General features: G+C 32.1%; 57 protein-coding genes (2 of these 57 running past the window's edge). 31 read left to right on the top strand and 26 right to left on the bottom strand.

Annotated elements, in window-relative coordinates; all coding sequences use genetic code 11:
* Together C8N27_RS06180 and C8N27_RS06175 are read right to left on the bottom strand one after the other, a co-directional pair.
* Nucleotides 1-990 carry the 5' portion of an amidophosphoribosyltransferase gene (locus tag C8N27_RS06180; RefSeq protein ID WP_121146662.1) on the bottom strand. 909 nt of this gene lie to the left of the window's left edge, so the window shows 990 of its 1,899 coding nt (coding positions 1-990); the start codon lies at nucleotides 988-990; its stop codon lies beyond the left edge, outside the window.
* A gap of 79 nt (nucleotides 991-1,069) precedes the next feature.
* Nucleotides 1,070-1,996, bottom strand: a complete 927-nt coding sequence (locus C8N27_RS06175) for a PfkB family carbohydrate kinase (protein ID WP_047788295.1) — start codon at nucleotides 1,994-1,996, stop codon at nucleotides 1,070-1,072.
* A gap of 192 nt (nucleotides 1,997-2,188) precedes the next feature.
* On the opposite strand from C8N27_RS06175, the gene C8N27_RS06170 reads away from it, so the two are divergent.
* The 7 genes from C8N27_RS06170 to C8N27_RS06140 all read left to right on the top strand — a co-directional run bounded on the left by C8N27_RS06170 (nucleotide 2,189) and on the right by C8N27_RS06140 (nucleotide 7,472).
* Entirely contained in the window at nucleotides 2,189-2,614 is a 426-nt protein-coding gene (locus C8N27_RS06170; RefSeq protein ID WP_099215206.1) for a SufE family protein, read from the top strand.
* A gap of 15 nt (nucleotides 2,615-2,629) precedes the next feature.
* Entirely contained in the window at nucleotides 2,630-2,950 is a 321-nt protein-coding gene (locus C8N27_RS06165; RefSeq protein ID WP_115899355.1) for a DUF59 domain-containing protein, read from the top strand.
* A 71-nt stretch (nucleotides 2,951-3,021) separates the two neighbouring features.
* Nucleotides 3,022-3,810, top strand: a complete 789-nt coding sequence (locus C8N27_RS06160) for a hypothetical protein (RefSeq protein ID WP_121146661.1) — start codon at nucleotides 3,022-3,024, stop codon at nucleotides 3,808-3,810.
* Between the two features lie 88 nt (nucleotides 3,811-3,898).
* Entirely contained in the window at nucleotides 3,899-4,408 is a 510-nt protein-coding gene (locus C8N27_RS06155) for a DUF2480 family protein (protein ID WP_121146683.1), read from the top strand.
* A 33-nt stretch (nucleotides 4,409-4,441) separates the two neighbouring features.
* Nucleotides 4,442-5,392, top strand: coding sequence for a DUF3078 domain-containing protein (locus tag C8N27_RS06150; protein ID WP_121146660.1), 951 nt, complete (start codon nucleotides 4,442-4,444; stop codon nucleotides 5,390-5,392).
* 79 nt (nucleotides 5,393-5,471) lie between these two features.
* The gene (locus tag C8N27_RS06145; RefSeq protein WP_099215203.1) at nucleotides 5,472-6,311 is read left to right on the top strand and encodes a DUF3078 domain-containing protein; all 840 of its coding nucleotides are present in this window, start codon (nucleotides 5,472-5,474) and stop codon (nucleotides 6,309-6,311) included.
* Nucleotides 6,312-6,395: 84 nt separating this feature from the next.
* A complete protein-coding gene (locus C8N27_RS06140) occupies nucleotides 6,396-7,472 on the top strand; it encodes a CNNM domain-containing protein (protein ID WP_121146659.1) in 1,077 nt (358 codons plus the stop codon).
* 79 nt (nucleotides 7,473-7,551) lie between these two features.
* Here C8N27_RS06140 and C8N27_RS06135 read toward each other — a convergent pair whose 3' ends face one another.
* From C8N27_RS06135 to C8N27_RS06105, 7 genes are all read right to left on the bottom strand, one after another.
* Complete coding sequence (locus C8N27_RS06135; protein ID WP_121146658.1) at nucleotides 7,552-10,281, bottom strand: TonB-dependent receptor; 2,730 nt, start codon at nucleotides 10,279-10,281, stop codon at nucleotides 7,552-7,554.
* Nucleotides 10,282-10,325: 44 nt separating this feature from the next.
* Nucleotides 10,326-11,060: an energy transducer TonB gene (locus C8N27_RS06130; RefSeq protein WP_099215200.1), complete on the bottom strand. Its 735-nt coding sequence runs from the start codon at nucleotides 11,058-11,060 to the stop codon at nucleotides 10,326-10,328.
* Nucleotides 11,061-11,170: 110 nt separating this feature from the next.
* Nucleotides 11,171-11,878: an energy transducer TonB gene (locus C8N27_RS06125; RefSeq protein WP_121146657.1), complete on the bottom strand. Its 708-nt coding sequence runs from the start codon at nucleotides 11,876-11,878 to the stop codon at nucleotides 11,171-11,173.
* 365 nt (nucleotides 11,879-12,243) lie between these two features.
* Nucleotides 12,244-13,443, bottom strand: a complete 1,200-nt coding sequence (gene hflX, locus C8N27_RS06120; protein WP_099215198.1) for a GTPase HflX — start codon at nucleotides 13,441-13,443, stop codon at nucleotides 12,244-12,246.
* Nucleotides 13,444-13,504: 61 nt separating this feature from the next.
* Complete coding sequence (locus C8N27_RS06115; protein WP_099215197.1) at nucleotides 13,505-14,068, bottom strand: uracil-DNA glycosylase family protein; 564 nt, start codon at nucleotides 14,066-14,068, stop codon at nucleotides 13,505-13,507.
* 346 nt (nucleotides 14,069-14,414) lie between these two features.
* A complete protein-coding gene (locus C8N27_RS06110; RefSeq protein WP_099215196.1) occupies nucleotides 14,415-14,777 on the bottom strand; it encodes a DUF8840 domain-containing protein in 363 nt (120 codons plus the stop codon).
* Nucleotides 14,777-16,135 carry a DEAD/DEAH box helicase gene (locus tag C8N27_RS06105; protein WP_099215195.1) on the bottom strand — a complete coding sequence of 453 codons (1,359 nt, stop codon included), beginning with the start codon at nucleotides 16,133-16,135 and terminating at the stop codon, nucleotides 14,777-14,779. The genes C8N27_RS06110 and C8N27_RS06105 overlap by 1 nt, the downstream gene beginning before the upstream one ends.
* Before the next feature lie 68 nt (nucleotides 16,136-16,203).
* On the opposite strand from C8N27_RS06105, the gene C8N27_RS06100 reads away from it, so the two are divergent.
* A complete protein-coding gene (locus C8N27_RS06100) occupies nucleotides 16,204-16,665 on the top strand; it encodes a Na(+)-translocating NADH-quinone reductase subunit F (protein ID WP_121146656.1) in 462 nt (153 codons plus the stop codon).
* 120 nt (nucleotides 16,666-16,785) lie between these two features.
* Here C8N27_RS06100 and nqrF read toward each other — a convergent pair whose 3' ends face one another.
* From nqrF to C8N27_RS06070, 6 genes are read right to left on the bottom strand one after another with little or no spacing between them, the layout of a single operon-like run.
* Nucleotides 16,786-18,102 (bottom strand): NADH:ubiquinone reductase (Na(+)-transporting) subunit F, encoded by a 1,317-nt coding sequence (gene nqrF / locus C8N27_RS06095; protein ID WP_121146655.1) that lies wholly within the window; start codon nucleotides 18,100-18,102, stop codon nucleotides 16,786-16,788.
* Nucleotides 18,102-18,860 (bottom strand): NADH:ubiquinone reductase (Na(+)-transporting) subunit E, encoded by a 759-nt coding sequence (gene nqrE / locus C8N27_RS06090; RefSeq protein WP_099215192.1) that lies wholly within the window; start codon nucleotides 18,858-18,860, stop codon nucleotides 18,102-18,104. Before nqrE ends, nqrF begins: the two co-directional genes overlap by 1 nt.
* Nucleotides 18,861-18,891: 31 nt before the next feature.
* Nucleotides 18,892-19,536 carry an NADH:ubiquinone reductase (Na(+)-transporting) subunit D gene (locus tag C8N27_RS06085; protein WP_099215191.1) on the bottom strand — a complete coding sequence of 215 codons (645 nt, stop codon included), beginning with the start codon at nucleotides 19,534-19,536 and terminating at the stop codon, nucleotides 18,892-18,894.
* Between the two features lie 2 nt (nucleotides 19,537-19,538).
* Nucleotides 19,539-20,279: a Na(+)-translocating NADH-quinone reductase subunit C gene (locus C8N27_RS06080; protein WP_099215190.1), complete on the bottom strand. Its 741-nt coding sequence runs from the start codon at nucleotides 20,277-20,279 to the stop codon at nucleotides 19,539-19,541.
* Between the two features lie 2 nt (nucleotides 20,280-20,281).
* Nucleotides 20,282-21,487: an NADH:ubiquinone reductase (Na(+)-transporting) subunit B gene (locus C8N27_RS06075; RefSeq protein ID WP_121146654.1), complete on the bottom strand. Its 1,206-nt coding sequence runs from the start codon at nucleotides 21,485-21,487 to the stop codon at nucleotides 20,282-20,284.
* 3 nt (nucleotides 21,488-21,490) lie between these two features.
* Nucleotides 21,491-22,843 (bottom strand): Na(+)-translocating NADH-quinone reductase subunit A, encoded by a 1,353-nt coding sequence (locus C8N27_RS06070; RefSeq protein ID WP_099215188.1) that lies wholly within the window; start codon nucleotides 22,841-22,843, stop codon nucleotides 21,491-21,493.
* A 162-nt stretch (nucleotides 22,844-23,005) separates the two neighbouring features.
* Between C8N27_RS06070 and C8N27_RS06065 the strand changes: the two genes are divergently transcribed.
* From C8N27_RS06065 to C8N27_RS06055, 3 genes are read left to right on the top strand one after another with little or no spacing between them, the layout of a single operon-like run.
* Nucleotides 23,006-24,238 carry a type IX secretion system plug protein gene (locus C8N27_RS06065; RefSeq protein WP_121146653.1) on the top strand — a complete coding sequence of 411 codons (1,233 nt, stop codon included), beginning with the start codon at nucleotides 23,006-23,008 and terminating at the stop codon, nucleotides 24,236-24,238.
* 51 nt (nucleotides 24,239-24,289) lie between these two features.
* Nucleotides 24,290-24,676 carry a Co2+/Mg2+ efflux facilitator ApaG/CorD gene (apaG, locus tag C8N27_RS06060; protein WP_121146652.1) on the top strand — a complete coding sequence of 129 codons (387 nt, stop codon included), beginning with the start codon at nucleotides 24,290-24,292 and terminating at the stop codon, nucleotides 24,674-24,676.
* Nucleotides 24,676-25,788, top strand: coding sequence for a DUF3667 domain-containing protein (locus tag C8N27_RS06055; RefSeq protein WP_121146651.1), 1,113 nt, complete (start codon nucleotides 24,676-24,678; stop codon nucleotides 25,786-25,788). The genes apaG and C8N27_RS06055 overlap by 1 nt, the downstream gene beginning before the upstream one ends.
* Here C8N27_RS06055 and C8N27_RS06050 read toward each other — a convergent pair.
* From C8N27_RS06050 to C8N27_RS06035, 4 genes are read right to left on the bottom strand one after another with little or no spacing between them, the layout of a single operon-like run.
* On the bottom strand, nucleotides 25,785-27,116 hold the full coding sequence (locus C8N27_RS06050) for a hypothetical protein (RefSeq protein ID WP_121146650.1): 1,332 nt from the start codon (nucleotides 27,114-27,116) through the stop codon (nucleotides 25,785-25,787). The genes C8N27_RS06055 and C8N27_RS06050 overlap by 4 nt on opposite strands.
* Nucleotides 27,117-27,121: 5 nt before the next feature.
* The gene (locus C8N27_RS06045) at nucleotides 27,122-28,903 is read right to left on the bottom strand and encodes a hypothetical protein (RefSeq protein WP_121146649.1); all 1,782 of its coding nucleotides are present in this window, start codon (nucleotides 28,901-28,903) and stop codon (nucleotides 27,122-27,124) included.
* A gap of 7 nt (nucleotides 28,904-28,910) precedes the next feature.
* Nucleotides 28,911-29,582 carry a hypothetical protein gene (locus tag C8N27_RS06040; RefSeq protein WP_121146648.1) on the bottom strand — a complete coding sequence of 224 codons (672 nt, stop codon included), beginning with the start codon at nucleotides 29,580-29,582 and terminating at the stop codon, nucleotides 28,911-28,913.
* A gap of 32 nt (nucleotides 29,583-29,614) precedes the next feature.
* Entirely contained in the window at nucleotides 29,615-30,334 is a 720-nt protein-coding gene (locus C8N27_RS06035; protein WP_121146647.1) for an NRDE family protein, read from the bottom strand.
* 141 nt (nucleotides 30,335-30,475) lie between these two features.
* On the opposite strand from C8N27_RS06035, the gene pruA reads away from it, so the two are divergent.
* Complete coding sequence (pruA, locus tag C8N27_RS06030; RefSeq protein ID WP_121146646.1) at nucleotides 30,476-32,101, top strand: L-glutamate gamma-semialdehyde dehydrogenase; 1,626 nt, start codon at nucleotides 30,476-30,478, stop codon at nucleotides 32,099-32,101.
* 91 nt (nucleotides 32,102-32,192) lie between these two features.
* Here the strand turns inward: pruA and C8N27_RS06025 are convergent, their stop codons facing one another.
* A complete protein-coding gene (locus tag C8N27_RS06025) occupies nucleotides 32,193-32,579 on the bottom strand; it encodes a hypothetical protein (protein ID WP_099215179.1) in 387 nt (128 codons plus the stop codon).
* A 328-nt stretch (nucleotides 32,580-32,907) separates the two neighbouring features.
* Here C8N27_RS06025 and C8N27_RS06020 point away from each other — a divergent pair, with 328 nt between their 5' ends.
* Both C8N27_RS06020 and C8N27_RS06015 read left to right on the top strand, forming a co-directional pair.
* Entirely contained in the window at nucleotides 32,908-33,819 is a 912-nt protein-coding gene (locus C8N27_RS06020; protein ID WP_121146645.1) for a glutaminase, read from the top strand.
* Between the two features lie 100 nt (nucleotides 33,820-33,919).
* Nucleotides 33,920-34,573, top strand: coding sequence for a hypothetical protein (locus tag C8N27_RS06015; protein ID WP_121146644.1), 654 nt, complete (start codon nucleotides 33,920-33,922; stop codon nucleotides 34,571-34,573).
* A gap of 85 nt (nucleotides 34,574-34,658) precedes the next feature.
* Here the strand turns inward: C8N27_RS06015 and C8N27_RS06010 are convergent, their stop codons facing one another.
* Complete coding sequence (locus C8N27_RS06010; protein WP_167444726.1) at nucleotides 34,659-35,294, bottom strand: YceI family protein; 636 nt, start codon at nucleotides 35,292-35,294, stop codon at nucleotides 34,659-34,661.
* Between the two features lie 155 nt (nucleotides 35,295-35,449).
* On the opposite strand from C8N27_RS06010, the gene chrA reads away from it, so the two are divergent.
* The 6 genes from chrA (at nucleotide 35,450) to C8N27_RS05980 (ending at nucleotide 39,847) form a co-directional block, all read left to right on the top strand.
* Nucleotides 35,450-36,571: a chromate efflux transporter gene (gene chrA / locus C8N27_RS06005; protein WP_121146642.1), complete on the top strand. Its 1,122-nt coding sequence runs from the start codon at nucleotides 35,450-35,452 to the stop codon at nucleotides 36,569-36,571.
* A gap of 23 nt (nucleotides 36,572-36,594) precedes the next feature.
* A complete protein-coding gene (locus C8N27_RS06000) occupies nucleotides 36,595-37,002 on the top strand; it encodes a hypothetical protein (protein WP_121146641.1) in 408 nt (135 codons plus the stop codon).
* Between the two features lie 59 nt (nucleotides 37,003-37,061).
* Complete coding sequence (locus tag C8N27_RS05995; RefSeq protein WP_099215174.1) at nucleotides 37,062-38,294, top strand: DEAD/DEAH box helicase; 1,233 nt, start codon at nucleotides 37,062-37,064, stop codon at nucleotides 38,292-38,294.
* 79 nt (nucleotides 38,295-38,373) lie between these two features.
* Nucleotides 38,374-38,703 carry an ArsR/SmtB family transcription factor gene (locus tag C8N27_RS05990; protein WP_121146640.1) on the top strand — a complete coding sequence of 110 codons (330 nt, stop codon included), beginning with the start codon at nucleotides 38,374-38,376 and terminating at the stop codon, nucleotides 38,701-38,703.
* A 48-nt stretch (nucleotides 38,704-38,751) separates the two neighbouring features.
* The gene (locus tag C8N27_RS05985) at nucleotides 38,752-39,219 is read left to right on the top strand and encodes a DUF6428 family protein (protein ID WP_121146639.1); all 468 of its coding nucleotides are present in this window, start codon (nucleotides 38,752-38,754) and stop codon (nucleotides 39,217-39,219) included.
* Between the two features lies 1 nt (nucleotide 39,220).
* Nucleotides 39,221-39,847 carry a low molecular weight phosphatase family protein gene (locus C8N27_RS05980; protein WP_121146638.1) on the top strand — a complete coding sequence of 209 codons (627 nt, stop codon included), beginning with the start codon at nucleotides 39,221-39,223 and terminating at the stop codon, nucleotides 39,845-39,847.
* Here the strand turns inward: C8N27_RS05980 and rsmG are convergent.
* A complete protein-coding gene (gene rsmG, locus C8N27_RS05975) occupies nucleotides 39,844-40,473 on the bottom strand; it encodes a 16S rRNA (guanine(527)-N(7))-methyltransferase RsmG (protein ID WP_099215171.1) in 630 nt (209 codons plus the stop codon). The two genes, C8N27_RS05980 and rsmG, sit on opposite strands and share 4 nt — an antisense overlap.
* Nucleotides 40,474-40,618: 145 nt before the next feature.
* Between rsmG and C8N27_RS05970 the strand changes: the two genes are divergently transcribed.
* Both C8N27_RS05970 and C8N27_RS05965 read left to right on the top strand, forming a co-directional pair.
* Nucleotides 40,619-41,710, top strand: coding sequence for a fatty acid desaturase family protein (locus C8N27_RS05970; RefSeq protein WP_099215170.1), 1,092 nt, complete (start codon nucleotides 40,619-40,621; stop codon nucleotides 41,708-41,710).
* Between the two features lie 24 nt (nucleotides 41,711-41,734).
* The gene (locus C8N27_RS05965) at nucleotides 41,735-42,922 is read left to right on the top strand and encodes a pyridoxal phosphate-dependent aminotransferase (RefSeq protein WP_208639305.1); all 1,188 of its coding nucleotides are present in this window, start codon (nucleotides 41,735-41,737) and stop codon (nucleotides 42,920-42,922) included.
* Between the two features lie 61 nt (nucleotides 42,923-42,983).
* Here the strand turns inward: C8N27_RS05965 and C8N27_RS05960 are convergent, their stop codons facing one another.
* Nucleotides 42,984-43,463 carry a retropepsin-like aspartic protease gene (locus C8N27_RS05960; RefSeq protein ID WP_121146637.1) on the bottom strand — a complete coding sequence of 160 codons (480 nt, stop codon included), beginning with the start codon at nucleotides 43,461-43,463 and terminating at the stop codon, nucleotides 42,984-42,986.
* Between the two features lie 36 nt (nucleotides 43,464-43,499).
* Between C8N27_RS05960 and C8N27_RS05955 the strand changes: the two genes are divergently transcribed.
* The 3 genes from C8N27_RS05955 to C8N27_RS05945 are packed head-to-tail and all read left to right on the top strand — an operon-like array spanning nucleotide 43,500 to nucleotide 45,367.
* Nucleotides 43,500-44,264 (top strand): TatD family hydrolase, encoded by a 765-nt coding sequence (locus tag C8N27_RS05955; protein ID WP_121146636.1) that lies wholly within the window; start codon nucleotides 43,500-43,502, stop codon nucleotides 44,262-44,264.
* Nucleotides 44,257-44,874 carry a hypothetical protein gene (locus C8N27_RS05950; protein WP_121146635.1) on the top strand — a complete coding sequence of 206 codons (618 nt, stop codon included), beginning with the start codon at nucleotides 44,257-44,259 and terminating at the stop codon, nucleotides 44,872-44,874. Before C8N27_RS05955 ends, C8N27_RS05950 begins: the two co-directional genes overlap by 8 nt.
* 1 nt (nucleotide 44,875) lies before the next feature.
* Nucleotides 44,876-45,367, top strand: a complete 492-nt coding sequence (locus C8N27_RS05945; RefSeq protein WP_121146634.1) for a methylated-DNA--[protein]-cysteine S-methyltransferase — start codon at nucleotides 44,876-44,878, stop codon at nucleotides 45,365-45,367.
* A 43-nt stretch (nucleotides 45,368-45,410) separates the two neighbouring features.
* Here C8N27_RS05945 and C8N27_RS05940 read toward each other — a convergent pair whose 3' ends face one another.
* Nucleotides 45,411-45,860 carry a nucleoside deaminase gene (locus C8N27_RS05940; protein ID WP_121146633.1) on the bottom strand — a complete coding sequence of 150 codons (450 nt, stop codon included), beginning with the start codon at nucleotides 45,858-45,860 and terminating at the stop codon, nucleotides 45,411-45,413.
* A gap of 91 nt (nucleotides 45,861-45,951) precedes the next feature.
* Here C8N27_RS05940 and C8N27_RS05935 point away from each other — a divergent pair, with 91 nt between their 5' ends.
* Complete coding sequence (locus C8N27_RS05935; RefSeq protein ID WP_121146632.1) at nucleotides 45,952-46,719, top strand: UDP-2,3-diacylglucosamine diphosphatase; 768 nt, start codon at nucleotides 45,952-45,954, stop codon at nucleotides 46,717-46,719.
* Between the two features lie 46 nt (nucleotides 46,720-46,765).
* Here C8N27_RS05935 and C8N27_RS05930 read toward each other — a convergent pair whose 3' ends face one another.
* The gene (locus tag C8N27_RS05930; RefSeq protein ID WP_244174716.1) at nucleotides 46,766-49,618 is read right to left on the bottom strand and encodes a TonB-dependent receptor; all 2,853 of its coding nucleotides are present in this window, start codon (nucleotides 49,616-49,618) and stop codon (nucleotides 46,766-46,768) included.
* Nucleotides 49,619-50,064: 446 nt separating this feature from the next.
* Nucleotides 50,065-52,770 (bottom strand): TonB-dependent receptor, encoded by a 2,706-nt coding sequence (locus C8N27_RS05925; RefSeq protein WP_121146630.1) that lies wholly within the window; start codon nucleotides 52,768-52,770, stop codon nucleotides 50,065-50,067.
* Between the two features lie 224 nt (nucleotides 52,771-52,994).
* Here C8N27_RS05925 and C8N27_RS05920 point away from each other — a divergent pair, with 224 nt between their 5' ends.
* The 5 genes from C8N27_RS05920 to C8N27_RS05900 form a co-directional block, all read left to right on the top strand.
* Entirely contained in the window at nucleotides 52,995-53,984 is a 990-nt protein-coding gene (locus C8N27_RS05920; protein ID WP_121146629.1) for an AAA family ATPase, read from the top strand.
* 75 nt (nucleotides 53,985-54,059) lie between these two features.
* On the top strand, nucleotides 54,060-54,926 hold the full coding sequence (locus C8N27_RS05915) for a DUF58 domain-containing protein (protein WP_099215162.1): 867 nt from the start codon (nucleotides 54,060-54,062) through the stop codon (nucleotides 54,924-54,926).
* A 9-nt stretch (nucleotides 54,927-54,935) separates the two neighbouring features.
* Nucleotides 54,936-55,853, top strand: a complete 918-nt coding sequence (locus tag C8N27_RS05910) for a hypothetical protein (protein ID WP_099215161.1) — start codon at nucleotides 54,936-54,938, stop codon at nucleotides 55,851-55,853.
* A complete protein-coding gene (locus tag C8N27_RS05905; RefSeq protein ID WP_121146681.1) occupies nucleotides 55,840-56,847 on the top strand; it encodes a vWA domain-containing protein in 1,008 nt (335 codons plus the stop codon). Before C8N27_RS05910 ends, C8N27_RS05905 begins: the two co-directional genes overlap by 14 nt.
* A gap of 5 nt (nucleotides 56,848-56,852) precedes the next feature.
* Nucleotides 56,853-57,671, top strand: the 5' portion of a protein-coding gene (locus tag C8N27_RS05900; RefSeq protein ID WP_176550561.1) for a VWA domain-containing protein. It continues 219 nt past the right edge of the window; only the first 819 of its 1,038 coding nucleotides appear in the window; it begins with the start codon at nucleotides 56,853-56,855; the stop codon falls past the right edge of the window.

Here is a 57,671-nt window from a genome sequence, read left to right as displayed (position 1 = left end):
TCCTCTTGAAAAATAAATACGCTCAAACGAACATGCCTTTTTTGGTCTTTCTTCTAAAACCGGAGCCATTGTTGTTTGACCATTTTTCTTAATAATTAATGCATGACCTCTATCAATTTCTTTAATAGTATCAATCGGAACATTGAACACTGTTTGAATCACCGGGCGCTCTGAAGCAACCACTACTACTTCGTCATCTTCATAAAAGAACGCTGGACGTATTGCAGAAGGATCTCTCAACACAAATGCATCACCATGACCTAACAATCCTGCCATTGCATAACCTCCGTCCCAGTTTTTGGCTGAGCGTTGTAAAATTCGTTGGATATCTAAGTTTTCTTCTATATATGGTGAAGCATCTTTTTTACTAAAACCTTCTTCTTTAGCCTTTAAGTACAAGTCAGAAACTTCTGACTCTAAAAAATGACCTATTTTCTCCATCACAGTTACTGTGTCAGTAAACTCTTTTGGGTGCTGCCCTAAATCAATTAAATCATTTAATAATTGTTTAGAGTTCGTCATATTAAAGTTTCCTGCAACAATTAAACTTTGGTGTCTCCAATTACTTTGGCGTAAAAAAGGATGAACACTCTCTATAGAGTTTTTACCGAATGTACCGTAACGAACATGTCCTAAAAATAGGTTTCCTATATAAGGTACGTTTTCTTCTTGCCATTTTACATCATCAACCTTATCTGGGTTCTCTTCAAAAACTCCATTGATTCTATGGTTGATTTTTCCGAAAATATCTTGTATTGGTTGTGATTGGTTGGAACGTATTCTACTTATGTACCTTGTTCCAGGCTCTACATTAAATTTTATACTTGCTAATCCAGCACCGTCTTGTCCTCTATTGTGCTGTTTTTCCATTAACAGGTACATTTTATTTACACCATAAAACGCGGTACCATATTTTTCTTTATAGTACTGTAATGGTTTTTTTAAACGAACCATTGCAATTCCGCATTCGTGTTTAATAGCGTCACTCATTTAATTTCAAGTATTTAGTTGTGTTGTAGTTTTGTGTGTTGTATAAAAAAATCCGCAGCAAAAAGCGCGGATTTATAGTTTATGATAATGCTATATCAAATTGTGTTAATTCTTTAAACGCTTTTAAGCGTGCTTGTACCTCCTCGCTAGTTAACGCCTCCATACGCTGTGTTCCGAATTTTTCAACACAGAACGATGCTAAGTTGGATCCGTAGATAATTGCACTCTTCATATTTTCGAATGAAATATCTTCTGTTTTAGCTAAATATCCGCAAAAACCTCCTGCAAATGTATCTCCAGCTCCTGTTGGATCAAACACTTCTGCTAGTGGTAACGCTGGTGCAAAGAACATGTTTCCTTCATTAAACAATAAAGCTCCGTGTTCTCCTTTTTTAATTACAACATATTTTGGCCCCATTTCGTGAATCTTCTTTGCTGCATTTACCAAAGAATACTCCCCGCTTAACTGGCGTGCTTCTTCATCATTAATTGTAATAACATCTACACGTTTTAAAACTTCATGTAAATCGTTTAATGCTATATCCATCCAAAAGTTCATTGTATCTAATACTACTAACTTTGGTCTTTCATTCATTTGATCTAAAACAGATGCTTGTGTTAATGGGTGTAAATTACCTAACATTACAATCGGCGCATCTTTAAAAGATTCTGGAACTACAGGTTGAAAATGCTCTAACACATTCAGTTCAGTTACTAAAGTATCGCGAGAGTTCATATCGTTATGATACTTTCCACTCCAAAAGAAAGTTTTTCCTTCTTTTACAATTTCCACTCCATCAGTATTAATTCCTTTATCATTCATCATATCTAAATATGACTGTGGAAAATCTCCTCCAACTACAGAAACCACTCCTGTTTGTACTCCAAACTGTGAAGCTGCTAATCCAACAAAAGTTCCTGATCCTCCTAAGATTTTATCAGTTTTTCCAAATGGTGTTTCTATAGCGTCAAATGCTACGGTTCCTACTGCTAATAATTTACTCATAACTCTACTTAATATTCCTTTACTTAAGGAAATCTATTTATTTCATCAAGTCTTTATAAATAGCTAAGACTTAAAATTTTACTAATTCTACTCATTAAGGCTTAAACTCTCATGTCAACTGCCTTTTTTGTCGTAATTTTGCGTCTTTAATTAAAAACGGTCTTTTTGACTTTGCAAAAATAGTTTTAAAAAATGACTATCAAAGAAATACAAGAAGAAATTATTGACGAGTTTTCTATGTTTGAAGACTGGATGGAGCGTTATGAGTACATTATAGAGCTAGGTAAATCGCTACCTTTAATAAATGAAGCATACAAATTAGATGAAAACCTAATTAAAGGGTGTCAATCAAAAGTATGGTTGCATTCTGAATTAAAAGGTGACACTATTGAATTTACAGCTGATAGTGATGCTATTTTAACAAAAGGAATTGTAGCTCTATTATTGAGGGTGTTTTCTGACCAAACACCTAAGGCTATTTTAGAAGCCAATACTGATTTTATTGATGAGATTGGTTTAAAAGAGCATTTAAGCCCTACTCGTGCTAACGGATTAGTATCTATGGTAAAGCAAATAAAAATGTATGCAATTGCGCAACAAAGTAAGTTAGCGAATTAAAAGAAGTTTAGAATTATGACTGAAGATAAATTAGAAGAATTAGGAGATAAAATAGTTCGTGTATTAAAAACAATTTTCGACCCTGAAATACCTGTTGACATATATGAACTAGGGTTAATTTACGATGTTTTTATATCAGAAGAGAATGATGCCAAAATATTAATGACATTAACTTCTCCAAATTGTCCTGTTGCTGAAACATTACCTGTTGAAGTAGAAGAAAAAGTAAAAACTTTAAAAGAAATCAATAACTGTGAGGTTGAGATTACTTTTGATCCTACATGGACACAAGACATGATGAGTGAAGAAGCTAAATTAGAATTAGGAATGTTGTAATTAACAATATTTTTTTTATCTATTTTAAATAACTAATTTCGCATGAAATTTTAAAAAAATATAAAAAAATCATGAAAAAAACAGCACTTTTACTTGTCACTTTAATGACAATTGCTTCTTGTACTTCTGACAAAGAAATAATCGAAAAAGAATCTCCTAAGTTATTGAACAAACAAATAAGTGTAGAAAGCTACGATGATGATGGAGACCCAGGTACTCCATATGTAGAATCTACCACAACTAGTACTTATCATTACAATGACAAACATGAATTACTTAAAATAACCCATGAATCCCCTGAAGGAGTAGAAAAAACCTTATTCACTTATACAAACGGGAAAATTACTAAAACAGAAGATATAGACAGTAATGGAAAAACAGACCGTTATAGTGAGTACGAGTATACTGGTGATTTACTTACTAAACAAACAAACTATAATTCTTTAAACGCAATAAACAGCATAAGAGAGTATCAATATAACTCTGATTCTAAACTAGAAAAAACTACAACTGAGCAATTCTTTAATAGTAATACTAATACAGTTGTATCGAGTTACGAGTATTTGTCTGACAATAAAGTTAAAGAAACTACAGATACAGATACAAACTACACAATTTACACATTTGACAATAAAAATTCTCCTCTTATAAATATTGTTGGTGTTAAAGCCATCTTACAATCAGATTTTGAAGGTGGTGGGACACACAACATAACATTAGTTCAAGAATTTGATAAAGACAATAAAGAATTAGGTTCATACAAAACAATTTACAAATACGATTCTGATAATTTCGTTATAGAAAGAGATGAATCAAGCAATGACTACTCATATGTCGTAACTTACGAATACAATAAGTAGATCATCAATAGTTTTTCAAAACGATAAAATCTTCATCTTTAAAACAATATTGTAGATGAAGATTTTTTTTATTTTTACAAAAAAACAAATGTCAAACAATATTATAAATAAAGTTGCAAATAGTAATCTTACTACGATAGACCTTGAAGACTTTTACCCTAAAGGTAAACGTGTAGTGTTTGATATTAAAAATTGGCTGTTTGAAGAATTGATTCTTCGTGAAAAGGATTTTAGAAAATCTGTAAAAAACCATGATTGGGCTCAATATCAAGATAGCTATGTTTCATTAGCCTGTTCTACAGATGCCATTATTCCTTCTTGGGCTTATCTTTTATTAACCACAGAGCTTGCTCCTTTTGCTAAAAAGGTTGTTGTTGGCGACTTAACATTATTAGAAACTGTAATATATCAAGACATAATTCAAAAGTTAGACACTTCTGAGTTTAAAGACAAGCCTGTAATAATCAAAGGCTGCACAAATAAACCTATACCACCATCAGCATATACCTTATTAATTGAAAAAATCAAACCTGTAGCTAAAACCATCATGTTTGGTGAAGCTTGTTCAACAGTACCACTTTATAAGAGAAAAAAATAATTAGACTCATAGAATTCCTCAACTTAATCACAAATGAAAAAGCTGTTCTTAATCCTGTTTTCTTGTTACTCTTTTTCTATAGTTTCACAAGAAACCAAAAAAGATAGTATTTCTTCTGTAGGTTTACAAAACTCACCTTTAGACACTAGTTTTGCTTCTTACATATTTAACAAAAGAGTATTTGCAGAACCGTTAATTAAGAAAAACCCTCCAAAAAAATGGACTGTTGTAGGAAAGTATACTTTCCTTTTCAATCAATCATCTTTTTCCAATTGGGCTGCAGGTGGAAATAACACCGTTGCTGGTAATATGACACTTGGTTACGATTTTAATTACAAGAGAAAAAAATGGAACTGGGATAATAAAGTTATTTCTGCTTATGGTTTGAGCTATGTAGATGGTCAAGGAGTAAGAAAAACAGAAGATCAATTTGAATACAACTCTTTACTTGGGTTAAGAACTTCAAAACTATGGTTTTTCTCATTTTTTAGTAATTTTAAAACGCAATATACTAGGGGTTATGATTATAAACAAGAACCTAAAGTAGCTGTTTCAGATTTCTTTTCTCCTGCATATTGGAGTTTTGGTCCTGGTATGTTATGGAAAAAAAATGATAACGCAAGAATAAACGTTGCTCCTGCTTCAGCTCGTTACACATTTGTTTCTGATGAGTTTTCAGGAAAGTATGGTGTAGATGAAGGTAAGAATATAAATTTCAGTTTAGGTTTCAATCTTTCTGCTTACTTTAAAAGTGAAATAATGAAAGATGTAACTATGGAAAGCATTGTAGCAGTATATTCTGATTATTTGAACAAACCACAAAACATTGATATCGATTATCAATTAAATATCTTTGTTAAAATTAATAAAAACCTATCTACAAATCTTGGTTTACATGCCATTATTGATGACGATGCTTCAAGCAAAGTACAATTTAAAGAAGTGTTTGGTCTTGGTTTAAATTATATCTTTCATAAGACGTGACTTTTAGTATAATGCTGTTGTCTAAACCTTAGATTAAGCGTACATTCGCGCCCTCAAAAATTAATTTAAAACTATTAAAATGAAAAAATTATTAGCTATTGCTGTTTTGTTAGGAACTTTAACAGCTAATGCTCAAGAAGAAAAAAAGGAAGAACCTAAAGATGGGTGGAAAAGAAGTGGTAATATCTCTTTTCTATTTAATCAATCTGCTTTTAACAATTGGTTAGCTGGTGGTACAAATAATATTTCTGGTACTATTGGTTTAAACTATGATTTTAATTATACCAAAGGTGATTGGGCATGGGACAATAAATTGATTGCTTCTTATGGAGTAACAAAACTTAAAGGAGAAGAACTACAAAAAACAGATGATCGTTTAGAATTAAACTCTTTATTAGGAAAAAAAGCTAGCGGATATTGGTATTACTCTGCTTTTTTCAACTTTAAAACTCAAATGTCTTCTACCTATGTTTCTGGCGAGCAAACATCTCATTTCTTTTCTCCTGCATACTTCCAGTTTGGACCTGGTATGCTTTGGAAAAAACATGATAATTTAAAAGTAAATATTGCTCCAGCAACTTCTAAGTTAATATATGTACACAAACATTTGACTGATTTAGGCCCTGCTTTTGGAGTAAAACAAAACGAAACCACCCGTTATGAATTAGGTGCTGCAGTTAATGCCTATTACAAATTAGATGTAATGAAAAATGTATCTGTAGAAAATATCTTGAATTTATATAGTAACTATTTAGAAGATTTTCAAAATGTAGATATTGACTATACTGTTAACGTAGTAATGAAAGTTAACAAATACTTATCTGCAAATCTTTCTATGCAAACTATTTATGACGACAACGCCTTTAGAGGATTTCAAACTAGAGAAGTGTTTGGTCTAGGAATAAATTACGGTTTCTAGAAAAACAAAACATAATTGCAAAACCTCAAGAACATATTCTTGAGGTTTTCTTTTTTACGTATTTTAGCCTAAAAATTTTAACGAATGACACTATTAATTGTTTACGCCACCTTATCTATATTCTTCTCTTTTTTATGCTCTATATTAGAAGCTGTTCTACTAAGTGTTACTCCTACTTTTGTGAATGTTAAAAAGAAAGAAGAGAAAGCTTATGCAAAAGATCTTGAGACATTAAAAAAAGATGTAGACAAACCTCTTATTGCTATCTTAACAGTAAATACTATTGCTCATACTGTAGGAGCTATCTTAGTTGGTGCTCAGGCAAAGAAAATATTTAATGACGAAGGAAACGGTGTTTTTATCGTTTCTGCTATAATGACTATTTTAATTTTAGTTGCTTCAGAAATTATTCCTAAAACTATCGGAGCAACTTATTGGAAGTCTCTAGCTGGCTTTACAACCAAAGCTTTAAATGTGCTAATTTTCTTCTGTAAATACACTGGTATTATATGGGTACTTCAATTATTTACTAAACTATTTGGTAAAGGAGCACATGGTGAAAGTGTTTTAAGCAGAGAAGACTTTTCTGCTATGACTGATATTGCTGAGCAAGAAGGTGTTTTTCATGAAAGTGAGGGTAAAGTAATTAGAAATATGCTAAACTTTAAAGAGGTTCAGGCTAAACATATTATGACACCTCGTACGGTACTTACTACTGCTGACGAAAACCAAAGCATTGAATCCTTTTTCAATGAAAATAGACCTTTACGATTTTCTAGAATACCTGTATATGCTGAAAACCCAGACAACATAACTGGATATGTTTTAAAGGATCAGTTGTTACTTTCTTTGGTTGATAATAAAGGAAATGAACCTTTAAAGACAATTAAGAGAGAAATTATAATAGCCAGTAGAGAATTGTCTATTCCTAATTTATTTGAAAAATTAATTCAACAAAGAGAACATTTAGCTTTAGTTGTAGATGAATATGGAGCTGTTAGTGGTTTAGTTACCCAAGAAGATGTTATAGAAACGCTTTTAGGGTATGAAATAATGGATGAGAGCGATAACGTAGCTAATCTACAAAGCTTAGCTAGGAAAAGCTGGGAACAACGTGCTAAGCGACTAGGGATAATTAACGATTCTGAAAACGAATTGTAAGCTTTAAAAGTTTGTAAAACAAAAAAGAGGCGTGAATTAATTCACGCCTCTTTTTTGTTTTACAGTTTTATAACTATTTCTAGTCATTAATTGTCCAAGAGATATAATACAAAGAACCTATTGACCCAGCTCCTGGTGCAATAAAGTATTCTTTACCTGTTAAATTAGTTCCTCCTATTTTAAATCTTGACTTTATTGAAGGTACTGTATAGTTTACCTGAGCATCTAATACTGTTCTAGAGTCTACCAGACCTTGTAAAAAAGAAGATTGCCAATAGTATTCATCTTGCCAACGTACATTTACATTAAACCCAAAGTTTTTAAACAAGTTTGAATGACCAAACTGAATTTTTACTTTGTTTTCAGGTGTATTAAATGCTGGTTCAAAATCTGGATCTGAATTCTCATCAAAATCAAACTTAGCATAATTATAACTTGCTCTTAAATCAAATCCTTTAAAAACCTTAGTCGACATTCCTACCCCTATTCCATATGAGTTAACATCTGCATTAGAGTTTGTGTTTACAGAGAAAGATGTTACATCATTATTTTGAAGTGCTAATAATGCTTGTGCATTTGGAGTACCATCTGTATTAAACCCTCCATAATGAGGTACAAGAACATCTTTAATAGCCGTGAATGATTCATAATTATTATAGTAACCATTTATATCTAGCTCTAAAATTTTATTCGAACTTAAATTAATGATACTTCTATACCCTAATTCATAAGAAATAACCTTCTCTGGCTGAATTGTAGTTAATTGAGATTTTGTATAATTTCCTCTATCTAATTCTGCTTGTGAAAACGAATTTTCAAATGCATCTCTACCAGTTAACGTATTTCCTCCCTCAATATTAACAGTATAACGATCTAAATTCTCTTCAACACCTCCTATTAAGTGACCAGTTCCTACTGGAAGACCAAAATACTGTTCTTGTAATGTTGGATTTCTAAACCCTGTTTGATAAGATGCTCTAATTACATGATCTTTATTTTCTCCTAACGAATAGTTAAGAGAAACTCTTGGCGAATAGTTCCCTTTAAAGTTTGTTGACTTATCATAACGAATAGACCCTGTAAACTTTAACCTTTCTTCAAAAAACTTCTTCTGTAACTGAGTATAGATTCCAAACTCATCAAATGAAATTTTAGAGTTTGCATCTGTAAATACAGAACCTTGAGAGTTTAAGTTAATCTTTCTGTAAGAACCTCCTATTTGGATTTCTCCAAATTTAATTATATCACGGAAATTATAATTACCATCAGCATGATAATATGATGTTTGATCTGTTAGTTTAGCACCACCTTCTGAAACAGATTTTGAAACTACTTCATTAGCAGCTTTATTAAACTCTACAGACCCTGGTTGAAAACGACCAATATCAGCAATATCTCTTGCTTTTTTATGATCTCTACCACCTGTTAAATAAGCATTTAGATAATCTCCAAACCAATCTTTATCACTTTTCCACGCTCTATTGATATTAATTGCTTTAAAACGAGAGTCAAAATAACCTCCTGAATCATTTGCTGAATAATACCCTCTTAAGAAAAAGTTTTTTCCTAAAAACTCTAATCTATGTTGCTCAAAAGAAAAACCATCTTGTACATATCTATTTGCTCCTTGATAAATATTTTTACCTCTCGCAAATCTTGAGTTTAAAATAATCTCTAAGTTTTCATTTCCCCAAGGGCGATAATGTAAAGAAGCATCAAATTTTAATCCATTTGAATTATAATCTACTAAAGTTGATTCATCATAACCTGTTCTCGTAATTTTTTGATCAGATAGTGAATTAATTACTGTTTCTGGTAAACCTGCTAATGTAGCAATCTGCTTTAATGTAGCACTTACTTCATCTCCATACACATTAACTCCATCATAATCTGGTAAAGATCTATCTCCATCAATTTCAATACCTCCAATTTCTGTAGAATTCCCTGTGTTATTAGCATGCCATTCTTCTGCACTATAATAGGTAAAATTTGCTTTACCTGCTAGCTTATCACTAAACCTGTATGCCATACGCATCCCAAAATCGTAGAAAGGATTATTACCTCCAGCCTCTTGTGAGGTGTACCCTGTCTTAAAATAAGTACTTATTCCTGAATACTTAAATGGGTTTTTACTTTTCAAAAGCATAATTCCGTTGAATGCATTCGCTCCATATAGAGCAGATGCTGCTCCTGGTAATACTTCCACACTTTCTACATCTAAATCTGATGTTCCAGCTAAATTCCCCATAGAAAAAGTTAATGCAGGAACTGCTGTATCCATACCATCAACTAACTGAACAAAACGGGTATTTTCAAAGGAAGAGAACCCTCTGGTATTTATTGATTTAAAACCATAACCACTTTCTCTAAAGTCTATTCCTTTTAAATTCGCCATTCCATCATAATACGTTACTGACGTATTTCTTTTAACATCAGCAATACCCATTCTTTCAATAGTTACTGGTGATTCAATAACTCGTTCAGGAGATCTAGATGCTGAAATTACAACTTCATCTAATGCTACACTCTCTTTTAATATCACATTTACTTCTTGTTCTTGTGAAGTAATCTCTATTATTTCTGTTTTATATCCAAAAGCAGAAACTTGTATAGTTATAGGGTAGTTTGACTTAACTTGTAACGTAAATTTTCCTTCAAAATCAGAAGTTGCTCTTGCTTCTCCTGAAAGAATTACTGCATTAGGAAAGGGCTCCAAGTATTCGTCGTAAATCTTTCCATTTACTGTAGTTTGTGCATAAATAGCCATACTACACACTACCAAAACTAAGGATAGTAGTTTTTTAAACATAATGCTTATTTTAATTGATTTGTATTAAGTTATTATTGGTTTATTTACTCATCAAGAGCAAACATAATAGGGAATCCGTATTTTACAGAGGTTTCATCTCCTGACTTTTTAGCAGGTACAAACTGTGGCAATTGAGATACTACTCTAACAGCCTCATTGTTTAATAACTCTCCATTTTTAGGTCCTAAGGTTTTAATATTCTTAACCTGACCGTTTTTATCAATAATAAAACGTACCCAAACTTCTCCTTGAATAGATTCTTTTACCGCTTGACTAGGGTATCTGAAGTGTTTTTGAATATGTTTTACCATTTCAACGTTAAAACAATCTAATCTTTCGTTTTTCTTTGCATTTTTACATGCAGTAAACAAAGGTATCCTATCAACTGTAGTAAATTTTTCAGCTTTTCTTACTTCCTCTGCTGATAGTTTACTTGTTATATTTTCAAGGTTACTTTTAAAAGTTAAAGATTGGTTTAATTCTGCTTGAGGAGTTGCACTTTCTATTGCAGCAGTTCCTGCTCCCGATAACTCTGTAGCACTTGAAACAGCTTTCTTTTTTGAAATTTCTCTCTTTTTTAAATACCTTCTATTAGCAGATACTTTTACAGAGATTTGTCGTGTACCCTTGTTTTTTTTACTTTTTGGAGCTATGGTACATTTTGTAATACTATTTAAATCTACTAAAGATTCTTCTGGGGTTTCACATACTTCACGTTGTGACACAACATTAGTAGCATAAAAACAAACTAATGTGATAACTAAAATAATTTTTCTCATACCTAAGGGTTTAATATTTTTTTAATCAACTAATTACAGTTAATTATTTGTGAAAAATATGGCGTGCAAAGGTATTCTTTTTTTTACAGAAAATAAATTATTTTAACATTCTAATTTTCAGAGCTATTTAAGCTAAAATTCATAGGAAAACTGTACGCTACTCTTGTATTTTTTCCTTGTTGTTTCCCTGGCTTAAAATTAGGTAATAATAATACAATTCTTTTTGCCTCTTTTTTTAAGATTTCGTGTGCATTTGCTCCTTCTGTTTTAATATCTGTTACTTTACCAGTTTCATCAATTACAAAACTTACTAGTACCTCCCCTTCAATTCCTTTATCTAAGGCTTCTTCTGGGTATTTTAGTGTATTAATTATATGGTTTTGCATTTCATAATTAAAACAATCAACTTTATCCATTAGAGGGTCTGTACAAGATAAAAATACAGGGATTTCATCTACTACATCAAAAGAAGTAGCTTTTTTAGTTATTTTTCTAGTGATTGGAAATATATTATACAAGCGACATGTAGCTAAATCACTAGTCGTCTTAATCAACTTAATTTTGTTGGCTTCTATATCATTAGCTAAACTAATGACTTTTTCAAAATAAACACGTTTTCTAAAATGTCTTCTACTAGAAATTGTAGTTACAACCGCAGGAGTTGTTTCTGTATTCTTTTCTACTTTTTTTTCTACTAAACATTTATCAACTACGTTTACATCTAATAAATGTGAAGTTTCAGATGTACATTTCTCTTGTGCTAGAGCAAATTGCAAACCACAACATAGTAACAAGAGGGTAATTATATTTTTCATCATGATCTATTCAGATTAACACATGGTAACTCAAAAAGAGCGGACATTTCACCTGGTCTTAAATTCTCTATTTAAAACTTTATGAATACTTGGTAAGTTAGCTGGTTAAATAAGATTAATTTACTGACGTAAGTTTTAGGATTTCTTATTAACTAATTGATCTAATGAAAATCGTCTAGATTTTGTTTGTGAAGTTTTATTATTTTTCATTTTCAGGGGGATAAAATGGTTAAAAATATTAATTTACAATACTTTATAAAACACAGAAAAAACTATGTTAGCGATTATAAATATAATAAAAAAGAACTTAAAGTTGCAATTCTTTAAGTTCTTTTTAGGTTATGCTTATATTTTTTTTCTGTAAAAAACTAATATTCTTGATATAAAAAGTCATTATATGGAAAGCGCTGAATGTGTATTTTTTTCACTTCTTCATACACCTTATCTTTAAAATTCTCTAGGTTATCTTTATTTAATGCTGAAATAAAAATACTCTCTGTTTCTAAATCATTCATCCAAGTTCTTTTCCAATCTTCTAATGTGTAATGCTCTTTTGTTTTTTCTGTAACTAAGTCATCTTCATCAATAGTTTCATGAGTATAAGCATCTATTTTATTAAACACCATAACTGTAGGTTTATCCTTACTATCAATCTCATCTAAAATTTTATTAACAGAAGCAATATGATCTTCAAAGTTTGGATGTGAAATATCTACAACATGTAATAGTAAATCAGCTTCACGAACTTCATCTAAGGTAGATTTGAACGACTCTACCAATTGAGTTGGTAACTTTCTTATAAACCCAACAGTATCTGTCATTAAAAAAGGAATATTCTTTATTACTACTTTTCTTACTGTAGTATCAAGCGTTGCGAACAACTTATTTTCTGCAAACACTTCGCTTTTACTCACTACATTCATTAAAGTAGATTTTCCAACATTGGTATATCCTACCAAAGCAACACGAACCATTTTTCCACGGTTTTTACGTTGCACAGACATTTGTTTATCAATAGTTACTAACTTCTTTTTTAGTAACGAGATTTTATCGCGAATAATACGACGGTCTGTTTCTATTTCTGTTTCTCCTGGTCCACGCATACCAATACCCCCTTTCTGCTTATCAAGATGCGTCCACATTCTTGTTAATCGAGGTAATAAATATTGATATTGTGCTAATTCTACCTGTGCTTTTGCCGAACTCGTTTGTGCTCTACTAGCAAAAATATCTAGTATTAAGTTTGTTCTATCTAAAATTTTACAATCTAAAAAACGCTCAACATTTCTAAGTTGAGCTGGTGATAGCTCATCATCAAAAATGGCTGTTCCAATATCATTTGACTCTATATACGCTTTTACATCTTCTAACTTTCCTGTTCCTATAAAAGTTTTTGGGTGTGGTTTGTCTAGTTTTTGAACAAAACGTTTAACAGCTACTCCTCCAGCTGTAAGTGTTAAAAACTCTAGTTCGTCAAGATATTCTTCTGATTTCTTTTCATCTTGATTTTGGGTTATAATACCTATTAAAACCGCTTTTTCTGATATGGCTTCTCTTGTTTCTATCATACATTGCAAAAGTACAAATTTATCAACGCATGTTTTTAACTTTCTTTTGGTATTAAAATCACTACAACAGCTTTTTTACAGTTATTTTTAATATGGGTAAAACATCTTTTTCAAACCACGGATTTTTAGTTAACCAGAATCTATTTCTTGGAGATGGGTGAGGTAATACAAAATAACTAGGTAGATACTCTTCAAAATTGTTCACTGTCTCAGTGAGTGTTCGTTTTGCTTGTTCTTTTAAGTAGTAGTTTTGAGCATACATTCCAATTAAAATAACCAGCTTTACTTTAGACATTTCTTCTAGTAATGGTTGATGCCATTTCGGGGCACATTCTTTTCTAGGTGGCAAATCTCCAGATTTTCCTTTTCCTGGATAACAAAAGCCCATTGGAATTATTCCAAAATTGTTTGTGTTGTAAAACTGCTCATCAGTAACATCTAACCATTTTCTTAATTGTTTTCCACTAGCATCATCCCAAGGAATTCCAGATTTGTGTACTTTGGTTCCTGGTGCTTGACCTACAATAATAATTTTTGACTTTCTATTAGCTAAAATCACAGGGTTAGGCTCTATATGTTCCTCACATATTTTACATTCTTTTATTTTCCTTAGAAGATTATCCACACTGTAAAGTTAATATTTATGCATAAAAAAACACTCGATTACAATGTGATCGAGTGTTTTTAACTTTAACTATTTAAGTCTTAATTGTTAATTGCATAACTAGCACCATTACCTAAATCTGATAAAAATGCCATAATAGTTTTCATTAATTTTTTTCCTTTTTTGGTTAGTAGTTGTCTTTTCATTTTTTTAGATATTTTATTAATTTCCCTGATGTAAAATTAACACACAACTATCTGAAAACTAATAGGGTTTTTGCCCTTTTCAATCTACTAAACCACTCTTTTTCTATCAGTGAAAAAGGGGAATTAACACCAGAAAATTATAGATATTGGTAATATCGTATCTATAAAATCTTTATAAAATCATCGAAAGCAACATAATAGGGTTTGTTTTTAAAAACTGGTAAATCTACACTTTCAGCATTTGCGATCCCTATACCTGCATACCAAACCTTAGCATTTTGTTTTTCTGCATGCTTTTTAAATGTTTCCATCCACAATACATCATACTCTTGTGGTGACTGAATATTATTAGTAGTCTTTACTAAAACAAATATGGTAGGTTCTTCTTTTTTATACAATACGAACTGTGGATGTCTTTTTAACTCACTATTTATTGCAATAAACTCATAGCCCATTTCTTGTAGCTTTTTACCTACAATGTTCATCCCCAAATTATGAAGTTCTTGTTCTGTAAGTGCTTGCATTATTTTCGTTTCTTATTGCGTTTGTTATAGTTTTTGTCTCCTCTTGTTTTAGGTTTTTTATACTTCTTAGCAATTTCTCTTCGGTATGAACCTCCTTGGTTTGTTTTTTTATTCTTTTCCTTTTTCTCATGAAAGGCAGGTCCTGGAATATATTCTTGTGACGTTCTATTCTTATTAATTTCTCTTTCTTCCTTTGGACGCTCTTCTTCTGTTAATTCCTTAGAAATCTCAACCTGTTCTGGAATTTCTAACTTAGGAATTTCATAATCCATCAACTCCTCAATTCGTTGTTTATCTTCTTGCTCTTTTTCTGTAGCAAATAAAATTGCTTTTCCTTCTCGTTCTGCACGACCAGTACGACCTATTCTGTGCATATAGTTTTCAGGAAAGTGTGGTACATTAAAATTTACTACATGTGTTACTTCTTCTAAATCTAATCCACGAGCAATTACATCGGTAGCGATTAAAATTCGCTTTTCTCCTTTATTGAATTGCTCTATAGAGCGTAAACGATAATTTTGAGTTTTGTTTGAGTGAATAACACAGGCTTGTGATGGATATTCTTCTGCTACACAATCAAACAACCTATCTGCATTTCGCTTATTAGGCGCAAACACTAACACTTTACTAAACTCAGATTTATCAAATAATAAATAGTTTAATAAATTAACTTTTGTGTAAAAATTAGGAACATCATAACTCGTTTGCTGAATATTGTCTAGTGGTGTTCCACTAACTGCAATCGCTATTTTATGTGGAGCGATAAAGAAATCGTCAATTAAAGCTTCCACATCCTCCGTCATGGTTGCTGAAAACATGATGTTTTGACGTCTTTGAGGTAATAAATCAAAAATGTTTAACAACTGAAAACGAAAGCCTAAATCGAGCATTACATCTACTTCATCAATTACTAATTTCTGAATAGACTTTAATTTCAATACGTTACTTAACGCTAAATCGTACAACCGTCCTGGAGTAGCAACAATAATATCTGCACCTTGCATTACTGCTTCTTTATGACGATTTAAGTTGACTCCTCCATACACCCCAATAGTACGTAAGGTCATGTATTTTGCTAACTTTTCAATCTCATCTACCACCTGCACTACTAATTCTCGTGTAGGCACCAATATCATCACTCTTGGGTGTTGTTGTTTCGAAAACTTTAAATCACGTAATATAGGCAATAAGTACCCAAAAGTTTTACCTGTACCTGTTTGTGCTATCCCTACTACATCTTTTCCTGAACGAATTACAGGAAATGCTTGTTCTTGGATAGGTGTAGGGTTTACAAAACCTAATTCTTCAATTGAGTTTCTTAATGGATTTGATAAGTCTAAATCTTGAAAAGTTGTCATTAACAATAATTTGCTGCAAAGGTACAACCAATATTTTGTATATTTAAGGGAGTTAATTCTTTTTGATTATGGAAATACCTAAAAGATTAGAACAAGCGCTTATTAAGCTTTATAATGCTTTTCACAACGATGAATTGAATCCTGAATATTGTTCTGCATGTGCGGTTGGGAATATATTAGATAATCGAGATAGCTGGAAACACCTAACAAATGGTCATGGTTCATTACAACTAAGCTATGTAGGTAGGGTTCATCAAAATTTGGGTAGAAAATTTAATGGTTACAACCCACTTGAACTATTACACATTGAAAAAGTATTTTTAGAAGCATGTGGTTTTGTTGTTCCATTATGTCACTACAATTCTAAACCTCAAAACCCTACTGATAAAGAAAGGTTATTTAACGGTTTATACGCTGTAGTTGCACATTTATGCAAACTCGAAGACATACCCAATGTTATGGACTATGCTAGGGTTTTTGAATATGAACAAGATAGTCCTGTATATAAATTTGATGTAATTTATGAGTAACTTTTTTTTTTGCTAAAAACGTTGTCTTGCTTTTATTACATCTAAACCTTATCTTTTTAAATATAAAAAAAAACCGATACAAATTTGTATCGGTTTTTATATATAAAAAACACTGAGTGTCTATCCTCCAAAGTCATCAAAACGAATGTTTTCGTCATCTAAACCAAAATCTTCACCCATTTTTTGTACTGCTTTGTTCATTAATGGTGGTCCACAGAAATATAATTCTAAATCCTCAGGACTTTCATGTTTAGATAAATATTGGTCTATTACAACTTGGTGAATAAACCCAACAAAACCATCTCCACTTTCATCATTAATATCTTTTTTAACCTTCCAGTTATCTTCTTCTAATGGCTCAGATAATGCCAAGTAGAATTTAAAGTTTGGAAAGTCTTTTTCTAACGCTCTAAAGTAGTGAATGTAGAATAACTCTGCTTTAGAACGACCTCCATACCAGTATGTTACTTTTCTACCAGTCTTTAAAGTTCTAAATAAATGATAAATATGTGAACGCATTGGTGCCATACCAGCTCCACCACCTACATATAACATTTCAGCTTCAGAATCATTGATGAAGAATTCACCATAAGGTCCAGAAATAGTTACTTTATCTCCTGGCTTTTGATTAAAAATATACGAAGATGCCACCCCTGGATTTACATCCATCCATCCGCCTTTAGCACGGTCGAAAGGAGGTGTTGCTACACGAACATTTAACATGATTTCTCTTCCTTCAGCAGGGTAAGAAGCCATAGAGTATGCTCTCTCTACAGTTTCTTCATTCTTCATTACTAATGGCCTTAGGTTAAATTTATCCCAATCAGCCTCAAATTTATCAGGTTCACCTGGATGATCTTGTGGATGTGCAGAAATATCCATATCAGCATATTTTACTTCACATGGTGGTATTTCAATTTGAATATACCCACCTGCTTTATAATCCATTTCTTCTGGAATCTCAACCACAAACTCCTTAATAAAAGTTGCTACGTTATAGTTTCTTACAACAGTTGCTTCCCATTTCTTAATTCCGAAAATTTCTTCTGGAATAGAGATATCCATATCTTGCTTTACTTTTACCTGACATGCTAAACGGATACCGTTTTGTAATTCTTTACGTGTAAAGTGTGGTGTTTCTGTAGGTAAAGCTTCTCCTCCACCTGAATTTACATGACACTCACATTGTACACAAGAACCACCACCACCACAAGCTGATGGTAAGAAGATTTTTTCATTACCTAAGGTAGATAATAAAGTTCCCCCTGATGCTACTTCTATTGTTTTTTCACCATTAATTGTAATCTTTACAGGTCCAGATGGTGCCAATTTTTGCTTAACAAATAATAATAAAGCTACTAAAACTAAGATTACCGCTAAAAACGCTAATACTGTAATAGCAACTGTTCCTCCTGTGCTTACTTCTAAAAATACCATTATTCTGTAATTTCTTTAGTGTTATTAGCTAATTCTTCTGCTTTCTCTTCAGTCTTTTCAGTTTCCTCTACTACCTTTTCTTCAACTTCTTTCTTTTCAACCTTAACTTCAGCAGTTTCTTCTTTTTTACCTGCATCATCACCTCCAGTTAACATTCCACCGAAACTCATGAATCCGATAGCCATTAAACCTGTAATAATGAATGTAATACCTAAACCTCTTAATGCTGGTGGCACAGATGAGTATCTGATTTTTTCACGAATAGCTGCAATTGCTAAAATTGCTAAAAACCACCCGATTCCTGAACCAATACCGTACGTAAATGATAAACCTAATGTTGGAATTTCACGAGACTGCATAAATAAAGATCCTCCTAAAATTGCACAGTTTACTGCAATTAACGGTAAGAAAATACCTAAAGAGTTATATAATGCTGGTGCGAATTTTTCAACAATAATTTCTACTAATTGTACCATGGTTGCAATTGTTGCAATAAACATGATAAATGATAAGAAACTTAAGTCATAATCTACATACTCTTCTCCTAACCACTTTAAAGCTCCAGGTTGTAATAAGTATTGATCTAACAACCAGTTTACTGGTACTGTAACTGCTAATACAAAGATTACTGCAGCTCCTAAACCTACGGCTGTTGATACTTTTTTAGATACAGCAAGGTAAGAACACATTCCTAAAAAGGTAGCAAATACCATGTTATCTATAAATATCGATTTGAAAAATAATTCTATATGTTCCATTTTCTATATTTTTAATGAACACTAACTTAGGTTAGTCTTCTACTAATGCTTTATTTCTTGTACGTTGTACCCAAATAATAATACCTACAACAATTAATGCCATTGGTGATAATAACATAAACCCGTTGTTTTCGTATCCTAAAGCATACAATCCTGTTTTTTCGATAGGATCACCTAGTACTTTAAATCCTAATAAAGTACCTGAACCGAATAATTCTCTAAAGAATCCTACAATAATTAAGATTACTGCATATCCTAAAGCATTTCCTATTCCATCTAAAAACGATCTCCATGGTCCATTACCTAAAGCAAATGCTTCAAAACGTCCCATAATAATACAGTTGGTAATAATTAACCCAATAAATACCGATAAGGTTTTACTTAAATCGTACGCAAATGCTTTTAGCACTTGGTCTACAATAATTACTAACGTAGCTACTACGATTAACTGTACAATAATTCTAATTTTTGATGGAATAATATTTCTCATTAACGAGATTACTACATTCCCTACTCCTAATACAAATAATACCGATATAGACATTACAATAGAGGCTTTTAACTCTGCTGTAATTGCTAATGCAGAACAAATACCTAATACCTGAATTGTAATTGGGTTATTATCTGCTAATGGATCAGTAATTAATGCTGCGTCTTTTTTTGATAAAAGTCCCATATTTATTTTAATGTTTTAAAGTAAGGTACGTATAAACCTATTTCAGATTTAATCATTGCAGCTACTCCGTTACCAGTAATAGTTGCTCCTGCAATTGCATCTACCTCATTATCATTTTTATCTTCATTCTTTGGATCATTGTTAGATTTAGAAACTGAAATTCCTTTAAAAGAACCGTTATTCATTAAATCTTCTCCAATAAAATCATCCATAAAGTAACGTTGCTTAATGTTAGCTCCTAAACCAGGTGTTTCTCCTTTGTGATCGAAGAAAACTCCTTGAACTACCATATTTTTATCCATTGCAACATACCCCCAAATAGCATCCCAAAGACCTTTACCTCTAATTGGAGCGATATAGAATGTTTTTCCTTCTTTTTCACCTACAAATAATGGTAATTTTCTTGTTTTACCTTCTTTAGCTGCTGTTTGTTGCTTTTTTATATCGATTAAATACGCTTCGGCATCTTCAGAAACATTATCTCCTTCGATTACTAATTGTTTTTTAATGTATTTAGCAAACTCTTCTGCTACTTTATCTTTTGAAACAAACTCTACACTTGTTTCATCATTTTCATTAACACCCATTGCATACAAAATATTTTGCTGCTTCTCGATACGTTTATTAGCATCGATTGTTGGGCGAAGTGATGACGCTGTAAAAGCTAACAACGCACCTACTACTAACACCATTCCTATGGCGAAAAGTACCGTATATAAATTACTATCTGTCTTCTTACTCATAATTAGGCAGTTTTAGCTTTTAAACGTTTTAATCTTCTCTTAACATTACCTTGAACTACGTAATGGTCAATTGTTGGAGCAAATACGTTCATTAATAAGATTGCTAACATTACTCCTTCTGGGTATGCTGGGTTGAATACACGAATCATAATTGACATAAATCCAATTAAGAATCCATAAATCCACTTTCCTTTGTTAGTTTGCGATGCTGTAACAGGGTCTGTGGCCATGTATACCGCACCAAATGCAAAACCTCCAATTAATAAATGTTTCCAAAAATCTAAGCTCATTAATCCGTAAAACTTACTTGTTTCACCAATCCATCCCATATCAACTACTTGGTTAAAGATGAATCCCATTACTAAAGCTCCAATAACTGCAGATAACATAATTCTCCAGCTTCCAATCTTTGTAAAGATTAGGAATAAAGCTCCTAATAAAATTAATAATGTTGAAGTTTCTCCTACAGAACCTGGAATAAATCCAAAGAACATATCAGAAACTGAATAGTTTAATGGTTGCGACTGTGCTAAACTTCCTAAGATAGTTTCTCCTGAAATAGCATCAGCTGTTCCTGCAGCTTCTACAGCTCCTTGAACCCATACTTTATCTCCAGACATCCATGTTGGATATGCAAAGAATAAGAATGCACGAATTGTTAAGGCTGGGTTTAAGATATTCATCCCAGTTCCTCCAAATACTTCCTTACCAATTACAACACCAAAAGCTACTGCTACTGCTAGCATCCATAATGGTAAATCTACTGGTACAATTAACGGAACTAACATTCCTGTTACTAAGTATCCTTCTTCTATCTCATGTCCTTTGATTATACAGAAAATAAATTCTATTGCTAAACCAACAACATACGATACGATTACTAACGGTAATATTTTAACTAAACCGATTAGTAAGTTATCCATATTCCAAAATTCTCCAGAAAAGAAACCAGTTGCGTTTGAAACGGCTTCTATTTGAAGATTATGCTGATACCCTGCATTAAACATACCGAATATTAAACATGGAATTAATGCCATGATTACTGTATTCATTGTACGTTTAAGATCATCTGCCGACTTAATGTGAGTTCCTCCATGAGTTGTCTCATTCGGCATATATAAGAATGTATGAAAACCATTGAATAGCGGAGCTATTTTAGTTCCTTCATACTTCTTTTTTAAATTATGTAAGTTTTGTTTTAAGCCCATATCTTATCCTAATTCTTCTCTCATTAAATCTAATCCTTCACGAATTATTTTTTGGTGAGGTTGTTTCGACACACAAATAAATTCTGTTAACGCAAAATCTTCTGGTGCAATTTCGTAAGCTCCTAATCCTTCCATTTCGTCAAGATCCTTGTACATACAAGCTTTTAATAATTGCATCGGATAGATATCTAACGGGAAAATTTCTTCATAAGAACCTGTTACTACAAATGCTCTATGCTCTCCGTTAGTATTCGTATCTAAGTCATATTTTTTCTTTGGATTTAACCAAGAAAAAGTTAATGCTCTAGAAGTAGATATTTTATTAAAAACTGGCTTATTCCACCCAAATAACTCATAGTCATCTCCTTCTGGGATAGCTGTAATTAAGTTATCGTAGTATCCTAAGAAACCATCTTCTTTAACTTCTAAACCACTTAAAACATTTCCACTAATTATACGAGCATTATTGGCATCTAAATTTCCTTTAACAACATCAGCAATTTGCGCTCCTGCTTTTGCAGTTACATACTGTGGTTTGTTAAATTTAGATCCTGCTAATGCAATTGTACGAGTAATGTTAAACTTTCCAGTTAATAATAACTCTCCTATTACTACTAAGTCTTGAGGTGTAACTACCCACACAACTTCTCCTTTGTTAATAGGATTAATTTGTGCTATTTGAGTACTAACATTTCCTACTGGATGTGGACCTGAAACTTTATGCAACTCAACTCCTTTCACATCTTTAAATGGTGATAGTGTTGAGTTTTTAGCTACAGAAACATGTACTTTACCAGCTGTTAATTTTGTTAACGCTGTTAAAGCTGCTTGTAATTCTGCTTCTTTGCCTTTTAACGCATAATCATAATCGGCTGCTAAAGGTGCACTTGCGTAGGCTGATACAAAAATTGCTTTTGGTGCTTGATTAGGGTTTGCAACCACGTCGTACGGACGTTGTTTTACAAACGGCCAACAACCTGAAGCAAACAAGTGGTTTTTAACCTCTTCTCCAGACATTGCGTCTACATCTTTTTTACCAAAATCTTTGTATTCCTGCTGTGCATCAGCAGTGATTTTAATTGCTAAAACTTTTCTTCGTGCTCCACGAACGATTTCTGTAACTTTACCACTAACAGGGCTAGGGAATAAAATACGCTCATCACTTTTTGAATAAAAAAGTGCTTCACCTGCTTTTACTTCTGTACCTTCTTTTGCTAAAATTTTAGGAATAACGCCGTGAAAATCATCTGGCTTTACTGCAAACACACTACCTGATTGAAGTTCGGTAGTTAACTGTTCTGCCTCGCCAACTAGCTTGATGTCCAAGCCTTTCTTAATACGGATGTCTTTTGACATAGGAACTGATTAATTTGATTTTCTTAAAAAACACGCAAATTTAAAAATTTTGAATCCCTTTGCAGAACAAAAACATTTTTATCTTTACGAAACCTTATTATTTATATTTATTCTAAATAAAAACCTTGTCTTTGGCTTATATTTTGATACTTTTGTTACATCATGATAAAAAAAGAACTATCCTTAATTGCCTTTTTATTAGTTGTTTCGAGCTTTGCTCAAAACATAAAAACTGTACAATTACGACCTAAAAATAACCCTAATTTTTACGCTCCAATTGTTCGTTTAGGCGATGTTTTAAAATTGTCTTTTGACGATTTAGATGCTGACAGCAAACAGTATCAATATAAAATTGAACACATGACTCATGATTGGAAACCTAGTTCAATGACCAGCAATCAATATATTGAGGGTTTTGAACAAAATGAAATTATTAATTTCACCAATTCTTTTAACACACTACAACCCTACACACACTACTCTGTAGAGATTCCTAATCAAAATACAATTATTACCAAAAGTGGTAATTATTTAATATCTGTTATAGATGAGGATTACGAAGTTGTTTTTACAAGACGCTGTGTGTTTTACGAAGACATTACTACCGTTGGGGTTGCTGCTTTTAGAAGTAGAAACGCAGCAACAACCAATCAACAACAAACCGTTCAATTTTCAGTTAACCACCCTGGTTTACAGATAAACACTCCATCTCAAGAAATTAATGTAACATTGTTTCAAAACCATAATTGGAATACAGCTATTACTAATCTTCAACCTATTTTTATAAAACCTCAGCAACTACTTTATAATCATACTGTAAAAACTAATTTTTGGGGAGGAAACGAATTTTTAAATTTTGATACAAAATTCATAAGAAACTCCAGTTTAAATGTTGCTAGAGTAGAACGTAAAAACCTATATCATAGCTACCTTTACACAGACGAACCTCGTAATGATAAAATATATACATATAACCCCGATATCAATGGACAGTTTGTTGTAAGAACCACAGAACGTGATGTCGTTGACAATAGAGACAATACAGAAGCTGATTACTCCTTAGTTCATTTTTCTTTAGAAGCTTTTGAGCCTTACGAGAACAAAGAAGTTTTTGTTTATGGAGCTTTTAACAATTACGAATTATCTGAAGAGAATAAAATGACTTACGACTCTTCTCAGAAAATTTACAAAACTACATTACCCTTTAAGCAAGGCTTCTACAACTATAGCTACGCTACTTTAGACAATAACAAAAATGTTGATTTACATGAAGTTGACGGCTCATTTTATCAAACAGAAAATGAATACACTGTGATTGTTTACTACAAACCTTTTGGTGAAATTTACGACAGAGTAATTGGTGTAGGTTACGGATTTTTTAACCAAAATAGGTAAGGTATCCTTAGAAACATTGACTAAAAACTGAAAAAGAACTATCTTTATCATATGTTTCAACAAGTAACAAAAGGCATTAAGATTTCTGTAAAAACATCATTTAGGGGCTCTGTTTACAGAGGGCATCGACAGTACTATGCTTTTAGCTACTATATCTCTATAGAAAATAGATCAAAAGACACTGTAAAACTACTAGAACGTTTTTGGGTTATTTTTGATGCTCTTAATAGCACTGAATATGTGGAAGGTGAAGGTGTTGTTGGAGAAACCCCTACCTTAAAACCTAACGATATTTATAACTATAGATCTAATTGTTTTTTACTTTCTACTACTGGCGCTATGGGAGGTAATTATAAAATGATTAATGTAAAAACACTCGAGGAATTCTTAGTAACCATTCCAACTTTTCAATTAACCACTACTGCTATTTTAAACTAATGATAAAAAAAAACAAAGTTCCAGTTATAAGAGATGCTAACTGTTTAAACTGCGGACATCCTTTTACCAACAATGAAAAGTTTTGTCCTGAATGTGGACAAAAAAATAGAGGCAAAAAAATTACCTTAGGCATTTTTCTTCGCGAACTTTTTGCTGGTTTTTTCTCTTTAGACACTAAGTTTTGGAGAACGCTAATTCCATTATTAATAAACCCAGGGAAAGTTTCTAAAGATTATATTGACGGTAAAAGAACTAGATACACCAATCCATTTAGGTTTTATTTAGCTACTTCAATTATCTTTTTTTTAATCATAAGTATAACCGATAGCTATAAAAAATTTGAGGAATTAAGAATCGGTAAATCTTCAAGTAGTAATTCTCAAATTAAATTAAACAATGATAATAGCGATGCTATTGAAGTAGATCTTGACTCGATTCAAGATGTAGTTTTCAAGCAACTTGAAAACCAAGACTCCCTTGAAGCAAAAAAGACACAGCCTAAACCTGATTCCACATCAGTTTCATATAATTCTGAACAAGAACCGGCCAAAACTGACTCTAACGATTCTTTCAGAATCGTAAAATTTATGAAATTTCAAAAAGCGCACCCTAAAGTTCCTATTGAAGCTGCTTTAGACAGCTTAAAAGCAGAGAAAAACTTTAGCAACCGTTTTTGGTACTCACGTGCAAAAGTTTTTAACTCAGTTTTTTTAGATAAAGATGAAGCAAAAAAGTTTTTCCGCCAAGTACTATCCTATGCTTCTATCGCACTATTTATACTATTACCTTTATTTACTTTGTTCTTAAAGTTTATTTACATTAGAAGAAAGTATACATATGTAGAGCATCTTGTTTTTGTATTTCACGTACAAACTGTACTCTTCCTGCTGTTTTCTATTTTTTACATTATAGATTTTTTCAAACACTCTAATAGCTTCTTACCTGTATTTTTAATACTCTTCATGATTTATTTATTCATAGCCATGAAAAGGTTTTATAATCAAGGGTACTTTAAGACATTTATGAAATATATACTTGCTAATACAATGTTTTTTATATTAGCTATGCTCGGCTCTATTGCTATATCGTTTGCTGCTTTTGCTTTTTATTAATCTAGCATTTGTAAAAAGACGTTTTTAGAAGTGTTTTTTAACTCTATAGTTGCATCTAACTGATTATTATTAGTTACTAACAACTGTATTGTTTTTACCTTATCTAGGTATTTATTTTTTAAAGAGTAAATACCTCTGTCTTTTTCTTGATAATTGGCGACATTAAACAAGAAATAAAACTTATTGTTTCCGTCGATATCTTTAGTTAGCTTTTGATTTTTTTCAGATGTAAATTTTAAGCCGTTTCCTTTACAAAAACTGTAAGTAGTAAACAAAGGCATTAATGTTAATAGATCCTCATTCTCAACTCTCTTAATCACTTCTTTTTCTTTCAAGTAATCACAAAGGTCGTTTCCTTGCAACTCAAAAGTAACCTTAGGTGTTATCGTTTTTTGAATATCCTTTTTTTCTACCTTATTAAAATCATCATCATATTCATAAGTTACAATGGTATCTGATTTTTCTATAAAAGAAGTAAGATTACCCTCTACTACTCCGTCCCATTTATTAGTAACTGAGTCTAATGACAATGTTGTGAGTTTTTTAAACTTTTTCTTTAGGTTTTCGCCTAATTTATCAGCTATTAGTTCAGTATTTAGCTTTCCTGACACACTCAGTATTGAACCAGCTACTGATGTCGCTTTAAATGGCTCAAAAAAGTTGTTTTCTTCACTCAACTCACCTTTGATTCTTAAACTACTTCCATCTATAACAAACTCAAAAAAGTCTCCTTGTAAAGTACTAATAGCCACTGGCTGTTTACTATTCTTTATTTGTTTAAAAATTAAATCGTTTTCAGAAAAGTAATTTTCTTGATTTAATTTAGATAATAACTCAGGTGATATTTGTGCTTTTTTATGTTTTTTCAATAACACTTGCAAAGAGTTATTTTGCAGCACACAACTTATTATTCCTTTGCTATAAACTGTAGTTTTACTAACATTTTTTGCAGTAAAATTCTCTTCTTTTAAAGCTTCTATAATTTTCTCCTTAACAACTATTGGGCTACTAATAAAAAAGTCTTTAAACGCTTGTTTATTGGTATAGAAAAACAAACTATTAGGCACTTCTAGTTCATCTAATAATGTTACTTTCTTTTCCTCTTCTTTTGAAGCTGAAGATTCCTTAAAGTCTAACTGAGAAAGTGGATGCTTTAAAAAACTAAGAACTATGTTGTATTCTATTTCTCGAAGATTAATATAGACTACTGTTTCAGCTGATGCTGGAACTTTTTTTGTATAAGTTACGGTTGGATTATATCTAAAAAAACCAACCGTAACTATAATACAGCATACTATTATGAGTATATATGCTATTCTTTTTATCATTTAGCTTACTTCGCTACTGCATTGATAAACTCTAACAATAACTTTAACGTGTTTTCTTCTGTTCCTTGAGTAGAAATTTTTAATTCAGAAGAAATTGTATTACCTCTCATCCTAGATACTCTAAACACTCCGTCGTTTAAGTTATTTGTTGAAAAACGCATTGCTTCTTTTTCAGATTTACTCATCCACTTATTAGGAATCTTATTTAAAACCGCATTTACATCAACAAAAAACACTGTTGAATTATCTCTTACTAATTTACTATGTTTCTTAGAGTTGAAGTTATTATTTCCTCTTGCAATACTTAACGCATTAGTTTGTGAGGTTGTTAAATACAACACATCGTTTTTAACTACCGAATATAAGTTGAATGGTATGTCAGATTTTTTAGTTTTAAACTTTACAACGTTGTTTTCAATTTCAACAGCTTTATGCTTTTCTCCTAATTTGAAAAATTTATTCAATAAATCTTCTTCTTTTGAACCAATCATTAACGTAAAATCAGGAACAAATTCCTCTTTAGTTTTTGTTACTTCTTTACGCTTATAATCTTCATCGTACTTATAAGTAGTATACTCTACTTCTTTTTTAGAAAAATCGTTTAACACTAAAAGAGCATCACCTGTAATTAGTCTTCCAATAGCTTCTTCATCTATAACTAAAGAAAATAAATCTCCTACAATTTCCATTTCTTCTTGAAATTTAGGCAAAATACCTCCGTACATCTTGTTCAATAATTCTGGATATTGCTTTAATGTTTCTTCAGTATCAATAGAAATACTCCAAAATGCTAATGCTTTATCGTGATCAAAGCTATTTACTAGATTACGACTCATTCTTTTATTATAGATCTTTTTAAAAGATTTCTTCATATCAGGACTAACCGACATATCTAATAAAATTCTTGCATCGTTTTTATCAAAAAACAAATTAGCAGTCACTTCTTCAACCCCATAAATATTTTGATCTCCTACATCTGTATATAAAGGGTACAAAGAACTACCAAAAGATTTAAATAAATCTGTCATTAACATACCATAGTTACGAACCCAAAGTGTTGCTGATGCATTTTTCTTTTTACTCTTTTGAAACTTAGTATTAGAAGCAATAGAACTGATAACATTCTTATTAAATAAGTCTAGCACATACTTTTTTGTCCAACCTTTACCTATTCTTTTTCTAAATGAATAACCGTACTCTTTTTCCTCTTTTAGTTTATCTAAACGTTCTTTGTGAGTTGAGAAATACCCTCTAGAAACATCTCCATTCACTAACAAAAGATAATCATCATTCCAAATTCTAATATCGCTACGTCCTTCTATAATGTTGTAGCCCTCCATTCGTCTTATCTTCTTCTTATTTCGTTTACTTAACATTGACTCAAACAACTCTCTATCTTTCAACTCAACGTAAAAGTTATGATATGAAATACTATCAGTTTTACTGAAAAAATAATAAGCGTTTGATTTAATGTCTATACCTGCGTTAGCTACTGAAGACACTTTTTTTCTTTCTTCTATTTCTTTTGAGTCTTCTTTCTTTTCATCTGACTCTGACTCAACTACAGATTCTACTCTGTAAGTTTTATTACTTCTATTTAAGTCTTTTAAAATCTCTTTTCCAATAGCGCTTTTATCTATATCTGATACTTTTATCAACTTAAATAAGTTTTCTGCATTTGCAGAAACTAACACATCTACATTGTTAGGTATTTTAGACTCTAATAGCTGAGCCTGTATAGCTGTATATGTGTTTAATAACAGTAGTGTAGCAATAATTTTTTTCATCCTAAATTTAATTCTCTAATTGTATTTTATTTTTGATTGTTTGATTGTTTGCTATAATGTCTTGTGCTTGTAAATGCAACATAATAGCTTTTTTGCTTTTTGATATTCTTGCTTGATTATTCTCTGTAGATTTTATCGGTGACTCAAACCTATAAACACTTGTATAGGTTGCTGTTTCAAACACCTTACGGTCTTGGTTTTTTGTTTTCCTAAACTCTTTTCCTAAATCGAAATGATGACTTCTTGTAAATGTTTTACTCTTTTCGTCAAACGTAAAATGTTTGTTTTTTTTGATAGCTTCTATATGCTTTTTAGAGCTAAAATTAGCTATTACTTCATTTAAAGCTTCCACGTTATCAAAATCACACGAAACTGTTACAATAAACTCATCAAAATTTAACGTGTTTTTTACATTATGAACTCCTTTTGTTCCTTTAATTTTAGAAACTATTTCTTGTACTTTTTTTCTTATGGTTACTTTTGAAGGTACTTTGTAGCCATTTATACTATCAAGTAGCATTATAGAAGCTAGCTTAGTTTTACTTTTACTTAAGTTAATGGTAAGTACAGCACTTCCTGAACCATCTTTATTAAAAGTTACCTCTTCAACAAACTCAAAACAACTTGTAAATAAGAAAATAGAAATTACAGAAAATAGTAATAATAATCTTTTATTCATAAAAACTTTTTTGCAAAGGTATTAAATAGCTTTTATAACAAACGAATGATTTCTGCCTCTATTTTGTTAATATTTGCATGTAAATCGTAGTAACTCATGGTAAGTTCTTGCTCGCTTTTCATAACAGATGTTACACTTACTGTTTCTACATAAGTTCGTTTCATTTTTAAAGAAATTTCAGGATTTCCCTTGGTTTCATCTTGATGAAAATTAATAATTTCTGATTGATGAAAATCTTTATTATCCAATAACCATTCAGCAAACCAGTCTCTTCTTAACTGCTTCATCTCTTCATTATATAATGTTGATGAAGACCAAATTTTAGGTGCATCATCTAACTGTTGAAAGTGCTTTTTAGCACCATCCCAAACTAATTCATACGCTTGTAAATTACTACTCCAATCAACCAACACAATAGTAAAAGGCTCTATACCATCAAAGTCAAAATGATTGATTACCTCAACAGGATTATCTACGATTAATAGTTGTTTTACAATAACCCCTCTACTCATTCTATACGACTCTGCTCTTTGATGTTTTGTAAATCCACCATTCAACAGACAAATCAATCTGTTTTTTTCACTTAAACCTATCCAAGTTCCTCCTGCTAATTCATCTTTAGGGTACGTTAACTTCACTCCTTCTTCAACATACGTTTTAGGCGCTATTGTTTTTCGTTTCGGATCTTCATCTCTATTTGAAGTTAATATAAAATCATTATTCCCTAAAGGTAAATAAGTTACCGTACACATGTTGTTTTAGTTTTATATAATTCCAGCCTTATGTCCATTTAAATATTCCTAAAATAACCGTAACTTTGTCATTTAAGAAAGTTCATTATTGGACTTTTTCAATAACAAAGAAAGAAATTTAATTCAACAAACAACATACAAATGGGAAAAGGATTTTTTCACGTACCAACTGCCATTAACGAACCGGTAAAAGGATATGCTCCTGGATCTCCAGAGCGCGAAGCCGTTTCTAAACAATACAAAGAATATTTTAACGGATCTGTAGATGTACCTATGTACATCGGTAACGAAGAAGTTAGAACTGGAAACACTCGTAATATGACTCCTCCTCACGATCACCAACACGTGGTAGGACAATATCATATTGGAGATAGATCTCATGCTGAAAAAGCTATTGCTAATGCTTTAGAAGCTCGTACTGAATGGGCACAAATGCCATGGGAACAAAGAGCTGCTATCTTTTTACGTGCTGCTGAGTTAATTGCTGGTCCTTACCGTGCAAAGATTAACGCTGCAACTATGATTGCTCAATCAAAAACAGTTCACCAAGCTGAAATTGACGCTGCATGTGAGTTAATCGACTTTTTACGTTTTAACGTAGAGTACATGTCTGAAATTTACAACGAGCAACCAAACTCTGATAACGGAATTTGGAACCGCGTTGAGTACCGTCCGTTAGAAGGGTTTGTATACGCAATTACTCCATTTAACTTTACTGCAATTGCTGCAAACTTACCTGCATCAGCTGCAATGATGGGGAACGTTGTAGTTTGGAAACCATCTGATAGCCAAATTTTCTCTGCAAAAGTAATTGTAGATGTATTTAAAGAAGCTGGTGTACCAGACGGTGTTATCAACGTAATTTATGGTGATCCTGTTGAAATTACTGATGTAGTTTTATCTTCTCCTGATTTTGCTGGTATCCACTTTACAGGTTCTACTTATGTATTTAAGGAATTATGGAAAAAGATTGGAGAAAACATTCATACTTACAAAACATACCCAAGAATTGTAGGAGAAACTGGTGGTAAAGACTTTATCATTGCACACCCTTCTGCTAATCCAAAACAAGTAGCTACAGGTATTTCTCGTGGTGCTTTTGAATTCCAAGGTCAAAAATGTTCTGCCGCTTCAAGAGTATACTTACCAAAATCGTTAGCTGAAGAAACATTGAACTACGTAAAAGAAGATATCGCTTCTTTTAAAATGGGTTCTCCAGAAGACATGAGTAACTTTATTACTGCTGTAATTCACGAAGGTTCTTTTGATAAGTTAGCAAAATATATTGACCAAGCTAAAGCGGATGCTGATGCTGAGATTTTTGCTGGTGGTAACTACGATAAATCAAAAGGATATTTTATTGAGCCAACTGTTATCTTAACTACAAACCCTAAATATACTACTATGGAAACTGAATTATTCGGTCCTGTAGTAACTATTTATGTATATGAAGATGCAGATTGGGCTGATACTTTAAAGTTAGTTGACGGAACTTCTGAATACGCTTTAACTGGTGCTGTATTCTCTACAGACCGTTATGCAGTTGCTGAAGCTACTAAAGCTTTAGAAAACTGTGCTGGTAACTTCTATGTAAACGATAAGCCAACAGGTGCTGTTGTAGGACAACAACCATTTGGTGGGGCTAGAGCTTCAGGAACAAACGATAAAGCAGGATCTGCTCAAAACTTATTACGTTGGGTATCTCCTCGTTTAATCAAAGAAACTTTTGTTTCTCCTGTAGATTACCGCTACCCATTTTTAGGATAAGAAAAGAACCTCCTAATAAGGAATCTTACTATATATTAAAAGCAACCTCAAATGAGGTTGCTTTTTTATTTTCCTTCAAGAAGAAAAGTTTTTATTCGTGTTTTTTAGCCCACAATTCACCTTCTCCTTGATATCCTTCTTGAAGCCACATCTTATCAAAAGCATGACTAAGCGTTTTACCTTTCTCTGCTCCTAAACAATCAAAAGATACATTTCCTTTTCCATGATCTTTCATTATCCATTCTTCTCCTTCTCCTTGCACACCATCTTGCAACCACAATTTACCAAATGCATGGCTAAGATACTTTCCTTTTTCAGCTCCTTTACATTCTAAGGCTACACGATTATCTTTTAATTTTTTAAGTTCGAAAACTTCTCCTTTTCCTTGAACTCCGTTTTGAAGCCATACCTTATCATTTGCATGACTAAGGAATTTACCTACCTCTGCTCCAAGAGCTTCTAATGCTATACTTGACATAATATAAAAATTTAGTTAGTTAATTTCCTACTTTATTTATAATAGGCTTTTCGGATTACACCTTTAAAATTCTTTGCACTACTAAACTTTTTTCATTTTATGTATCTGTATCCTTTATTTAGACCCTTAATTTTAATAGCGCTTCTTTTCGACAATGCTAAGTTCAAAAATAAATAGACTCGATTTTAAACAAACACCACAAACACCTGATAATCAACCATAAACACACCTTAAAACAGTATAAAAGAAGTAGTTACTTTTTTTATTTGTTTTCAAATAGAATTCAACTAATTTCGTTTAGCATCAATTCGTTTTATTTTAACAAGCAATGAATTACAAAGAAATACTTGAAAACGTGTATCAAAAAATAACTCCTATTGAAAATATTGGGGAGTTAGCTACCTATATTCCTGAATTGGCTACCATTGATGCTGATAAATTTGGTGTACATATTTCAACAGTTACTAATACTAATTTTGGATTAGGAAACTTTCAAGAAAAATTTTCTATTCAAAGTATTGCTAAAGTATTATCACTTTGTTTGGCGTATAAGCATCTTGGTGAATCTATTTGGGACAGATTAGGTGTTGAGCCATCTGGAAATAGTTTTAACTCATTGATACAACTGGAAACGGATAATGGTATTCCTAGAAATCCGTTTATCAACGCAGGTGCTATTGTTATTGCCGATATTTTAATTAGCAGTTTGGTAAACCCGAAGGAAGATTTATTGAATTTCATTAAAAGTCTTTCCAAAAATAAAAACATTGACTACTCAGCAAAAATTGCGGCTTCTGAAAAATCGGTAGGATATAGAAATGTAGCCTTATGTAATTTTATTAAATCCTATGGAAACATATACAACGATCCTGAAGTTGTGCTAGATTTCTATTTCGATTTATGCTCGTTGGAACTGACGTGCGAACAACTTTCTGAATTGTTTTTCTTCTTAGCCAATAACGGAAAAACACGACAAGGAGAACAAATATTGACCAAAAGTCAATCGAAAAGAATTAATGCACTAATGCAAACCTGTGGGTTTTATGACGAATCTGGTGAGTTTGCTTTTAAAGTTGGATTAGCGGGAAAAAGTGGAGTTGGTGGAGGTATTATTGCCATACACCCTAACCAGTATGCCATAGCTGTATGGAGCCCTAAATTAAACAAAAAAGGAAATTCCTATAGAGGTATGCGCTTTTTAGAGGAGTTTACTACGCTTTCTGAACAGTCTATTTTTTAGGTTGATTCTTCCCTTTAATTAAACTAATTTGGTTACCATTAAATACAAATTGTTAAAACATATTTTTATCTAAAAAATCACACAAACTAAAATCAAATAATTGGAAAAATCATATATAGATTCTAAAGGTCGGTTCAGAAGAGGGCATGTAGAATTGTTTTTACAAATTTCAATCGATATTTATCATAGATTATTGAAATACGAAAATGAGTTAGTTGATTTAAGAAAAAAAAATGATTCGATTGCTCAATCAGATGAAGGACTATTTCCTCCAATAGAAAAAATTAGACTTTCAATTCGTATTTCTACTCTTGAAAAAGAAAAGTATAAAAGTAGTATTGAAGGAATTATAATTTTGGCTTCCTATTACGAAGCTTTAATAAATGAAATTGGAAGAATTGAATTAGGCTCTAAATACTATGAGAATCTGGATAAATTAAAAGTTTCAGCAAAATGGGAAATAGTTCTAAAATTGATTTATTCAGAATCTCTTCAAACTGATTCCCAATATTATGAATCCATGATAAAAATCATAAAAGAAAGAAATAATCTAGTTCATTATAGAACTCAATTAATTGAAAATCCAACTTCAGAAGAAACAAGGAAAGGATATGAAGTTGCTAATAAACGTATGAGCATTTTTATAAATGCAGTAAAAACCTTGACTCAGTTCCATAATGATCTTTTAAAGATTGACAACTCAAGAGGTCTCTTAAAATCATTTCAATTTTCGAGAGAAATTAAACGTATTTAACCAGTGTAAAAACATTGAATCATCAGTAAAACAATCACATAACACTATTTTCCATACTGTTATGTGACTTTTTAAATTTCTCCAATTAACCCAACTCAATTTTCATATTTAAGTACAACCATTTTGTTGGAACGTTTGATGATTGCCCGTTTACTAATTTATCATAATCAATCCCCCAATCTAATAAGTTTACCTGACCTTGCAATACCAGTTCGCTAGACATGCTTTTGTATGAATCTCTAATTCCTGTGGCAAAAAACTTCACTTCTCTTTCAACTCCTTTAATAGACATCATTCCGTTAATTTGATACCAATCTACCCCCATCACAAAAACATTCGTAGTTCTAAACGTTATGTTGTCGTTTTGATCATTAATAAATACCCCTTTTGTTTTAATTCTTGCAGTTAAATCAGCTTCATCACCTCTACATACTCTAAATGAGTTTGGATTAACCTCAAACGAAATACTCATGTTTTCTAACGGATTTCCAGCATCCATTCGTACAGGAATATCCACTTTTAAATCGTTTACAATACCTCCAAATGGTGTACTACAATGTCCGTGTGTTACAAACATATTAATCGTCTTGTTTTTTACAACTTCGGCTACTTCTTTTATTTCTTTTGGTGTAACTGTTGAAGTACTTTTAGCAAACCCGCTTACCAAAACTATAGTTAGTAATACCCCAACTAACAAAATTCTATTTTTAATGGTTTTCATACTATTCGTATTTAAAGTTTTCATCAAAACTATCGCAACCTTCCGTTAAAAGTGTAAATCAATTGTCAAAAAAGTGTAAAAAAGCTTTAACCAGTGTACTTTTATTTAAATTTACCTCCAAAAACCACTAAAATCTATTTTTCTAACACTTTAAAATGTCACAAAAAACTCAACTTAAAGAAGTCGCCAAACTATTTTTTAAACTAGGTTGTATTGCTTTTGGCGGACCTGCCGTACATATTGCTATGATGGAAGACGAAGTTGTTAAGAAAAGAAAATGGATGACTCAGCAACATTTTCTGGATTTAATGGGAGCTACCAATTTAATACCTGGACCCAACTCTACTGAAATGACCATGCACTGCGGGCATGAAAGAGCTGGTTGGAAAGGGTTAATTGTAGCTGGTTTTTGTTTTATTTTTCCTGCCGTAGTAATTACATCAATAGTTGCGTGGTTATACCAAGAATATGGTCAGCTTCCTAAAGTTGAACCCTTTATTTACGGAATAAAACCCGCAGTAATTGCCATTATTGTTATGGCTGCTTATCGATTAGGTAAAAAAGCTGTAAAAAACACATCTTTAGCTATTTTAGGGGTAATCACTTTAGTTGCCTGCCTTTTAGGTGTTAATGAAATAGCTGCTTTGTTTGGTTGTGGCTTACTAGGTGCGTTACTCTGTTTTTTCAACCAAAACCGTACTAATTTAACCAGCATACTTCCTTTTTTTCTATTTCAGGCAAGTGAAACGCTTCAAGCCAACAATCTGAAAATTTTATTAACCTTTTTAAAAGTTGGTGCAATTTTATATGGAAGTGGTTATGTATTATTTGCTTTTTTAGATGCAGAATTGGTCACTAACGGATGGCTTTCAAGACAAGTACTAATAGATGCAGTTGCTGTAGGGCAAATAACTCCAGGTCCTGTTTTATCTACCGCTACTTTTATTGGTTGGCAAATGAATGGAATAACGGGTGCACTGGTAGCAACTGTTGGAATATTTTTACCATCCTTCTTTTTTGTTTTAGTTTTAAATCCGTTGATTCCTAAAATGAGGAAATCGAAGCTTATTGGTGCTATTTTAGATGCTGTAAATGTAGCTGCCGTTGCGTTAATTATTGCTGTTTGTATAACAATGGCTAAAGATACTATTACAGATTGGCGCACTATTGTTATTGCCATCATAAGTCTTCTTGCTGTTTTTTATTTAAAAAAAATAAACAGTGCTTTTATTGTTTTAGGAGGTGCTATGTTAGGATATATTTTAACTTATTGGTAAATTAGAAATTAAATTTCACAAAAATGGAAAATATTATTGGGGTCATTGGGATAGCAATTGCATTATTAACTTTCTGGTATAGCTTCCATAGAAAACCTACCGAAGAATTAGATTATTTAAAAGTTCAGTACAAGTCAACTCAACAATTATCGAAAGAATTACAAATTGAATTAGAGAATTATATCAACAAAACAAACTCATGGGATGCTCCTTTGTTTCCAAATATATCATACGGCTCATATTTAACTGAAATGAAAGAGTCTTACAAAAAAAATCTTTCTGATGATCTATATAACAAATTAGATAGTCTTAATCTAACTAAGCCTATTATACAATCAATGACAAAAAGTTTAGAAACTCAATTCAATGCACTACAACAAATACAAATTGCATTAAGGATACAAAACAGGAAAAGTTCAGAAATTAATTAATAATAAGTTTCGAAACTTATCATCTTCTATTTTGAACTACCTTTGCAAAAAAATATTTGATGCAGTTTTCAGACCTACAACTTAGCAAGTCTATCTTAAAAGCACTTACCGAAGAAAGACACCACAAACCAACGCTAGTACAACAAGAAGTTATTCCGTTAGTACTTAACAAAAAAGATGTCATTGTAGCTGCACAAACAGGTACAGGTAAAACAGCAGCTTTTGCGTTGCCTATTATTCAAGAGCTTTCTAAAGAGGAAGATGTTGAAAAAAGAGCTAAGAAGATAAAAGCACTAATTGTAAGTCCTACTCGAGAACTGGCAATTCAAATTGAAGAAAACTTTAAAGCATATAGTAAGTATACTAATTTAAGAAGTACTGTTGTGTATGGTGGTGTGGCTACACAACCTCAAAAAGATGTATTGGCAAAAGGAGTTGATATTTTAATTGCTACTCCAGGTCGTTTTATCGATTTACACAAACAAGGTAGTATTGATGTTAGGCAACTAAAAACATTAGTACTCGACGAAGCCGATTTAATGCTAGACATGGGCTTTATTGACGATGTACAGAAAATAGAAGAGTTATGTCCGCGTAAAAAACAAACCTTATTGTTTTCTGCTACAATGCCTGATAAGGTAAATGATTTAGCCAAATCGATGTTGCGTAATCCTGAAAAAGTAGATATTTCACCTGCGGAAACCACTTCTAAAAACATTGGTCAGTTACTATACTACACCCCTAAAAAACACAAAGTCGACTTGTGTTTACACTTACTACGAAACACCATAAAAGGACGCATCATTATATTTCGTCGTACCAAATTTGGAGTTGACAAGTTAGAAAAAACACTACAAAAAAACGGTTATAAAGCAACCAGTGTACATGGTGATAAATCGCAAAACTTGCGTAATCAAGCCATAGAAGACTTCAAAAATAACAAAGCCAATATTTTAATTGCCACTGATGTTGCTGCCAGAGGAATTGATGTAAGCAAAGTAGATGCTGTAATTAATGTAGATTTACCAAACATTCCTGAAACGTATGTACACCGAATTGGTAGAACAGGTAGAGCTGGTAAATCTGGAATCGCCTTTTCGTTATGTAGTGCTGATGAAACTTCTTACATCAAGGCAATTCAAGAATTTATGGATAGAACTATAAAAATTGTAGAAGACCATCCATTCCCTCTAGCAAAACCAAAGAAGAAAAAACAACCCAACACTGTTAGTAAACACAAAAAAGGAAGAAAATCAGAAGCTTCTAAAAAGAAGAAAAAACGCTGGTATTAAACTTTTTATAAAAAATAACACTAAAAAATAGTTGGTGTTTTATTTATTAATCGTAATATTGCAATATAATAATTAATCAATGGGGTTAACCAAATCAGAAATATTTACTGAAGAGCAAAATCAATTAGCTACGATTGCAAAAGTGTTAGGGCACCCAGCTCGTATTGCTATTATACAACACTTATTCAAATTGAATTCTTGTGTTTGTGGTGATTTGGTAAATGAAATTGGCTTGGCACAACCTACTATTTCGCAACATTTAAAAGAATTAAAAAAAGTTGGTATTATTAAAGGAACTATTGAAGGAACTAGCGTTTGCTATTGTATTAATCCTTCAATCTGGAAAGAAATTAAAACCTTACTTTCTTCTTTTTTAGACCTTGATACAAACAATAAAAATTGTTGCTAAAAAAAATTTGAAATCATTAATCGTAATATTGCAATAAATACTATAACCATGAAACTATCAGAAATCAAACAACACTTAAGCGCACTAAAAACTATTGCTTTTCAATTACCTGACGGTAGCCTAGTTCCTAATCATTTTCACGTAACTGAAGTAGGTAAAATCACTAAAAACTTTATCGACTGTGGTGGAACCGTTAGAAATGAAGAAGTAGTGAATTTTCAGTTATGGAACGCAAATGATTACGATCATAGATTACACCCAGAAAAATTAATTCACATTATTGAGTTATCAGAAAAAGTATTAAATATTCCTGATTTAGAAATCGAGGTAGAATACCAAGGAAGTACCATAGGAAAATATGGATTGGATTTTGACGGAACCAACTTCTTACTTACTACGAAACAAACGGATTGTTTAGCGAAAGATAACTGCGGAATTCCAACAGAAAAACCAAGAGTGAAACTATCAGATTTACAAAAACAAACTACTTGTGAACCAAATTCAGGGTGCTGCTAATATGAATACACAAACCTCATCACCATTTACTAAAATACAGCAAACTCTTTCAAATTTACCAACTGTTTCAGAAGAGCGAAAACAAGTTTTACAACCTCTTGTAAGTTACATTCAGGAAAAACTGAACAATAAAGAAGTTATAAATCTGAATTTTATTTGCACTCATAATTCAAGAAGAAGTCATTTATCGCAAGTATGGGCACAAACGATGGCTTTTTATTATCAAATTCCGAATGTACTTTCTTATTCAGGAGGAACAGAAGCTACTGCTATGAACGCAACAGTTGTAGATACTTTAGTAGGTAACGGGTTTAGAATTCAGCAATTATCTGAAGGCACAAACCCTATTTATGCAATAAAGTACGCAGAAAACATCCCTTCTATAATAGGTTTTTCTAAAAAATATGATGATACATTCAATCCTACTTCTGCATTTTGTGCTATCATGACCTGCTCACAAGCCGACAAAGGATGTCCTTTTATTGCTGGTGCTGATAAGAGGATTCCTGTTACCTATGAAGACCCTAAATTATACGACGGTACATCTTCTGAAAAAGAGAAATACTTGGAACGTAGTTTACAAATTGCAGCTGAAATGCACTATGTGTTTTCTACTGTAAAAAATTAACCTTTAAATTTCATAGGTAAATGCACTACTTTTTTGGTTTCAAAGAAATCTTCTTCAAAAAAGTCGGGCAAATTATAAATGGTGGCTTTAGGGAAGTTCGCAAGTTCTTCTGTAAGGTCACCACCTTTTAAATATAAAATTCCATTTTTAAGTGCATGATTTTGTTTTTTGTGCACTTTATTTTTTACCCAACGGTGAAACGTTTCCATTTGTGCTACTGCTCTACTTACAATAAAATCGTAAGTATCGTCTACTTCTTCAACACGTCCATGTGTCGTTTTCACATTCTGTAAACCTAATCCTTCAGCAACTTCATTCACTACTTTTATCTTTTTTCCAATAGAATCTACCAAATGAAATTGTGTTTCTGGGAACAAAATAGCTAACGGAATTCCTGGAAAACCTCCACCAGTACCTACATCCATTACTTTGGCTCCTGCTTTAAACTCCATCACCTTTGCTATTCCTAACGAATGTAATACGTGGCGTAAATACAACTCATCAATATCTTTACGAGAAACAACATTAATTTTTAAGTTCCAGTCTTGGTATAATTCTTGCAACTTAGAGAATTGTTCTAACTGCTTTTCTGATAAATTGTCAAAGTATTTTTTTATAAGTTCCATGAAGTGATTTTTTCCACTGCAAAAATAAAAAACTAATTGGTATTGTTAATTTTTATGCAAAAGATATTAATCTAGTTAAAAAGTTAGTCTTTAGCAATAACCGTGAACCAAAAACGTTTATTTTTGCGGTACAAACAAACAAAAAATGAAGACAGTAAACTTCTCAAGAATAGACAAAGCTAAGTTTTTTAGAACTCTAAATAAAAGAGTTAACACTTACTTTAAAGAAAACAACATTAAGCGTACAGGTAACTGGAAACTATATTCAAAAGCTATTATTATGTTAGCTATGTTTATCGTTCCGTTTATATTAATTTTAACTGTTGACATGTCGCAATGGATAAAGTTAGCACTTGCAATTTTAATGGGTGTTGGAATGGCCGGAGTAGGAATGAATGTTATGCACGATGCCAACCACGAATCATTTTCAAGCAAAAAATGGGTAAATAAGCTTTTTGGAAGCAGTATTTATATTTTAGCTGGTAATGTATACAACTGGAAGGTACAACACAATGTATTACACCATACGTACACAAACATTCAAGACCATGATGAAGATATGGATGCAGGTAGAATTATCCGCTTTTCAAAACACACACAGTGGTTATGGATTCATAAATTCCAAAAATATTACTCAATCTTTTTATACGGATTGTTAACTATTAACTGGGCAATTACTACCGATTTTAAACAAATGCATAGCTATTTAAAGCGTAAGTTATCATACGGTGAGTTTCCAAATCCAGCTAAAGAGTGGACTAAATTAGTAGTTTCTAAAGTTATTTATTATTCTCTTTGGATAGTATTACCAATCGCAGTAATGAATGTTGCTTGGTGGAAAGTATTAATCGGATTTTTTGTGATGCATTATACTGCAGGAATCATTTTAAGTGTGGTTTTCCAATTAGCACATATTGTTCCTAAAACAGAAACTCCATTACCAGATGAAGATGGTAATATGAAAAACACATGGGCTATTCACCAATTATACACCACAGCAAATTTTGCTCCAAGAAATTGGTTTATCAACTTTTACACAGGTGGTTTAAACCATCAGGTAGAACACCATATTTTCCCTAATATTTCTCATATTCATTATAATAAGTTAGCTCAAATTGTAAAAGAAACTGCTATGGAATTTAACCTTCCTTACAACGAATACAATACTACACGTAGAGCAGTTATTGAGCACTTTAGACACTTAGCTGAATTAGGGAAAAAACCGCAATTAGCATAAATCAACATACAACATAACAACACAATGTCAAACGCATTATCAAACAGAATTCAAAGTTTACCAGTATCGCAAACTTTAGCAATGGCTGCTAAAGCAAGAGAATTAAAAGCTGAAGGTAAAGACATCATTAGCTTGAGTTTAGGAGAACCAGATTTTAATACTCCTGATTTTATTAAAGATGCCGCTATTGAAGCTATTAATCAAGATTACAACTCATATACTCCGGTTGATGGATATGTAGAGTTAAAAGAAGCTATTTGTGAGAAATTTAAGCGTGATAATAACTTAACATATGCTCCAAACCAAGTAGTTGTTTCTACAGGAGCAAAACAATCTATTGCTAACGTAGCTCAGGTATTATTAAACCCTGGTGATGAAGTATTATTACCAGCTCCTTATTGGGTAAGCTATTCTGCAATTGCAACTTTGTGTGAAGCTAAATTTACCGAAATTCCTTCTTCTATTGAAAATGATTTCAAAATCACTCCAGAACAATTAGAAGCTGCTATTTCGCCAAAAACAAAAATGATTTTCTTTAACTCGCCAAATAACCCAAGTGGAACAATTTATAGCGAGGAAGAATACAGAGCATTAGCTAAAGTATTAGAAAAGCATCCAGATATTTATATTTTATCTGACGAAATATATGAGCACATTAACTACGGAACAAAACCATTTAGTTTTGCTGCTATTGAAAGCATGTACGACCGTACCATAACTGTTAACGGATTGGCTAAAGCTTTTGCCATGACAGGATGGAGAATTGGTTATATTGGAGCTCCTGAATGGATTGCTAAGGCTTGTACTAAAATGCAGGGTCAAATTACTTCAGGAACTAACTGTATTGCTCAACGCGCTGCAATTACGGCTGTAAAAGCATCTCCTGAAAAAGTACAATATATGGTAGATGAGTTTAAAAAACGTAGAGATTTAGTTTTACAGTTGTTAGGAGAAATTGATGGGTTTAAATTAAACGTACCAGAAGGGGCTTTTTATGTTTTCCCTGATATTTCTGATTTCTTCGGAAAAACAATCCAAGGAAAAGAAATTAAAGATGCAAATGATTTTTCTATGTTATTGTTAGAAAAAGCAAATGTTGCTACGGTTACTGGTGAAGCTTTTGGTGCACCAAACTGTGTTCGTTTATCATATGCTGCTTCTGAATTACAATTACGTGAGGCAATCAAGAGAATTAAAGAAGTTTTAAGTTAATTAACTTAAACTATTAAGTATAAAAAAATCCGTAAGACGCGTCTTACGGATTTTTTATGTTCTAAAATGGAACTTTTAATTTTCTAACTTTTTTCTTTTTAAGCTTCTTTAAATACAATGCTCTCTTATTATAATCAATAAAGGCTTTCCCCAACTCTAAAATATCTGCTCCTATAATTCCGTCTACCTCATCAGCATCATGTTGTTTTAAAGCCGTATTTACATGCGTTAAATCAAACAATACTAAATCACAATCATTCGCTTTCCACTTCCCTATTTTAAGAGAATTGTTTCCTGACTTATGTGTTTCCATATCCGTCGCTCCTGCTCCAGCAGCTTTCACTTCACTTTCTTCAGAAACAAGTTTAAAACGCTCTATTAAATCTAACCCAACACACGAATTGGAAGCGCCTGTATCTAAAATAAACCTTCCTTTAACACCATTTATCTCCGCATCTAACTCTAAATGATTTGTGATCATTTTTTTGAGTTTTATTTTAATGTATTTCTTTTTTCGTAATACTTTTTTCAAACTTGCCATTTCTTGTACTTTTGTCTCGTAAAGATACGGCAATAAATGATTACAGATACACACACCCACTTATATTCAAGTCAGTTTGACGAAGACAGAAACGAAATGATACAACGCGCTAAAAAAGCTGGTGTTTCTCGTTTTTTTATTCCTGCAATTGATAGTTCGTATACAGAACGTATGTTCGACTTAGAAAAAAACTATCCAGAAGATGTGTTTTTAATGATGGGCTTACACCCTACTTCGGTAAAAGAGAACTACCAAGAAGAATTAGCACATGTAAAAGAATGGCTAGATAAACGTGATTTTTATGCGATTGGTGAAATTGGTATCGATTTATATTGGGACAAAACTTTTTTACCACAACAACAAGAAGCCTTCCGTACGCAAATTCAGTGGGCAAAAGAGAAAAAACTACCTATTGTAATTCATTGTCGTGATGCCTTTGATGAAATTTTTGAAGTTTTAGAAACAGAAAAAGGAGACGATTTATACGGAATTTTCCACTGTTTTACAGGAACTTTAGAACAAGCTGAAAAAGCAATTTCCTACAACATGAAATTAGGAATTGGTGGTGTAGCGACATTTAAAAATGGAAAAATTGACAAGTTTTTAAATCAAATTGATATCAAACACATTGTGTTAGAAACCGATTCCCCGTACCTAGCTCCTACTCCATATCGAGGTAAACGTAATGAAAGTAGCTACATAACTAATGTTGTGGATAAGTTGGTAGATATTTATGGATTGACTTTCGATGAAATTTCGGAAATTACTACACAGAATTCTAAAGACGTTTTTGGTGTTTAAAAAAATATTCCGTCAAGATTTAATATTTTTATTTTTCGTTGCATTTTATATTATATATAAATTTTCAAGAAGTGATATTGATTATTTATATACAAATTTAGACAAAGAAGGTGTTAAAAGCGTAGCCTTGGTAAAAAACGTTTCTTCTGTTAGAACAAGAAAATATGTAGAATATAGATATTCAGTTAATGGTAAAATTCATAATGGTTCACAGCAAATCCAAAACAATAACACCTTACCCGAAAAACTAAAGTTTTACCCTATCCTTTATAGTTCAAAAAAAAACAGTGTTAGTAAATTATTACTAACTGAAAAACCATTAAACCCAAAAGAATTAATTCAAAATGGTATTTATGTTAATGGAAAAATAGCAAAAGTTTTGGAAGGGCATTACCCTTCTTTAGATCTATATATAAACTATAGCCTTAATAACCAGAATTATTTTTTTAGAACAAGGCTTCATAAAGACAGTATTAATTGTAGTAATTTAGAGGATTGTAAAAACAAAAAAACAATTCGTTTAAAAATTTCAAAAAAATATCCTTTTATTAACGATTTATATTTTAAAAGTTCAGACAGGCAAAAAAGAAAATATCAACACTTAGATTAAATTGAACCTACAAACTACATATTATAAAACTCCTATTGGAATTGCCAAAATTGATGGCGATGAAAACGGAATTCAATCAATTTCTGTATTAGATGATGATACTTCCACTAGCCTCATTACCTCAAATAAAACTCCAACTTGTTTACAAGATTGCGTTACTCAACTAAATGAATATTTTACTGGTACCAGAAAAGAATTTGACCTAAAGTTAAACCCACAAGGAACAACGTTTCAACAATCTGTTTGGAATGAGTTATTACATATTCCTTTTGGTAGCACCAGAACCTATTTAGAACAAACCAAACAATTAGGAGATGTAAAAGCAATTCGTGCGGTAGCTTCTGCTAACGGTAAAAACCCTATTTGGATTATCATACCTTGTCATAGAGTTGTGGGTTCTGATGGCTCTCTAACTGGATATGCAGGAGGTATTTGGCGTAAAAAATGGTTATTGGAACACGAAAGTGGAGCCAAACAACAGACTTTGTTTTAATTTCTTTTTATAAGGTCTCGAAACAAGTTCGGAATGACTATCGTCAATTTAAGTTGCGTTTTTCAATAAAGAATTTCTTCAACAAAAAGCCACACTCTTCTTCCAAAACTCCTGATATTACTTTTGTTTTTGGATGTATTTTAGTTTGTAAAACAGAAAAACCAAGTTTAGGTTCACTAGCTCCGTACACTATCTTACCTATTTGCGTCCAGTAACTCGCTCCCGCACACATTTGACAAGGCTCTAGCGTAACATACAAAGTACAGTCTTTTAAATACTTTCCACCTAAAAAATCTGCTGCTGCAGTAAACGCTTGCATTTCTGCATGTGCGGTAACATCATTTAACAACTCTGTTAAGTTATGTGCTCTTGCTATTATTTGATCTTTAAAAACAATAACTGCACCAACAGGAACCTCTCCTTTATCAAAAGCTAACTCAGCTTCCTGTAAAGCTTTTCTCATAAAGTAGGCATCATCAAATGGTTTCATCAACAAGAGTTTTTGTAAATACTAAAACAAATGTAGCCAAAATTTGTTTGTGTAAACTCTAGGTAAAATACTTATTTTTACCAAAATTTACGATTTGATTTCAATCAATACTTCTGAAAATAAAAAAGTCTATTTTGCTTCTGACCAACATTTAGGAGCTCCAACTTCTGAAGCTAGTTTTCCTCGTGAACAAAAGTTTGTTACATGGCTAAACGATGTTAAAAAAGATGCTGAAGTAATTTTTATTCTAGGTGATTTATTCGATTTTTGGTTTGAGTATAAAACTGTTGTTCCTAAAGGTTTTGTTCGTGTTTTAGGTAAACTTGCTGAAATAAAAGATAGTGGTATCCCGATTTACTTTTTTGTTGGAAATCATGATTTATGGATGCATGATTATTTTGAAAAGGAATTAAACATTCCTGTATTTCATTCACCTCAAGAATTTAAAATCAACGATAAATTATTTTTAATAGGCCATGGTGATGGATTAGGACCTGGAGACAAAGGGTATAAACGTATGAAAAAAGTGTTTACATTCCCGCTATTTCAATGGATGTTTCGTTGGCTACATCCAGATTTAGGAGTTAGATTAGGACAATACATGTCGGTTAAAAACAAATTGATTTCTGGTGATGAGGATGCTAAATTTTTAGGCGAAGACAATGAATGGCTAGTACAATATTGTAAACGTAAATTAGAAACCAAACACTACGATTATTTTGTTTTTGGACACAGACATCTCCCTTTAGAAATTCAACTTAAAGAGAACAGTGTTTACCTTAATACAGGTGATTGGATTCAGTATTATACCTATGCGGTTTTTGAAAACGATAAACTATTTTTAAAAGAATATAAACAATAAAAAAAAGCACCTTTTTGAGGTGCTTTTTTTATGAGTTATTTCAGTCTTAATCTAACACAAAACGTAATCTAGCAAATAAATGTCTACCATTAGTTCCGAACTGTACAGAACGTCTAGAGTAGATAAAACGCCCACTAGATCTAAAAGCAGGGTCATTTTTATCTGGATAAACATCAAATAAATTATTTGCTCCTAATGTTAAACTTAGGTTCTTATTAAAGTTATATCCAAAAGAAAGGTCTGTTACTACTTTTCCTCCAAATGTTGTATCTATATTTGGGCTATCATTATTAGTTGCTTCTTCAACTTCTCCAAAATAACTATTTCTTAAAAAGATACTCCATTTGTCATTAACACTTAAATTGTGTGATAAATTCCCTTTTGTTGTAGGAACCGAAGACTCTAAATAAATTCTACTTGTTGGGTCAAAATAAGTTTCTGACAAGTCTGCATTTTTTATAGCAGTTGGAATATTCACACCTTCTTCATTCGTTTTCGAAAATGTAAACGCTAAAGTGTTAGTTAACCTCATCTTATCAGAAAGGTCTGCTTTGTGATCTACAACAATATCTACTCCTTTTGTTTGAGTATCTACAGCATTTGCAAAAAATGCTGCTTGTGTAGCATTTGCTTGTTGGAACAACTTTTTCAACTCAGCGTCATCATTATGACCAAAACTCCCTGTTAATATTACTCTGTCATCAATATTTATAAGATATCCATCAACCGTAAACTTTAAGTTTGCACTTGGCACTTTTGCTGTAAAACCTGCTGAAAACCCAAAAGAAGTTTCTTCTTTTAATTTACCTATTCCTAAAATTCTTGCAACTCTCGAAGTATTTGAAAATACCCCAACTTCATTTGGTATACCATCTACAAACAAGGTACTGGTTGAACTGTAAGATATTTGATGCAATGATGGTGCTCTAAACCCTGTTTGTAAACTAGCTCTTAAATTAAAATTTTTAGAAGCTTTTACCCTAGATGCTACTTTTACATTTAAAGTACCTCCAAAGTCTGAGAAATTCTCATAACGTACAGCTCCACTTAATAAAAAAGACTCTGTGAAATCTGCTTCTACATCTATGTAACCAGCTATAGAGTTTCTGAATGAGTTTACTTCATTTTCTGGTTTAAACCCAGGAAACACTTGAATACCTCCTGGTCTTGGTTCACCAAAAAAATCTTCAGGAACCATTGAATCAGGATCTGTTGGATCATGTACATTACCCAATGTATTATATCTCGCATACGACGCTTCCTCTCCTGCAATAATACCATAATTTTCCAAACGGTATTCAGCTCCAAAAGCGATATTTAAACCAGACATTACATCTTCGTAAAACTTACTAAGGTCAATATTTGTTGTATTTTCACTTGAGTAAAACCCACCTGAATTCGCTTCAAAAGGCGTTGAATTACCTAAAGATGCATTACTTGAGTTACTTATCAAATAATTGAACTCATTTCTACCAAATGTATTTGAAAAATCTACATTCCAATCACCTAACTTTCCTTTTATTCCAACCGCATACGATTTGTCTTGAATATTAGAGTTTATCTCTGGTAAAAATCCGTTCATATACGCTGGAGTATATGCCCTAGATTGATTTGGTAATCTATAGAAACCTGCTGCATTACCATTCTTATAACTTAAACCAGCATTACCATAAATAAAGGTTTCATTTCCTAACGGAATTTCCATGTTTGCAAAAAACTGCGCTCCTCTTACCCTTGATTGCCCCACTCTCATGTTAAAATCACTTCTTTTCAAGCCACGAGCTAACAACTCTGCTTCAGTAACATCAGCTCCTAAGATTGTTCGCAATTCTTCTTTTGTTTCAGTACCATTCAATGTAATTCCTGCATCACCTGCATAATTAAAAATATCATCTAAATCATCATCTAATAGGTTTGAAATATTATACCCATCTGCTGCTGCAACTCTTTCAATAGAGTTGTAAGCATTAAATATTGAACCTTCCCATTCTTGCATTCTATTAGTCCATCCTCTAAAATCAAAATTTCCAGTAAAATTTATAAATCCACCATCTTTACCAATTGGCAGTCCATAATTTAACCCTAAGTTTAATTTTTCTCCGTCTATATCTCTCTCAGGGCTACTTTTACTTGTAAAATTTGCACCTGTTGTTAAGTTAACTTCTAACTTATTCGTAGATTTCTTTAAGACGATATTTATTATTCCTGCAATAGCATCAGAACCATATTGAGCCGCTGCACCATCTCTAAGAATTTCAATTCTTTCAATAGCAATTGATGGAATTGTTGTCATATCTGTACCCACTGAACCTCTACCAAAAGTACCATTTACGTTTACCAAAGCAGTTTTGTGACGTCTTTTCCCATTAATCAACACTAATACCTGATCTGGACCTAATCCTCTTAATGCTGCTGGCGCAATATGATCCGTACCATCTGAAATTGATTGAGGATTGGAATTAAAAGACGGTGCTGCATAATTTAGAATTTCTGTCACTGTAACTTGAGGTGCTGATTGAGTAAGCTTTGAAACATCTAACACATCAATAGCTACAGGAGAATCTATTGCAACTCTACCTTTATTACGAGAACCTACAATTACCACCTCTTCTAAGGCCTCACTCGATTCATCTATTACAATTGTAATAAAAGAGCTATCAGTAACTTTTACTTCTTTCGTTCTAAATCCTACTGAAGAGACTATAACCGTAACAGGCAACTGACTTACTTTTAAAAAATATTCTCCATTATCATCAGTTGTTACACCATTAGTGGTTCCTTTCTCTATTACATTTACAAAAGGCAAAGGTGCTCCATTCGTATCTGTAATTTTTCCTTTTATCGTCTGACCAATCATTGATGTAAACGACATCAACAAAACACAAACAAATAATTTCATTTTTTGTTTCATAATCATATTGCTATTTTATTTTTTTTTGTTAAAAAAGTTAATTTATTATAAACATACTAATATTTAAACTCCATAACAAATATATCCGTAATTAAATCACTCCCAACACATTAACACAAAAATTACTATTTATCAAAACCAGTAAAACAATCTATGCACTCCAATAGAAAATTAAATTTCCTTATACTCTACTCTTCCAAACACATTTATTTACTTATAACTATTTTAAACATATTCTTTCAATATTTCATAACACTCTACTATGAAGACTCAATAAACTCATTGCAATTGTACATGAATCTATGCATAATTTTTAATGATTGGATTGTTGTTTTACTTATTGAGTTTTTATTTAAAAACCTTATACCAATGAAGAAATAGGCCATAAAAAAAAAGCACCTTAAAAAGGTGCTTTTTTTATCTAACAATTAAGCTTAGAACTTAAAAGTTAATCCTGCTTTAAAAGTCATACCATTGAATCCAAATTGATTTACCTCCCATGGATACTTAAAACGCCCTCCTAAATCAGTCACAAAATCTCCTTTAGTATCAATTTCATCTGGATACACATCAAATAAATTATTTACCTGAGCATTAAACGAAATCATATCTGAAAATTCATAACCAAAAGACACATCAGTTATTACTTTCCCACTAAATGTTTGATCTTTATTCGGATCTGTTGCATGTTGCCAAGTTACTTCTCCAAAATAGGTGTTATTTAAAAAAGCGGTAAACTTTTTATACTTGTAATCTGCACCAAACAAAAGTTTGGTATTTGGTCTTGCACTAATAATTCTCGACTGTTCTTTTCTATTAAATATGGCATTCTTATAATTTGCCAATTTAGTAGGGGTTTTTACTTCTCCTTCTAACTTTGTTCTGTTAATATTTAACGCTAAATTCAAACCAAGTTTTCCTACTGCAAAATCTATATTTTTGTAACGCATTGTGTAATCAAATCCTTCTGTTTTTGTATCAGCCGCATTAATAAAAAACTTAATACTTGTAACACTGTTATCATCTAAAATTTGTTGAACAATAGCATTTGGATTACCATTATCATCAGTTCCTCCAATTTCCCCAGAAAATACAACTCTATCTTCTACTTTAACATTATAATAGTCTAATGAAATAGTAAAATCATTAGAAGCCTTAACAGTTAATCCTGCTGAAATATTTTTTGATGTTTCTGCAAACAATGAAGCTACTCCTAAATCTTTAATCACAGGACTCACGTTGTTGAATGTTCCTTGATTAGAGATTGTACCTCCAGAAACCAAAGTTTGTACATTACTTAAATACACTTGATGTAATGAAGGCGCTCTAAACCCAGTACTATATGACGCTCTTAACACACCTGCTTCCCCAACTTTGTACCTAGAACTCACTTTCCATGAAAAATTATCTCCAAAGTCAGAATAATTCTCATAGCGTAACGCTCCCCCTATTAAGAAATCTTCTGAAACATCCCAATCTAAAGTTCCATAACCTCCAATATTTGTTCTTGTTTCATTTAAAGCGTTACTTGGTTGTAAACCTGGAAATGATTGTGCTCCTCCATCAATATAAGACGCTTCTTCTCCTGCTGTTACTTCAAATCGTTCCTGACGACCTTCTACACCTAAACCTATACTTACATCTCCAAAAGAACGACTTACATCAAAGTTCCCGATAATATTACTAAAAGCATATGCCCCAGCATCAAAAGACGTTGGACTATTAGATCCTAGACTCCCGTTGATTGTATTTCCTATGGTATAATCTACAGAATTACGCCCAAAACTACCACTTAAATCTGCATCAAACTCACCCAACTTAAACTTACCTCCTGCAGTAAACAAAATATCTTGAATATCGGTCTCAAAGGTTGGTTGAAACCCCTGATATTCACCTCCGCTATATAATGGGTTATTACTTCCGTCAAATGATAGCCCTGGCCAGTATGGTGTTCTATACAAAGCAAAACTTTTTCCTTGTCTCATATTAAACCCTCCAAAGGCGTATAGTTTTGTATTATCATTTAAAGGGTACTCTGCATTTACAAATAAATCACCTTTTTTCATTTCTGGTTGTCCAACTGTCATTCCTAAATCTGGATTTTCTTGAATCCAAGGATAAGATCCATTTGAAAGACTTTCTGCAAATACCAAACCAGCATCAAGTTCAGCTTGCGTTATGTTTCCATCATCAAACTCATCTTTAAAAATTCCTGCCCATGTCTCTCCAAACAAAACATCAGTACCTGGCCTACCTGCTCTGTTTGTTTTTTCTTGATAGCTCAGCCCTAAGGTAGTATTAACAAACCCTCCTTCACCAAAAGTAAACGTATGGTTAACATCACCATCAATATTAAAACCATCTCCTTCTTTGGTTACCCCTGAGTTTACATTTACCTGAGTGAAGTCAATATTCTTCTTCAATATTATATTAACAACACCAGCTACTGCATCTGAACCATATTGAGCAGAAGCTCCATCACGCAAAATCTCCACTCTTTCAATAGCTGCAGTTGGAATACTTTTCATATCCACACCTACTTCACCTTTTCCTGGTGTATCATTTACATACACTAAAGCACTCTGATTTTTTCGCTTTCCATTTACCAAAACCAATGTTCTACTAGGCCCTAATCCACGTAAATCAGCAGGATCAAAATGAGCTGTTGCATCAGATATTGTTTGATTACTTGAATTGTATGAAGGAACTGTATAAGTCAACATTTGATCAATATTTGTTTGGCCTGTTGCTTGTAGTTCCCTAACACTTACATTATCAATAGGAACAGCAGAGTCTAAAATTGTTCTCGGTTTGGAACGGTTACCTGTTAAAACAACCTCATCCAAAACATTATCATCTCTTAAAACAACTGTAACATAGGAAGCCTTGTATACTGTTTTTTCTAAAGTAGAGAATCCTACCGAAGAAAACACCAACGTAACTGGTATCTTTTTTACATTAAGAGTAAACTCTCCTTTATCATCTGTACTTACTCCATTTACAGTTTCTTTCTCCAATACATTTACAAATGGAAGAGGCGCTCCACTTTCATCTGTTACTTTACCTTTTATTGTCTGACCAATCACTGACGCAAAAGACATCAATAAAATGAAGACAATTACTTTATTTTTTTTATCCATAAGTAATTAAGTTTAGTTAAAATTAAAACGTTAAAATGTGTTAATTTACAACAAGAATAACAAATTTAAACATAAAAAATAAACAAAAACATAAAAAAATATATGTTGATTTAAAAAAACAACAAGGACCTAGAATGTTTTTAGCTTTAACCATACTTTAACAGCTGTTATTTTCTTATTATTGTAGCTTTGTTTCATAAAAATTCTAATTTATTTCAATTACTATGGATATAGATGTAAGAGCCATCAATGAAAAGATAGAAAGAGAAAGTGCTTTTGTAGATTTGTTAACTACAGAAATGAACAAAGTAATTGTGGGTCAAAAACACATGATTGAGCGATTACTAATTGGACTTTTAGGAAATGGACATATCTTATTAGAAGGTGTTCCTGGACTGGCAAAAACCTTAGCCATTAACACACTTTCAAAAGCAGTTGACGGAAGCTTTAGTCGTATTCAGTTTACTCCAGATTTATTACCTGCTGATGTGGTAGGTACTATGATATACAATGTAAAAGAAAATGATTTCTCTATTAAAAAGGGACCTATTTTTGCCAACTTTGTATTAGCTGATGAGATTAACCGTGCTCCTGCTAAAGTACAGTCTGCTTTATTAGAAGCAATGCAAGAACGTCAAATCACCATTGGAGATGAAACTTTTAAATTGGATGAACCATTCTTGGTAATGGCCACTCAAAACCCAGTAGAACAAGAAGGAACTTATCCTCTTCCTGAAGCACAGGTAGACCGTTTTATGCTAAAAACTGTAATTGACTATCCAAAATTACAAGACGAGCAACTTATTATGCGCCAAAACTTAAACGGAAGTTTTCAAAAAATAAACCCTGTAATTTCTATAGACCAGGTTATAAAAGCTCGTAACGTAGTTAATGAGGTTTATATGGATGAAAAAATCGAAAAATATATCTTAGATATTGTTTTCGCAACTCGTTATCCAGAAAAATATAATTTAGAGAAATTAAAGCCTCTTATCAGTTTTGGATCTTCTCCTCGTGGTAGTATCGCTTTAGCAAAAGCTGCAAAGTGTTATGCTTTCATCAAACGAAGAGGATACGTGATCCCTGAAGATGTTAGAGCAATAGTAAATGATGTTTTACGCCACAGAATTGGTATTACATATGAAGCAGAAGCTGAGAACATTACATCTATAGATATTATCAATTCTATTATTAACGAAGTACAAGTACCTTAATCAATTATCAATGAGCAATTATCAGCCAAAAACACTTTACTGATTATTGATAACTGTTAACTGACAATTGAAAACATGGATACAAAAGAGTTACTAAAAAAAGTTCGAAAAATAGAAATAAAGACACGTAGGCTGTCTAATCATATTTTTGGAGGTGAATATCACTCAACCTTTAAAGGTAGAGGTATGACTTTTTCTGAAGTACGTCAATATCAATATGGAGACGATATCAGAGCTATTGATTGGAATGTTACCGCTCGCTACAACGAACCTTATGTAAAAGTTTTTGAAGAAGAACGCGAACTTACCATGATGTTGGTAGTAGACATTTCTGGTTCTGAGTTTTTTGGTACTTCTGAACAATTTAAAAAAGATACCGTAACAGAAATTGCAGCTACATTAGCCTTTTCTGCTATTCAAAATAACGATAAAGTCGGGTTAATTCTGTTTTCTGATCAAGTTGAACTGTATATTCCACCTAAAAAAGGGAAAAGTCACGTATTACGAATTATTCGTGAGCTTATCGAGTTTCAACCAAAAAGTAGACAAACTAACATTAGTGAAGCTCTCAAATTTTTATCCAACATCATGAAAAAGAAAGCGATTGTTTTCATGCTTTCTGATTTTATGGACGATGATTACGAACGTACGTTGAAAATTGTTGGTAATAAACATGATGTAACTGGTATACGTGTATATGACAAACATGATGAGGAAATCCCTAATTTAGGAATGGTTCCTATGATGGATGCTGAAACAGGAAAAACTCAATTGGTTAATACGAGTTCAAAATCAGTTAGAACTCACTACAAAGCTAACGCTTTACGTTTAACAAATTACTTTGAATCCACTTTTACCAAAAGTGGTGCAGGAACTATCAATACTAGAGTTGATGAAAGTTACGTACGAAAATTGTTAGGTTATTTTAAACGAAAAGGATAAGAACAAACAATGAAACACAAACTACTTTACATATGCTTGTTTTTAACTTCTTTTGCCTTTGCACAACAACCTCAGGTAAAAGCAGAAATTGACACAACAAACATCAGAATTGGTGAACAGTTTCAATATAAAATATCTGTTAATGAAACTGAAAATGTTATCATTCCTAAGCTAGAAAACCTAAAAGGATTAGAGGTTATCGATACACTCAAAATCGACACTATTGAAAACAAACTCATCCGAAAATATATTTTAACAGGCTTTGATAGCGGTGCTTTTTACATTCCGCAACAACAAATATTTATTAGAAACCAAGCTTATTTAACCGATAGTTTACTAGTTAACGTAGCTACTGTTCCTATTGACACTACTAAAATTAAAAAATTCCCTATTAAAGGAATTAAGGGAGAACCATATCAGTTTGACGATTTCAAACAATACATCTGGTGGGTTGTAATAGCCTTTATTATTATAGCTCTACTACTCTACTTCTTTGTTTTCAAAAAGAAAAAAGAACAAGAAGAAAAGGTTATTATCCCTTTATTGCCTCCTTATGAAGAAGCAATACAAAAACTGGAGGAACTTGACAAAAAACTATTGTGGCAAAATAATCAGGTTAAAAAATATTATAGTGAACTAACAGACATTATAAGAGGTTATATTGAAAGAGAGTTACATGTACCTGCCTTAGAAAGTACTACTGATGAATTAATTGACGTTTTAAAAGACTTCAATGACACAAAATCAATAGAAACCTCTAGGGAAATTATTGACAAATTAAAGGGACTGTTACAAGAGTCTGACTTAGTAAAATTTGCAAAGTCTAAGCCTTTATCGTACGAAATAGAGGAAGATCGAAAAGATGCAAAGCTTATAATAGACAATTTAAAACCTAAAAAACAAGAAGAAGATGATGAAGTGGAATAATTTCGAGTTTCATAGTCCTGAGTTTTTATGGTTGCTAGTATTAATTCCTTTATTAGCTTTTTGGAGTTTTTACACCCAAAAAAAAGATAGTGCTCAGCTTAGAATGCCAAGTACTAAAGGTTTTAAAGTACAGGGTTCAATTTTACCTAAACTAAAACCTTTACTACAATTCTTAAGGTTATTAGCATTAACCTGTTTAATAGTTGCTTTGGCACGCCCTAGAAATGTAGCTGTTAGTAAAAAAACTAAGACGAATCGAGGAATAGATATTGTAATGGCTGTTGATGTTTCAGCCAGTATGTTAGCAAAAGACCTTAAACCAAACCGTCTGGAAGCTTTAAAAAGAGTTGCAACTGACTTTATAAACCGACGTCCAAATGATCGTATTGGTATTGTAGTTTATGCAGGAGAAAGTTTTACACAAACTCCGATAACTAGTGATAAATCTATTGTAAAAAGAACCATTTCAGAAATTAAATGGGGACAACTAGAAGGAGGAACAGCTATAGGTATGGGCTTAGGTTCTGCGGTTAACAGACTAAAGGATAGTAAAGCCAAAAGTAAAGTTATTATCTTATTGACAGACGGTGTAAATAATGCTGGTTTTGTTGATCCTAAAACTGCTACTGATTTAGCAAAGGGAAACGGTATTAAGGTTTATACTATTGGTATTGGAACTAACGGAATGGCTCCTTTTCCTTGGGCTAAAGACCCAAGAACAGGGAAAATTTCATTTAAAAACCAACAAGTAGAAATTGACGAAGATTTACTAAAACATATTGCTAACGAAACTGGTGGTAAATATTTTAGAGCAACTAACAACACTAAGTTGAAAGAAATTTATGACGAGATTGACAAGTTAGAAAAAACTAAAATCGAAGAGTTTAAATATTATAATTACTCTGAAAAATATCGCTTTTTAGTTCTTCTAGCAGGAATATTTTTACTCTTAGAATTCACCCTAAAAAATACAGTATTTAAAAGTTTTATTTAAGCAAGATGTACAAATTAGAAGAACCAATATATTTTTATCTTTTTGCAATTATTCCTGTAATAATTGTGGTTTTCCTATTAGTTTTATGGTGGAAAAAACGAACTCAAAAAAAATTTGCTAATCCAGCTCTTTTATCTAAAATAGCACCAAACACATCAACCTTTAAATCAGTATTAAAACTTGTTTTCTTTTTAGTAGGATTATCGTTTTTAATTCTCTCATTAGTTAACCCAAAAATGGGAACAAAACTAAAAACCGTTAAAAGAGAAGGTGTTGATGTAGTGTTTGCATTAGATGTTTCTAAAAGTATGTTAGCTGAAGATATTGCTCCTAACAGATTAGAAAAAGCAAAACAAATTATATCTAAAACTATTGATAAGTTAGGAAGTGATAGAGTTGGTATTATTATCTATGCAGGTAATGCTTACCCTTTACTACCTATTACCACTGACCATGCTGCAGCAAAAATGTTTTTGCAAAACGCTAATCCAGATATGGTTTCAAGTCAAGGAACAGCCATTAATGAAGCTTTAAATCTAGCAAACACTTATTACGATAACGATGAGCAAACTAATCGTTTTTTAATAATTATTTCAGATGGTGAAGATCACCAAGAAGAGACAAAACAAGTGGCTCAAAATATCGCCAACGAAGGAGTAAAAGTTTACACGGTAGGTGTAGGAACTGAAAAAGGAGGCCCAATTCCTATTAAATTAAATGGCGCGCTTATTGGTTATAAAAAAGACAGAATGGGAGAAACAGTAATTACCCAAAGAAAGCCTGATGTTTTACAAGGAGTTGCTGATGCTTCTGACGGACAATAT

Source organism: Tenacibaculum discolor (assembly GCF_003664185.1).
GTDB classification, from domain to species: Bacteria; Bacteroidota; Bacteroidia; order Flavobacteriales; family Flavobacteriaceae; genus Polaribacter; species Polaribacter discolor.
Note: the sequence above shows the minus strand (reverse complement) of the source record. Positions and strands in the feature narration are given on the sequence as shown.

Bases quoted from the DNA above. Each gene is read 5' to 3' on its own strand.
- chrA (WP_121146642.1), top strand. From the start codon at position 35,450: ATGTCACAAAAAACTCAACTTAAAGAAGTCGCCAAACTATTTTTTAAA.
- C8N27_RS06070 (WP_099215188.1), bottom strand. From the start codon at position 22,843: ATGTCAAAAGACATCCGTATTAAGAAAGGCTTGGACATCAAGCTAGTT.
- C8N27_RS06020 (WP_121146645.1), top strand. From the start codon at position 32,908: ATGAATTACAAAGAAATACTTGAAAACGTGTATCAAAAAATAACTCCT.
- nqrE (WP_099215192.1), bottom strand. From the start codon at position 18,860: ATGGAACATATAGAATTATTTTTCAAATCGATATTTATAGATAACATG.
- C8N27_RS06010 (WP_167444726.1), bottom strand. From the start codon at position 35,294: ATGAAAACCATTAAAAATAGAATTTTGTTAGTTGGGGTATTACTAACT.
- C8N27_RS05910 (WP_099215161.1), top strand. From the start codon at position 54,936: ATGAAACACAAACTACTTTACATATGCTTGTTTTTAACTTCTTTTGCC.
- C8N27_RS05915 (WP_099215162.1), top strand. From the start codon at position 54,060: ATGGATACAAAAGAGTTACTAAAAAAAGTTCGAAAAATAGAAATAAAG.
- nqrF (WP_121146655.1), bottom strand. From the start codon at position 18,102: ATGGTATTTTTAGAAGTAAGCACAGGAGGAACAGTTGCTATTACAGTA.
- C8N27_RS06135 (WP_121146658.1), bottom strand. From the start codon at position 10,281: ATGTTTAAAAAACTACTATCCTTAGTTTTGGTAGTGTGTAGTATGGCT.
- C8N27_RS06085 (WP_099215191.1), bottom strand. From the start codon at position 19,536: ATGGGACTTTTATCAAAAAAAGACGCAGCATTAATTACTGATCCATTA.
- C8N27_RS06170 (WP_099215206.1), top strand. From the start codon at position 2,189: ATGACTATCAAAGAAATACAAGAAGAAATTATTGACGAGTTTTCTATG.
- C8N27_RS06025 (WP_099215179.1), bottom strand. From the start codon at position 32,579: ATGTCAAGTATAGCATTAGAAGCTCTTGGAGCAGAGGTAGGTAAATTC.
- apaG (WP_121146652.1), top strand. From the start codon at position 24,290: ATGTTTCAACAAGTAACAAAAGGCATTAAGATTTCTGTAAAAACATCA.
- C8N27_RS06130 (WP_099215200.1), bottom strand. From the start codon at position 11,060: ATGAGAAAAATTATTTTAGTTATCACATTAGTTTGTTTTTATGCTACT.
- C8N27_RS05995 (WP_099215174.1), top strand. From the start codon at position 37,062: ATGCAGTTTTCAGACCTACAACTTAGCAAGTCTATCTTAAAAGCACTT.
- C8N27_RS05970 (WP_099215170.1), top strand. From the start codon at position 40,619: ATGAAGACAGTAAACTTCTCAAGAATAGACAAAGCTAAGTTTTTTAGA.
- C8N27_RS06110 (WP_099215196.1), bottom strand. From the start codon at position 14,777: ATGCAAGCACTTACAGAACAAGAACTTCATAATTTGGGGATGAACATT.
- C8N27_RS06105 (WP_099215195.1), bottom strand. From the start codon at position 16,135: ATGACAACTTTTCAAGATTTAGACTTATCAAATCCATTAAGAAACTCA.
- C8N27_RS05985 (WP_121146639.1), top strand. From the start codon at position 38,752: ATGAAACTATCAGAAATCAAACAACACTTAAGCGCACTAAAAACTATT.
- C8N27_RS06045 (WP_121146649.1), bottom strand. From the start codon at position 28,903: ATGAAAAAAATTATTGCTACACTACTGTTATTAAACACATATACAGCT.
- C8N27_RS05920 (WP_121146629.1), top strand. From the start codon at position 52,995: ATGGATATAGATGTAAGAGCCATCAATGAAAAGATAGAAAGAGAAAGT.
- C8N27_RS06075 (WP_121146654.1), bottom strand. From the start codon at position 21,487: ATGGGCTTAAAACAAAACTTACATAATTTAAAAAAGAAGTATGAAGGA.
- C8N27_RS05965 (WP_208639305.1), top strand. From the start codon at position 41,735: ATGTCAAACGCATTATCAAACAGAATTCAAAGTTTACCAGTATCGCAA.
- C8N27_RS06055 (WP_121146651.1), top strand. From the start codon at position 24,676: ATGATAAAAAAAAACAAAGTTCCAGTTATAAGAGATGCTAACTGTTTA.
- C8N27_RS06100 (WP_121146656.1), top strand. From the start codon at position 16,204: ATGGAAATACCTAAAAGATTAGAACAAGCGCTTATTAAGCTTTATAAT.
- C8N27_RS06000 (WP_121146641.1), top strand. From the start codon at position 36,595: ATGGAAAATATTATTGGGGTCATTGGGATAGCAATTGCATTATTAACT.
- C8N27_RS05960 (WP_121146637.1), bottom strand. From the start codon at position 43,463: ATGGCAAGTTTGAAAAAAGTATTACGAAAAAAGAAATACATTAAAATA.
- C8N27_RS05905 (WP_121146681.1), top strand. From the start codon at position 55,840: ATGAAGTGGAATAATTTCGAGTTTCATAGTCCTGAGTTTTTATGGTTG.
- C8N27_RS05925 (WP_121146630.1), bottom strand. From the start codon at position 52,770: ATGGATAAAAAAAATAAAGTAATTGTCTTCATTTTATTGATGTCTTTT.
- C8N27_RS05990 (WP_121146640.1), top strand. From the start codon at position 38,374: ATGGGGTTAACCAAATCAGAAATATTTACTGAAGAGCAAAATCAATTA.
- C8N27_RS06155 (WP_121146683.1), top strand. From the start codon at position 3,899: ATGTCAAACAATATTATAAATAAAGTTGCAAATAGTAATCTTACTACG.
- C8N27_RS06125 (WP_121146657.1), bottom strand. From the start codon at position 11,878: ATGATGAAAAATATAATTACCCTCTTGTTACTATGTTGTGGTTTGCAA.
- C8N27_RS05930 (WP_244174716.1), bottom strand. From the start codon at position 49,618: ATGAAATTATTTGTTTGTGTTTTGTTGATGTCGTTTACATCAATGATT.
- C8N27_RS05980 (WP_121146638.1), top strand. From the start codon at position 39,221: ATGAATACACAAACCTCATCACCATTTACTAAAATACAGCAAACTCTT.
- C8N27_RS06035 (WP_121146647.1), bottom strand. From the start codon at position 30,334: ATGTGTACGGTAACTTATTTACCTTTAGGGAATAATGATTTTATATTA.
- C8N27_RS06140 (WP_121146659.1), top strand. From the start codon at position 6,396: ATGACACTATTAATTGTTTACGCCACCTTATCTATATTCTTCTCTTTT.
- C8N27_RS06165 (WP_115899355.1), top strand. From the start codon at position 2,630: ATGACTGAAGATAAATTAGAAGAATTAGGAGATAAAATAGTTCGTGTA.
- C8N27_RS06040 (WP_121146648.1), bottom strand. From the start codon at position 29,582: ATGAATAAAAGATTATTATTACTATTTTCTGTAATTTCTATTTTCTTA.
- C8N27_RS06160 (WP_121146661.1), top strand. From the start codon at position 3,022: ATGAAAAAAACAGCACTTTTACTTGTCACTTTAATGACAATTGCTTCT.
- rsmG (WP_099215171.1), bottom strand. From the start codon at position 40,473: ATGGAACTTATAAAAAAATACTTTGACAATTTATCAGAAAAGCAGTTA.
- C8N27_RS06150 (WP_121146660.1), top strand. From the start codon at position 4,442: ATGAAAAAGCTGTTCTTAATCCTGTTTTCTTGTTACTCTTTTTCTATA.
- C8N27_RS06145 (WP_099215203.1), top strand. From the start codon at position 5,472: ATGAAAAAATTATTAGCTATTGCTGTTTTGTTAGGAACTTTAACAGCT.
- hflX (WP_099215198.1), bottom strand. From the start codon at position 13,443: ATGATAGAAACAAGAGAAGCCATATCAGAAAAAGCGGTTTTAATAGGT.
- pruA (WP_121146646.1), top strand. From the start codon at position 30,476: ATGGGAAAAGGATTTTTTCACGTACCAACTGCCATTAACGAACCGGTA.
- C8N27_RS06050 (WP_121146650.1), bottom strand. From the start codon at position 27,116: ATGATAAAAAGAATAGCATATATACTCATAATAGTATGCTGTATTATA.
- C8N27_RS06175 (WP_047788295.1), bottom strand. From the start codon at position 1,996: ATGAGTAAATTATTAGCAGTAGGAACCGTAGCATTTGACGCTATAGAA.
- C8N27_RS06080 (WP_099215190.1), bottom strand. From the start codon at position 20,279: ATGAGTAAGAAGACAGATAGTAATTTATATACGGTACTTTTCGCCATA.
- C8N27_RS05955 (WP_121146636.1), top strand. From the start codon at position 43,500: ATGATTACAGATACACACACCCACTTATATTCAAGTCAGTTTGACGAA.
- C8N27_RS06065 (WP_121146653.1), top strand. From the start codon at position 23,006: ATGATAAAAAAAGAACTATCCTTAATTGCCTTTTTATTAGTTGTTTCG.